Here is a 57,047-nt window from a genome sequence, read left to right on the forward strand (position 1 = left end):
ATCGCAATCCACACCGAACCCAGAGGCCCTCGCCCCGTTCAAGGACCGCTCAAGGCGTGTCGCCTGTCACCAACGTCCCGGGACAGCACACCTAGGGCCTGTCGTTTGGATCAGGTCGGCTGCAAGGAACTGCGCCTCTCGGCCGGCCCGAGCGGGGTCTGGTGCGTGCAGCTGCAAGGCGGAGGAGGGAGTCGACGCGGAGCGTCGGCGAGTGACGACAACGCGGCAGATGCGCGTGCCAGACCCCGCGACGCCGACATGATCCAAACGACAGGCCCTACGGGGCGCGGGGGCAGTCGAGCCCGGACCTATCGTCGCCGCAGATCGGCGACCCGGGCCCGCTCCCGCTCCGCCCCGCTCTCACCGAGTACCGACGCGGCAGCGGGCCGCAGTCCCGAACCGGCACCCGGCACCTGCCCACGGCGCGGCCCCGGCAGCGCACCCCGCTGACGCCGGGCCGGGACCTCTTCACCCCCCGACGCCCCGGTCGCCCCGGCCACGGCGATCTGCACCCCCTGATCGGCAAGGGCCTGCAACTCGGTGTGGGCCCGGTCGTCATGGGCCGGCGGCTCGTCGGTCACCAACCGCGTGATGACATCCGTGGGGACCGTCTGGAACATCGTGTCCGTACCGAGCTTGGTGTGGTCGGCGAGGACGACGACCTCCGAGGCGGCCTGGACGAGCGCCCGGTCGACGGAAGCGGAGAGCATGTTGGACGTGGAGAGCCCGCGCTCGGCGGTGAGCCCGCTCCCGGACAGGAAGGCCCGGGACACCCGCAGCCCCTGAAGGGACTGCTCGGCGCCACTGCCGACCAGGGCGTAGTTCGAGCCGCGCAGCGTCCCGCCGGTCATCACGACCTCGACCCGGTTGGCATGGGCCAACGCCTGCGCCACCAGCAGGGAGTTGGTGACGACGGTCAGTCCGGGCACCCGGGCGAGCCGGCGGGCCAGCTCCTGGGTGGTGGTACCCGCCCCGACGACGATCGCCTCGCCCTCTTCCACGAAGTTCGCGGCGAGGTCGGCGATGGCGGTCTTCTCGGCGGTCGCGAGATGTGATTTCTGCGGAAAGCCGGACTCCCGCGTGAACCCGCCCGGCAATACCGCACCGCCGTGCCGGCGGTCGAGGAGTCCTTCTGCCTCCAGTGCGCGCACGTCCCGCCGTACGGTCACTTCGGAGGTCTGGACGACGCGGGCGAGCTCACGGAGCGACACGGCCCCGTTCGCTCGCACCATTTCGAGGATCAATTGGCGACGTTCTGCAGCGAACACGAAACTGACAGTAACCCCAACGACCGTCTGGTTTCAGCAGTTTGCGCCGAATAACAGAAGTTGTTCGCACGCCAGGGCAAGGAGTGGTATAGGGCCTAGTCCCGCCGCCTATGCCGTACGCATGCTCGACAACTCCCTGTGACCAGCGAGGAGTCACATCCGGCCGTCAGAGTTCGCCGCCGGACTTGCGCGTGTGGAGCTGCCGTGCCACCTCGGCGATCGAGCCCGAAAGGGAGGGGTACACGGTGAAGGCGTTCGCGATCTGTTCGACCGTCAGATTGTTGTCGACCGCGATCGAGATCGGATGGATCAGTTCCGAGGCGCGCGGCGAGACGACCACTCCGCCGACCACGATGCCCGTGCCCGGCCGGCAGAAGATCTTGACGAAGCCGTCCCGGATGCCCTGCATCTTGGCGCGCGGGTTGCGCAGCAGCGGCAGCTTGACGACCCGGGCGTCGATCTTGCCCCCGTCGACGTCGGCCTGGGTGTAGCCGACGGTGGCGATCTCGGGGTCGGTGAAGACGTTGGAGGAGACGGTCTTCAGGTTCAGCGGGGCCACCGCGTCGCCGAGGAAGTGGTACATGGCGATACGTCCCTGCATCGCCGCCACCGAGGCGAGCGCGAAGACTCCGGTGACGTCACCGGCGGCGTACACGCCGGGGGCCGTCGTCCGGGAGACCTTGTCGGTCCAGATGTGCCCGGAGTCGCGCAGCTTGACGCCGGCCTCCTCCAGGCCCATGCCCTCCGAGTTCGGGATCGCGCCGACCGCCATGAGGCAGTGGGTGCCGCTGATGACACGCCCGTCGGCGAGGGTGACCTCGACCCGGTCGCCGACACGCTTGGCGGCGGCGGCGCGGGAGCGCGCCATGACGTTCATGCCGCGGCGCCGGAAGACGTCCTCCAGGACGGCGGCGGCGTCGGGGTCCTCGCCCGGCAGCACGCGGTCCCGGGACGAGACCAGGGTGACCCGTGACCCGAGCGCCTGGTAGGCGCCGGCGAACTCGGCGCCGGTGACACCCGACCCGACCACGATGAGCTCCTCGGGCAGCTCGTTGAGGTCGTAGACCTGGGTCCAGTTGAGGATCCGCTCGCCGTCGGGCTGGGCGTCCGGCAGCTCGCGCGGGTGTCCGCCGGTGGCGATGAGCACGGCGTCGGCGGTGAGGGTCTCCTCGGTGCCGTCGGCGGCGCGCACCACGACCTTGCGCGAGCCGTCCAGGCCCTGCATGCCCTCCAGCCGTCCGCGGCCGCGCATGACCCGGGCGCCGGCGCGGGTGACGGAGGCGGTGATGTCGTGGGACTGCGCGAGCGCGAGCCGCTTCACACGCCGGTTGACCTTGCCCAGGTCGACGCCCACCACCCGGGCGGGCGTGTCGACGTGTGGGGTGTCGTCGGCGACGATGATCCCCAGCTCCTCGTAGGAGGAGTCGAAGGTGGTCATCACCTCGGCCGTGGCGATGAGGGTCTTGGACGGCACGCAGTCGGTGAGCACCGACGCCCCGCCCAGGCCGTCGCAGTCGACGACGGTCACCTCCGCGCCGAGCTGAGCGGCGACCAGCGCCGCTTCGTATCCGCCGGGTCCGCCACCGATGATCACGATCCGAGTCACGTACTCCATTGTCCCGCACGCCCCACCGTGGTACCGCCTGGGGGCCCGCCCGAGACACCACCGTTACGGGAGGGGCACACGATCCTCCTGCCGTACCCTCTCCCCATGTCGCTCTACGCCGCGTACGCCGGCAATCTCGACGCGCGGCTGATGACCCGCCGCGCCCCTCACTCGCCGCTGCGCGCCACCGGCTGGCTGAACGGATGGCGACTGACGTTCGGTGGCGAGCAGCTCGGCTGGGACGGCGCGCTGGCCACGCTCGTCGAGGATCCGCTGGAACAGGTCTTCGTCGCCCTGTACGACGTCGCCCCGATGGACGAGGACTCCCTCGACCGCTGGGAGGGCGTGGGCCTCGGGATATACCGCCGCCTGCGGGTCCGGGTGCACACGCTGGAGGGCGAGGAACAGGCCTGGGCGTACGTGCTGAACGCCTACGAGGGCGGTCTGCCGTCGGCGCGCTACCTGGGCGAGATCGCGGACGCCGCCGAGTCGGCGGGGGCGCCGCACGACTACGTGATGGAGCTGCGCAAGCGCCCCTGCTGAGGCTCACCGGTCTCATACGGCTCTCCAGGCCCACCGGTCACAGCTTTCGTTGGAAACGACAAGACAACGATCGCCATCCCGTGAGCTCTGTCATCTACGCGCGTAGGCCCAAACCGGCTACTCTCAGTCGCGTGAACGCATCTCTTCTTCCGGACGACATCCAGGGCGACCCCCACGCCGCCGCCGACGCCGCCGCCTCGCGCCTGCGCGAACTGACGGGCGCCGAGACCCACGACGTCGCCCTCGTGATGGGCTCCGGCTGGGCTCCGGCCGTGGACGCCCTCGGCGCACCCGAGGCCGAGTTCCAGGTCACCGAGCTGCCGGGGTTCCCCCCGCCGGCGGTGGAAGGGCACGGCGGCAAGGTCCGCTCGTACCGCATCGGTGCCAAGCGCGCCCTGGTCTTCCTCGGGCGCACCCACTACTACGAGGGCCGCGGCGTGGCCGCCGTCGCGCACGGCGTGCGTACGGCCGTCGCGGCGGGCTGCAAGACGGTGGTCCTCACCAACGGCTGCGGCGGTCTGCGCGAGGGCATGCGCCCCGGTCAGCCGGTCCTGATCAGCGACCACATCAACCTCACGGCGACGTCTCCGATCATCGGCGCGAACTTCGTCGACCTGACCGACCTGTACTCGCCGCGGCTGCGGGCGCTGTGCAAGGAGATCGACGCCACGCTGGAGGAGGGTGTCTACGCCCAGTTCCCCGGCCCGCACTACGAGACGCCGGCGGAGATCCGTATGGCTCGCGTGATCGGCGCGGACCTGGTGGGGATGTCGACGGTGCTGGAGGCCATCGCGGCGCGTGAGGCGGGGGCGGAGGTGCTCGGTATCTCGCTGGTGACGAATCTCGCCGCGGGGATGACGGGTGAGCCGCTGAACCATGAAGAGGTTCTCCAGGCGGGTCGTGACTCGGCGACTCGGATGGGGTCGCTGCTGGCGCAGGTGTTGGGGCGGCTGTAAGCCGTTCGGGGTGACGCCGGGGGCTCTTCCGCGCCCCCGCCGCCCCTGCTCGTCCCATCCTTCTGGGGGCTGCCGCCCCCAGGCCCCCGCTTCGGCCCTGAAGGGGCCTCGTCCTCAAACGCCGGACGGGCTGAGAACCCAGTACCCGTCCCGTCCTCACGAGAGGCTGATCGAACCGTGCACGACGATCTCATCGCCCGGGCCCAGGCGTGGCTCGCCGAGGACCCCGACCCGGAGACCCGCGACGAGCTCGCCGAGCTCATCGAATCCGGTGCCTTCGAGGAGCTCGCGGAGCGCTTCGCCGGCACCCTCCAGTTCGGCACCGCGGGCCTGCGAGGCGAAATCGGCGCCGGCCCGATGCGTATGAACCGCACGGTCGTCATCCGCGCCGCGGCCGGTCTGGCCGCGTACCTCAAGAAGCAGGGCCACACCGACGGCCTCGTCGTCATCGGCTACGACGCCCGCCACAAGTCGGAGGACTTCGCCCGGGACACCGCGGCCGTCATGACGGGGGCGGGGCTGCGGGCCGCCGTACTCCCGCGCCCGCTTCCCACCCCGGTCCTCGCGTACGCGATAAGGCACCTCGGCGCCGTGGCCGGAGTGGAGGTCACCGCCAGCCACAACCCGCCCCGGGACAACGGCTACAAGGTCTACCTCGGCGACGGCTCCCAGATCGTCCCGCCCGCGGACATCGAGATCGCGGAGGAGATCGCCGCGGTCCCCTCCCTCATCGCCGTCCCCCGGCCCGCCGAAGGCTGGGAGACCCTCGACGACAGCGTCCTGAACGCCTACCTCGCCCGCACGGACGCGGTCCTCGCCGCCGGCTCCCCGCGCACCGCCCGCACCGTCTACACGGCGATGCACGGCGTCGGCAAGGACGTCCTGCTCGCCGCCTTCGCACGCGCCGGCTTCCCCGCCCCGGCCCTCGTCGCCGAACAGGCCGACCCCGACCCGGACTTCCCCACCGTCGCCTTCCCCAACCCGGAAGAGCCCGGCGCGATGGACCTGGCCTTCGCCAAGGCCCGTGAGACCGACCCCGACCTGGTCATCGCCAACGACCCCGACGCCGACCGCTGCGCCGTGGCCGTCAAGGACGGCGCGGACTGGCGGATGCTGCGCGGCGACGAGGTCGGGGCCCTGCTCGCCGCCCACCTCGTCGACCGCGGAGCACAGGGCACCTTCGCCGAGTCGATCGTCTCCTCCTCCCTCCTCGGCCGTATCGCCGAGAAGGCGAACCTCCGCCACGAGGAGACCCTCACCGGCTTCAAGTGGATCGCCCGCGTCGAGGGCCTGCGCTACGGCTACGAGGAGGCCCTCGGCTACTGCGTCGACCCGGACGGCGTACGCGACAAGGACGGCATCACCGCCGCCCTGCTGATCACCGAGCTGGCCTCCGTCCTCAAGGCCGACGGCCGCACCCTCCTCGACCTGCTGGACGACCTCGCCGTGGAGCACGGTCTGCACGCCACGGACCAGCTCTCGGTCCGCGTCGAGGAGCTGTCGGTCATCGCCGACGCCATGCGGCGACTGCGTGAGCAGCCGCCGACCGAGCTGGCCGGCCTCGCCATCACCAGCGCCGAGGACCTCACCAAGGGCACCGACACCCTTCCGCCCACCGACGGCCTGCGCTACAGCCTCGACGGCGCCCGCGTCATCGTCCGTCCCAGCGGCACCGAGCCCAAGCTGAAGTGCTACCTGGAGGTCGTCGTCCCGGTCGCGACGCACGCCGCGCTCCCGGCCGCCCGTGCCGAGGCGGCCGGACTGCTGGCGGCCATCAAGCGGGACCTGTCGGCGGCGGCCGGCATCTGAGCGGTCGTCGGCCGAGGCTCCGAGTGCCGGCGGGTGCCGGTTCACGGGGTGTTGGGTTGTCGCATGCTTCCCGGCTGCCCGCTTCCGTCCCGCCCGCCGCATTCTGGAACAGCAGTACGGATGCGCTCCTTGTCCCCCCTCGGAGGCATCCGGCCCCCAGGTGTCCCGCGCCCCCTTCACAGTTGAAGCGGGACGCCGCGCGCGGACCGGGCGCGTGGTTCAGATCCGTGTCAGGTAGCTGAACCCCGTGTCCGGTCCCACGCACGACTGAAGGGTGAGGTCGCCCCAGTAGAGCCCGGCCGCCGGGGCGCCCCGGCCCGGGGTGATGTAGTGGGCGTACACCTGGTAGCGCCAGGTGCCGCGCGGGCCGCTGATGGTGACGGTGCTGCCGATCGGCAGGGTGGCGAAGCGGTCGAAGCCGCAGTAGTCGTGGCCGACGATCACGGCCGTGCTCATCTCGTAGCCGTCCTCGGTCCCGAGTTCGGGGCCGGTCCACTGCACGGCTTCCCGGCAGGCGTCGACCTCGGCCTGTCCGCCGCGCACGACGGGAGCGGACCAGGTGCCGATCCGGATGGTCGTGCGCGTGGGGCGCGCGGACTGCTTCCGCGCCGTGTTCGCTTTCGGGGCGCGGGTGGTGGGGGCGAGCGTGGTGGGCGCCCGGCCGCCTTCCGCGGAAGGCGCCGGGCGGCGCGAGAGGTCGGGGCCGCGTACCCGGCCGGCGGACGGCCCGGTGGCGGGGCCGGTCGGCGTGGCGGGCCCGGTGACTGTCGGGGCGGCGGCGCGCACGGACGCCGGGGGCGTCGGCGTGGGCGGGGCCGTCGGTGGGGCGGGCGTGGGGGTGGCCGGAGTCCGGGTGCCGGAGGCCGGGGTGGTGGAGGGCGCGCCGGCCGCCGCCGGTGGTCCGCCCGCGTCGGCGGTGTTCCCGGGACCGCATCCGGCGAGCAGGGCCAGAGCGATCGGTACGGCGGCCAGTGCGGCGCGTGGGCCCGCGGCTCCCCCAGTCACCCGAACCGGCCGTTCACGTAGTCCGAAGTCCTCTCGTCCTGCGGCGAGTTGAACATCGCGTCGGTGTCGCCGTGCTCGACGATGACGCCGGGCGTGCCGTGCGAGGCGAGGAAGAAGGCACAGGTGTCGGAGACCCGGGCCGCCTGCTGCATGTTGTGGGTGACGATGACGATGGTGACCTCGGACTTCAGCTCGGCGATGGTCTCCTCGATGCGGCGGGTGGAGGTGGGGTCGAGCGCCGAGCAGGGCTCGTCCATGAGGAGGACCCGAGGGCGTACCGCCAACGACCGGGCGATGCACAGGCGTTGCTGCTGACCGCCGGAGAGCGCGCCGCCGGGCTGGCGCAGCCGGTCCTTGACCTCCTTCCACAGGCCGGCCTTCGTCAGGCACTCCTCGACCAGGTCGTCCTTGCCGTCGCGGGTGGCCTTGATGGCGTTGAGCTTGAGACCGGCCAGGACGTTGTCGTAGATCGACATCGCGGGGAACGGGTTGGGCTTCTGGAAGACCATGCCGATCTGGCGGCGGGCGTGGGTGATGCGGCGGCCCCGGTCGTAGATGTCCTGCTCGTCGAGGAGGACCCGGCCGGAGAGGGAGGCGGAGGCGATCAGCTCGTGCATCCGGTTGAGGATGCGCAGAAACGTCGACTTGCCGCAGCCGGAGGGGCCGATGAGGGCGGTGACCTCGTGGGCGGGCATGGTGAGCGAGACCCGGTCGAGGACCTTGTGGTCGCCGAACCAGGCCGAGACGGCGTCGGCGCGGAGGGTGGCGGCACCCGTGCCGGGGAGCCTGCCGGGGATCCGGTCGGTGGTCCGGTCGGTGGTCCGTCCGCCCGGGACCGGGGGCTGGGGCAGGGTGTCGGTGAGGTCGGGGCTGGTCATGGCCTGGGGTCAACTCCCGTGCGAGATAAGTGCGGTCAGGGTTCAGAGCAGGTTCGGCAGAAGTGCAGTGATGGCCTGCGCGTCGGCGAGGCCCAGGGCGGCGAGGAGGGGGCCCGCGCAGATCCAGGTCTGCCAGCGGCCCCAGACGCGGTGGGCGACCACCGCGAGCAGCGCGGCGAGCAGCAGGCCCTGGGTCCAGAGGAAGACGGCGAGCCAGGCGCGGTCGTCGGTGCCGAGGGCCTCCTCGGCCGAGGTGATCCAGCCGGACCGCAGTTCGCGGGGCGGGTTGGGCTGGACCGGGGTGATCAGCTTGGCGTCGACCCGGAGGACTCCGTCGGGGGTGTACGGGGCGCCGGTCGCCGTGATGAGGGTGAGGCGGCCCTGGCCGTCGGTGATCGGGGCGGGGAGTTCGTCACCGGCCCGGCGCAGGCCCGTGACCTCGTAGACCGCCTTGCCCTGGCCGGTGGTGAGTTCGATGCGGGTGCCGGTGGGCAGGTTGTGCAGGTCGTTGAAAGGGCTGCCGTACGCCCACTGGCGGCCCATGATGACGACCGTGCCGGCCTGGCCGGGCAGGGGCGTGTCGCGGCGGTGTCCCGGGCCCGACATCAGTACGTCGGACGTGGTGCCTTCGGCGACCACCTCCTTGACGTCGAGGGCGCGGATGCGGAGCAGGGCCACGGGCGCGCCGGGCCGGACCGGCTTGCCCTCGTAGTCGCGTTGGCCCACGGGGGCGATGCCGAGGGCGAGTTGGCGGCGCAGTTCGTCGTACGCGGTCTGCTGGTCCCGGGAGTGTTCCAGGTGGCCGACGACGGTGAGGTTCGCGGCGAAGCCGAGCAGGACGGCGGCCAGTACGCAGAGAGCGGCGCCGGCAAGGGCGAGGCCGGGGCGGGCGGGGGGACGGGGGGTGTGCTCGTCCTGGCGGGGTGGGTCCGGTGTGGGTGGCGGCGGCGCGGCGGGCGGGGCCGTCGGGGGTGGGGCGAGCGTGGTCACGGGGGTGGTCTCCTCGGGCCGGTGCGCTGCGGGTGCCTGCGGCGCCTGTGCGGGGTCGGTGGGATGCGCCCAGCGCCTGCGCGGTGTGGTGGGGTCGGGGCCGTGCCGGGGGTGTCCGTCCTCGGTCGGGCGGTTGCCGTTGGGCGGGGAGGCTGGTGTTTCCTGACGCCCGCCGCTGCGGGCGGACACCCCCCGGCACGTCCCCTTGCCGCCGTACGCGGGTGCTGGTGCTTGGACCCGGGGGCGCGTCGGCGTGCGCCCCCGGGTCGGGCGGGTGGTCAGTGGTGCTGGGGGGTGTCTCCGCCGAAGGTGAGCATGCCTCTGCGGCGCATGTGGAGCACGAGGGCCGCGCCCGCGGTGAGCAGGGCCAGGGCGGTCAGGGCGATGGCTCCGACCTGGGTGCCCGTGGCGGCCATGGAGCCGGTGCCGGTGCCGCCCGTGTCGCCGCCGGTGCCGCCGCCCGCCGCCGCGCCGCCCGTGTCGGTGCCGCCGCCGGTCGTGCCGCCGGTGTCGGTGCCGCCGTCGGTGCCGGAGGTGTCGGACGGGGAGGGCTCGGGGCTCTCGTCGGTCTCGCCGGTGGTGAAGGCGAAGTCGACGACGTGGCCGTTCTCCTTGTCCTCGGCCAGCGTCAGTACGTGGTCGCCGTCGGCGATGTCCTCGGGGACGGTGAACTCGTACTTGTCGACGGTCCCCTCGGTGTTCGCCTTGGCGTTCTCGAAGGTCTCGTCGCTCTCGGCGAGGGTGACCTTGACGGCCGCGTCCTTGCTGTAGCCGCGGGCGGTGATCTTCACCTTCTGGCCGGGGGTGAGACCGGGGTTGGCGTCGAGGGTGTTGCCGTCCTCGTCGGTCACTTCGAGGTCGGCCGGGTCGGTGGGGTCCGGGGAGGGCTCTTCGTCGGTGCTGACGAAGTCGAAGGTCGCCTGGTGGTTGGGCGAGCCGCCCTCTTCGAAGTAGAGATTCGTCTCACCGTTGATCGTGCGGTCGGGGACCTTGAACGCGTAGTCGACGATCTTCCCCTCGGCGTCCGGGGTGGCGTCCGCGAACGTCGCCTCCGACGCGTTCTGCTGGTGCACCTTGACCGTGGACCCCGGCGTGAAGCCCTGAACGGTGATCTTCACGGTCTGACCGATGGAGAGCGTCGGCTTGTCGCCGAGGGCGTTGCCGTCGGCGTCCTTGGCGCTGAGGAGGTAGCCGATCGCCCGCGTGACCTTGCCGGTGGCGTCGCTGTAGGCGTCGGGGTCGCCCGACTTGAAGAGCGCCTGGTACTCGTGGGGGCCGCCGACGGCGGGCGCCTTGACGGTGAGCTCGGCCTTGCCGCCGGTCACGTCCGCGCTGCCGAGCGACTCGTCGCCCTTCTTGAACTCCACGCTGCCGGTGGCCGCCTCGGGCGTGACGGCCGCGCTGAGCTTGAGGTCACCATTGATGGAGACCCCTTCGGCCGCGCTCAGGGCGAGGCTCGTGGTCTGCTGCTGGAGCAGGGTCCAGGTGGTGCCGGTGATCCGGACCTTGGCGAGGAAGCGCGGGGACGTGAGGATGCCGCTGCGGCAGGACAGTCCCAGCGTGTACGTGCCGTCGAGCGGACCCGTCGGGAGGTAGGTCCGCAGCGCCGCCTCCAGGGTCTTCGGCGTGGCCGGCGACTTGAGGTTCACCGTGAACGGAGCCGTGCCGTTGGGCAGCGGGTCCGTGGCCTGGGCGATCATCTGGCCCGAGCTGGGGTTGGCCGGGTTGAGCACCCACAGCAGGGGCGAGTTCGGGGTCGCGCCGGCGGCGGGATCCGGGCAGCCGGTGCTCGATGTCGCGGATGTGGCCATGAGAGGGGCGGTGAGCTCCCCCGTGGCCGGGGCGAGCGTGAAACTGCCGATGTTCGCGGGCACGGCGTTGGCCTTGCTGGCGAAGCCGAGCACGCCGGCCAGGGCGGCGAACAGCAGCGCGCAGGCCGTCAACAGCCCTACCGGCGATCTGAGATGTGCGAGGCGGTGGTTCATGTGGTGCCCCCCATGGGGTTTCGGTCGTGGGTGGATACGCCGCCGGGCCGGGCACCCAGTGGGTGCCCGGCCGTTGTGCGCGGTTGCTGTGGGGCGATCAGTTCTCGCCCTTGAGGGTGGTGCTGCCGCAGTCGGCGGCCGTGCCGAAGCCGTACTCCGTGATCGTGGAGGTGGCCTGGCAGACCTTGGAGTCGGCGCCCACGAAGGTGTCGGCGATGACGGCCTCGCTCAGCCGGTCGGTGTCGACGACGTTGTAGACGGGACGGCTGTACTCGCTGCCGTCGATCGTGGTGAGGACGGTGTCACCGTGCACGTCCTCGACCAGGCCGCCGGTCTGGCTGACGTACTTCGCCACGGAGTACGGGGCGAGGTGCGCGTTGGAGGTGAGCGTCCGGCCGTCGTGCTCCTGCATGGTGCCGACGCAGGAACCCAGGGTCGGGTTGCCGATCTGGGCCAGGAAGAAGCTGCGGGTGCCGGAACCGCTCTGCGGGATCAGCGGGGTGACCGGGCTGCCGTTCACCGAGGTCACGCTGCACTCGTAGATGGACTTCAGCTGGGCGGTGGTGAAGTTCACGCCCTCCAGCGGGCTGCCGTCACGGACCGCCATCTTCAGCTTGTCCGTGGCGAACGGGATCCAGGTCAGGTCCGTGCCGGCGGTCTGCACACCACGCGAGGAGCGGGCGAAGTCCAGGCAGCCGGTGCCGGCGTCGATGTCGTTGTTCAGCGCGGTGATGCCCTGCGAGGAGCCGTTCGGACGGGCGATCTCGCAGCCGTTCGCACGGGTCTTGATGGGCGACGAGCCGGTCGCGTCGTACGACGCGATCAGCGTGCCGGCGTCGACGGTCTCGGCGAGGCCGTTCAGGACGTCCTGGGTCGTGTCGGAGCCGACGCCGGCCAGGACGCGGTAGTCACCCGGCGCCGGGTCGGCCGAGGCGACCGGAGCCATCACGCTCAGGGTGAGGGCGGCGGCACCGACGACGGCACCGGCGAAAGCACGGGACTTGACGTTCACTTCTGTTCTCCTCCGCAGAAACGGATTGCGAGCAATGGAATGCACGGTCAAGCAGAATTCAGTTTCCTTGCCGCAGCCGACCCGTGGACCGGCCGGGCAGAACAATTCCGTGGTTCATCAGGGGCAGCCACCAATTCCAGCCGCCCATCAGGTTACGAGTCCATTGCCTAGGTGAATCCAAGGGAATTCACTGGATTGTGCGGTAATTCCCCGGGACTGCCGGACTTTCCGAGCCCCGGGGAATACGGATGCGGGAGAACTCAGCCGCTGCCCGCCCTGCGCACCGACAGCCGCAGCATGACCGGGCCCGCGAGCGCGGCCACGCCGCCCGCGATCAGCACGCCGAGCAGGACCCAGCGGACCAGGCCCAGGACTTCGGAGGGGGTGAGTCCGCCGGACCGGGCCACGTTCTGCTTCGCCGGGTCGGTCTCCGTCGGGACGGCGGAGGGCGAGGACGCGTCGGCCGCGCCGGGGTCGGCCGCCGGGTCCGTCGTACCGCCCGTCGTACCGGCCGTGTCGCCGCCGGTGAGGCCGCCGGCGCCGCCGGACAGGCCGCTCACCGCCGTGTCCCCGCCGCTGCCGCCGTTCGAGCCGTCGCCGGAGCCGGGTGGGTCGGCGGGCGGCCCGTCGCCGGGGTCCACCGCGCCCTTCTCCAGCCGGTCCGCCGCCTTCTGCGCCTGCTGGCGCATCGCCGCGGGCAGCGGGGCGTACCCGAAGGGCAGTTGGCCGTTGGCGGTGCCCTGGACCTGGCCCTTGTCGGCCGCGTACCGGATCACCTTGGCGTAGTCCTGCCGGGCGTCCTTGGCCTGCTCGAGGGAGGACGCCGCGTACACCACGGCGGTCAGCGGGTAGGCGCCGTCCTTCATCCTGGCGGGGGCGGGCTTCTTGACGCCGGCCACCTGCGAGTCGGGCATCTGGGCGACGGCCTTCAGCAGGGAGGCACCGGTCGGCTCGACGTACTGCCCGTCGGCGCCCGGCAGGGCCGCGGTGTTCAGCTGGTAGCGCCAGGCGGAGACGTTGTCGACGACGCCGATCTGCCGCTGGTCCACCGGAGTCGCCCGCTCGACCGTCGCCCACTTCGTGAGGCTCTGGTTGGCGGTGCACTCGAAGGCGGTGCCGATGTCGCCCCGGCGGATCTTCACCGCCCCGTCATGCATGTCGGTGGCGTACGGGACCACCTCCTGGCCGGTGCGGGCCATCTTGGCGTCGGCGGCGCCACCGCTGCACGGCACGTTCGTGGGCGTGAGGTCGGCCTTGGGGAAGTAGTCGAGGGAGTCCGTGATCACCCCGTCCTTGAGGTACTCGGGGTTCACCTTCATTCCCCAGGGGTCCTTTTTCCCTGAGAGGAAGTTCTTCGCGTCCGGGTTCGCGAGAATGTATTCCCACATCATGCGGGCCGAGTCGGTGTTTTCCGACGTGATGACCACACCTATCGGGGACTTGAAGTCCGCTCCCTGGAAGCCGGGGTTGAGCTTCAGGAATTCCGGGTCGCCGCCGATGTATTTCGGATTGCCGACGAGGTATTCGGGGACGGGTTCCTGGGAGGAGACCAGACTGCTGGGGTAGGACTGGGTGAGCGCCTTGGCCAGGAGCCTCTGATTGAGCTTGAGGTCTTTCAGCGGTACGTAGTTGAAGGATTCCTTCTCGTACATCCACACGAAGGCGACCGTCAGTCCGCTGATCGCGACCGGTGCGTGCACCACCTGAGCCGTGCCCTCGGCCGCTTGTACCGGGTCGAGTGTCATGGCGAGCCCCGGTGTGCCCTCGCCCGGTGTCAGCACGGCCTCCCGGGCGTGCGACTCGCCGGACTGGGTGTAGGTGAACCGGTGGGTGCCGGTCCGGCACAGCTCGCTCTGCCAGGCCGTGACCGCGTCGGTGGCCAGCTCGGAGCCCATGATCACGCGCTCCGGCTTGTCGGGGTCGCAGGCGGCCGCCACCGGCTCGAAGTCGAGGCGGAAGGTGATCCGCTGGTTCCAGTTGGACTGGCTGAGCGCCGAGGTGAGGGTCGGCCTGACCTCGGAGCCGCCGTCCGGTTCGTGCTCGCCCCTGGGCACCACGACCAGCCAGCACGGCTTGACGGCGCCGCCCGACGTCTTGCGGGCGCCGCAGCCCAGGTACTCCGACTCCAGCGCGGACTTCATCTCGAAGACCGTCTCGCCCTCGCCGTTGCCGTCATTGGGCAGCCAGGACAGGGAGTTGGTGTCCCCGGCGGTGAAGTAGGTGCTTTCGAGCGGCGTGGTGGTGGCGGGGCCGCTCACCGGACGGAAGGGGACGAAGGTCCGTCCGAACTCGTCGGTCGCGAGCTCGCCCGTCTCCAGGGGGTCGGTCGCCGGCGCCACCTGGCGACCGGTCCCCGGGGGGATCCTGGCCTCGTTGCCGAACTCGCACTGCGTCCGGTCCGGCCCCTTGGCCGGGTCGTCGCCCCAGCACTGCATGATCTGAAGGAAGTTGTGCTTGGCGGGGGTCTTCGGCGCGGGCTTGCCGCCCTCCCACGAGACCTTGACGCCCTGCCATCTGAGCCCCTCGGTCTGGTGCACGGTGACCTTGAGGCCGGAGAAGTCGTCGTACTGGCCCTTCGTCCCGCTCTTGGTCACCGCCGAACTCCCGGCCGTGGCCGCCTGGGCCTGGTCCGCCCCTTCGGGCAGCGGCAGCAGGGCGAGGGTGACGGCGGCGAGGAGCGCTCCCACGCCGAGCGTGACCCGCCGGCGGCCGGGAGACGCCCCCGGCCCGGTTCTGCGTATGCGTAGCGTCGGCGGTCTCATCAGAACTCTCCCTTGCGGCGGTTGCGTGCCGCGAGGGCCCGCGCGGTGAGCGGCGGTCCGATGACCACCGCGACGAGCAGGACGGCGGACAGCGCCATCAAGGCGCCGCGCAGCCCGAAGGCGTTGCCGGAGGCGAGGCTGACCGGGTTGGCGGCGACGGAGGTGTCGCCGGTGCCGGTGCCCGCGGCGCTGACCAGCTCGCCGGTGTCGGGGTCGATCACCCCGCCGGTGGAGCCGCCCGCCGCGGCGCCCCCGGTGGCGTCGGGCTGTCCGTCGCCGTCGGTGTCGGCGGAGGCGCTGCTGCCGCCGGTACCGCCCGTGGCGCCCGCGCCGCCGGTGGCCGTACCGGACCCCGAGCCGCCGGTGGAGGAACCCGAGCCGCCCGAGCCGCCGTTGCCACCGCCCTGCGCGCCTGGCTTGACCGGCGTGTCCGTGCCCGCGGCACCCGCGGTGCCGGTGGTGCACTGCGTGGGCCCCTTCTTGTCACAGGACTTGGGGTACGGGGCGTTCTTGATCAGGGTGTTGACGCCGCCCGAGAAGGTGGGGTTGCGGCAGTCGTTGATGTTGATGGAGCCGGTGGGCGCGCCCGGCACCTTGCGCAGCTGGTCGAAGCCGGCCTGGACGAGGTTCTTCGGCAGCGGCGAGTACCCGAGCTGATCCGCCTGCTGCTGGCCGTCGCAGAGGAAGTAACGGCCGAACGTGCCGAGCGAGTTGCCCTTGGCCTTGGTGAAGCCGGCCTCCTCCTTGGTGGGGAGGATCATGTAGCTGTAGCTGGACAGCGGGTAAGTGCGGGCGTCCGCGTTGCGGTAGACACCGTCCAGGATCTGCGTCAGGTAGTTGACGGACCGCGGGTTGTTGTTGATCGCGGCCTTGGTGAGGGCGACCGCCACGCTCGCGGCCGTCGGCTCGACGTAGTAGTTGTTCTTGTTGAGGACCTTGGCGACGGGGAAGCCGGTGTTCTTGGCGTAGGAGTACTCGACGTAGGTGATGGCCCCCTCGCCGGAGGGCTGGCGGACATGGCCCGAGACGCCGAGCGAGCCCGACTTGGAGACCATCGCGGAGCCGCTGAGCAGCGGGTAGTTGGAGGTCATGCCGCAGTTGCTCCCGCCCCGGCCGGTGCGGGAGCAGTAGTCGGCCCAGAGCGAGCCGTGCTCCTTGGACAGCCAGGTGGTGAACTGGGCGCTGGTGCCGGAGCCGTCGGAGCGCACCACCGGGACGATGGCGCGGGCCGGCAGGGTCAGGCCCGGGTTGTCGGAGCGGATCGCGGCGTCGTTCCAGCGGGTGATCTTCCCGGTGAAGATCTTGGCGATGGTCGGGCCGGACAGCCGCAGGTTGGTGACCATCTTGCCGTTGATCTTGAGGTTGTACATGAACGCCGTGCCACCGGCCACGATCGGCATGTAGGCGTAGCCCCGCCGTGGCGGCTGGTCCGTGATGCCCTGTTCCTTCAGGCCGTACGGGATCTCGGAGACCGCGAAGTCGACGGTGTTGTTCTTGAACTGCTCACGACCCTGGGAGGAGCCGTTGGCCGAGAAGTTGACCGTCATGCCGTAGTTGGCCTTGACGTTGCGGACCCACTGCTGGACCGCGTTGGCGCTCCAGGTGGATCCGGAGCCGGTGATCTTGGCGTAGGAAGCGGCCGCGGCCGGTGGTGTGTTGACCGCGAGCAGCGCGCACAGCAGTGACAGCACGGTGGCCGCCAGACGGAAGCGAGTGGCGGGTTTCACGACGGACTCCCGGGTTCGGTACGGAGAGGGGCGGGCGGGTTCAGGTCTGTGGGCGGCGCGGGTGTGGCCCGCTCCGCGAAGCGACGCGCGTCACGTCGTGAGGCGAGCACCCGGCGGTGCTCCTGGCGGCGGGTCAACTGCCCCGGCCCGCGGCCGCCGACGATGCGCGCCGCCACGAACAGCAGCAGCACCAGCGCCATGAGCAGGGACGCCGTACCGAAGCCGCGGGCGACCATGGTGGGTTCGGGCGACCTGACGAACTCGAAGGTCGCCAGGGGCAGGGAGACCATCGGGCCGTGCAGCGGGTCCAGGTTGAGCTCGTTGGTGAAACCCGAGGTCAGCAGCACCGGGGAGGTCTCGCCGATGCCGCGTGCGGTGCCGAGGATCACCGCGGTGGTCAGTCCGGAGCGGCAGGTCGGCAGGACGACGTGCCAGACGGTGCGCCAGCGTGACGTACCCATGGCGTACGCGGCCTCGCGCAGGGTGCCGGGCACCAGGCGGATGACGACGTCGGCGGCGCGGATGATGATCGGCAGCATCATCACGGACAGGGCGCACGCGGCGGCGATGCCGGACCGTTCCACGACACCGCTCAGGATCAGCGTCGCGTAGACGAACAGGCCCGCCACGATCGACGGCAACGCTGTCATCGCTTCGACGATGGTGCGCACGAACCGGGCGAAGGGGCCGGGCACCTCGTTGAGGAACACCGCGCAGACCACCCCGGACGGCACGGTGATCAGCAGCGCGATGGTGATCTGGATGAGGGTGCCGGCCGCCGCGTGCAGGGCGCCGCCGACGGTGAGCGGCTCCAGCGGGCCGGCCAGCGACATGTCCTCGGTGAAGAAGTTCAGGTGCACCAGGGCCCGGCGGCCCTCGACGAGCGCGTACACCACGACGACCGTCAGGATCGCCACCAGCAGCACGCCCATCGACCGCACGACCGCCGCCGCGATCCGGTCCACGACGGCCGGTCCGTCCTCGTCGAGGGACACCAGCAGCGCGTACACCAGCAGGAACAGGCCGTACGCCGTGACGACGAAGCCGACGACGCCGTTGAACGGCAGCAGCCGCCCGAACAGCAGCCAGGTCAGCGACAGCGCGGAGGCGGCGGCGCCGAGCACGGCGTAGACGTCGGTGCTGCGCAGCGCGGTGAGGGCGCGCCGGCGCTCACCGCCGGGTGCGGCGGCCCGCGCCGGGCCCGGCAGCGACGTGCGCGGCCGCTGGGGCGCCTCGGGGGCAAGGGTCATGAGGGCTCTTTCCGAGTACGAGGTCCGGGGGGCGGGGTGGACGGTTCCGGGGTCGCGGGCGTGCGGGGCGGGCGCGGGCGCACGTCAGGCGTCGCTCGCCGCGCCCGAGCGCGACCGGGCGACGATCGAGGAGGCGGCGAAGTTGACGATCAGGGTCATCACGAAGAGCGCGAAGCCGGCCGCCATCAGCGCGGACATGCCGAACTCGCTGGCCTCGCCGTAGCGCAGCGCGATCAGGGAGGAGACCGAGCTGGTGCCGGACTGGAGGACGTGCCACTGGATGTCGAAGGTCACCGAGATGATCATGTAGACGGCGATCGTCTCGCCGAGCGCGCGGCCGAGGCCCAGCATGGTGCCGCCGATCATGCCGCCGCGCCCGAAGGGCAGGACGACGGAGCGGATCATGCCCCAGCGGGTGGCGCCGAGCGCGTAGGCGCCCTCCCGCTCACCGGCCGGGGCCTGGGAGAAGACCTCGCGCATGATCGAGCAGATGATGGGCGCGATCATCATGCCGACGACGAGTCCGGCGATGAAGGTCGAGGACGTGTAGAGGCTGGGCGGTGCGAGCGGGTCGTTCGGGTCGGCGCCCTCGACGTCGAAGACCGGGATCCAGCCGAAGTAGGTGGCGATCCAGCGGGCGGTCGGCAGCACCCGGTCCTGGAGCAGGAACACCCCCCACAGGCCGTAGACCACGGACGGCACCGCTGCCATCAGGTCGACGACGCTGATCAGCGTCCGGCGCAGCCGGGGCGAGGCGTACTCGGAGATGTACAGGGCCGCCCCGGTCGCCAGCGGTACGGCCACGCAGACCGCGACGGACGCGATCAGGACGGTGCCGACCAGCACGGCCGCGATGCCGAAGTTCCCGCTGTCCGGCGCCCAGTCCGCGGTGGTCAGGAACGACCAGCCGGCCCGGTCGAGCGCCAGCCACGCGCGGTACAGCAGGAAGCCGCCGACGAGCAGCATCACGGTCAGCACGAGGCCGCCGCCGGAGCGCAGGACCGCGCGGAAGACGCGGTCGGGCAGCCCCGGATCCGCGTACAGCCGCCGGGGTACGTCGTTGTCGACGGCCCCGGCGGCTGTGGCGGTCACGGGCTGCGGCTGTCTGGATCTTCTGAGCGAAGGCACGTTCCCGACACTCCGGGGCATCGGTTGACATGCTCATCCCGACGCGTGAACGAGGGGTTCCCTGGGGGCAACTTCCGTCGCCGCCGTCGACTCAGGTCTCGCCCCACAACTCCGGTCCCGAGTAAGCCAGTTCCGGCAGCATGGCACGGAACCGCTCATAGGAGGACCGGCATGTCGCGTGCCGCTCGTACGTGCGAGCCGATCCCGCCAGATGGGACCCGGAGGTGTCCCACACCGCCCACACCCAACCGCCGCCCTCGATGCTGTGCTGCACACCGCCGGCCATGTGATCATGGCGTTTGCACAACCGTAAGAACGCCTCACGACAATGGTCGTGGGTGTCGTGCGAGGTCAGCGACACGGCGACCGAGCGCCCGTTGGACGCCACCAGCCGCCAGCCGAATCCCCCTTCCCCGTTGATGTCGATCTGGCATCTCATGCCCACCACCGCGACGGAGGATCTCCCCGCCTCGCCGGACCGTTCCATGTCCCCACCCCCGCCGCCCACGGACGAGTAAACGTGCAGGTAAGGCGTTAGGGGGCGGCACCAGCAATCTAATGAGGGGAGGCAGGCAAAGACCCGACAAAGTACCTGCCGGTCGCACGCTTCATGTCGAAGTATCCCCTCGGTAACCCCTAGGACAACTCCCGAGAAAGCGCTCACTGCACGGACTGGACAACGTTGCCAATTAGGGGCGGAAACCGGGACTTGGGGCCCATGTCACAGGAAGCTGTGAACGCGCCGGCCCTCCTCCGGTGCTGTGGGCCGCTCAGCCCGTCGCCAGCAGGATCACCAGCAGAATCGCGCCCGCGATGGCCGGCCCCGCCACCTCATAGGCCCAGCGCACGGTCACCTCGCCCTGCGCGGACTTGGCCTGCTCCCGGTGCTGAAGCAGGTCGCGCAGATCGTCCATGACCTTGTCGGTCTCGGCCCGCATCGGCCCGTCGATGTCGACATCGCCGCGCTGCGCCCCGAGCCCGCCGAATCCCGCCGAGCCGCCGTACCCGGCTCCGCCACCCCCGCGACGCTCCCCCCGCGCGGCGGCGCCGCGCTCGGCGGAAGCCCGTGCCGTGCGCCGGGCCGCCTTCTTGCGGGCCCGCAGCGAGACCGGGATCGCCCAGAGCTGGAACTTGGTGCCGGACTTGGCGACGACCTCGTTCGAGTAGCCCGAGCGCAGCGCGCCGACCTGCCCCCAGGGCAGCACGATCACCCGGAGCGGGTTGCGGATGCGCAGCCGATCGTCGTTGACGTAGACGGCGGGCCGCAGGGTGAAGGCGGACACCACCGGCACGACGAGGATCAGCGCGGCGAGCGCGAGCCACTGGGTGCGGCCCTCGCCGCGCACCAGGGCGTCGATGCCGAGCCAGAGCGCGACGCCCAGCAGCAGGACGCCGCCGACGATACCCATGGGCGAGCGGTGGACCCGGTCCTTCGAAGCGGGGTCCGGGGCGGTGGGCTGTTCGTCGGGCGTCCTCATGAGGCCGATTGTGCACCATGCCCGCGACGGCCCGGCGGGTTCCCCATGCACAGCGGGAGCTCCACCGTGCGCGGGTACGGTGCCCCGGCAGACCTCAGGGCGTGCGACGGTCCGGTACGCATCCGCGAACCACGAGGGCTGTACAGCCGCTACGCGCGTAGATATGCTCGTCTGGTGACCATGCCCACCAATGCATCTGCCGCAGCTCACGCACTCACGGACGTCACCGCGTCCGACAGCACGCTGCGCCGCTTCCTCCACGGGCTGCCGGGTGTCGACGCGGTCGGCCTGGAGGGGCGGGCCGCGTCCCTCGGTACCCGTTCCATCAAGACGACCGCCAAGGCGTTCGCCATCGACCTCGCCATCTCGATGGTCGACCTGACGACGCTGGAAGGCGCGGACACCCCGGGCAAGGTCCGGGCACTCGGCGCCAAGGCGGTCCGTCCCGACCCGACCGACCGGACGGTGCCGCCGACGGCCGCCGTCTGTGTCTACCCCGACATGGTGGCCACCGCCAAGGAGGCCGTCGCCGGCTCCTCGGTGAAGGTCGCCTCGGTGGCCACCGCCTTCCCGGCGGGCCGCGCCGCCCTCGGTGTGAAGCTGGCGGACGTCCGCGACGCCGTCGAAGCCGGTACCGACGAAGTCGACATGGTCATCGACCGCGGGGCCTTCCTCGCGGGGAACTACATGAAGGTGTACGACGAGATCGTCGCCGTGAAGGAGGCCTGCGGGGCGGCCCGCCTCAAGGTCATCTTCGAGACCGGCGAACTGTCGACGTACGACAACATCCGGCGGGCCAGCTGGCTCGGCATGCTGGGCGGCGCCGACTTCATCAAGACGTCCACCGGCAAGGTCGCCGTGAACGCCACTCCGGCGAACACCCTCCTTATGCTGGAAGCGGTGCGGGACTTCCGCGCCCAGACCGGCATCCAGGTCGGCGTGAAGCCGGCCGGCGGGATCAGGACGACCAAGGACGCCATCAAATTTCTCGTACTGGTCAACGAGACCGCCGGCGAGGACTGGCTGGACAACCACTGGTTCCGCTTCGGCGCCTCCTCGCTTCTGAACGACCTGCTGATGCAGCGGCAGAAGCTGGCCACCGGCCGCTACTCCGGCCCCGACTACGTGACGGTGGACTGATCACCATGGCATCGGTATTCGAATACGCACCGGCCCCCGAGTCCCGCTCGATCGTCGACATCGCGCCGTCGTACGGACTGTTCATCGACGGCGAGTTCGTGGAGGCGGCCGACGGCAAGGTCTTCAAGACCGTCTCGCCGTCCACCGAGGAGGTCCTCGCCGAGATCGCCCAGGCCGGCGAGGCGGACGTGGACCGCGCCGTGAAGGCCGCCCGCAAGGCCTTCGAGAAGTGGTCGGCGCTGCCGGGCTCCGAGCGTGCGAAGTACCTGTTCCGCATCGCCCGGATCATCCAGGAGCGGGCCCGTGAGCTCGCCGTCCTGGAGACCCTGGACAACGGCAAGCCGATCAAGGAGACCCGCGACGCGGACCTCCCGCTGGTCGCCGCGCACTTCTTCTACTACGCCGGCTGGGCCGACAAGCTCGGCCACGCGGGCTTCGGCGCGAACCCGCGGCCGCTGGGCGTGGCCGGCCAGGTCATCCCCTGGAACTTCCCGCTCCTCATGCTGGCGTGGAAGATCGCCCCGGCGCTCGCGACCGGCAACACGGTCGTCCTGAAGCCCGCCGAGACGACCCCCCTGTCCGCCCTGTTCTTCGCGGACATCTGCCGCCAGGCGGGCCTGCCCAAGGGCGTCGTCAACATCCTTCCCGGATACGGCGACGCGGGCGCCGCGGTCGTCGCGCACCCGGACGTGAACAAGGTCGCCTTCACCGGCTCCACGGCCGTCGGCAAGGAGATCGCCCGCACGGTCGCCGGCACCCGCAAGAAGGTCACCCTCGAGCTCGGCGGCAAGGGCGCCAACATCGTCTTCGACGACGCCCCGCTCGACCAGGCCGTCGAGGGCATCGTCAACGGGATCTTCTTCAACCAGGGCCAGGTCTGCTGCGCGGGCAGCCGCCTGCTGGTGCAGGAGTCGATCCAGGACGAGCTGCTGGACTCCCTCAAGCGCCGCCTGTCGACGCTCCGGCTCGGCGACCCGCTGGACAAGAACACCGACATCGGAGCGATCAACTCCGAGGAGCAGCTGACCCGGATCACCTCGCTCGTCGAGGCGGGCGAGGCGGAGGGCGCCGAGCGCTGGTCGCCGGCCTGTGACATCCCGGAGAGCGGCTACTGGTTCGCCCCGACGCTGTTCACGAACGTCACCCAGGCGCACCGGATCGCCCGCGACGAGATCTTCGGCCCGGTGCTGTCGGTGCTGACGTTCCGTACGCCGGACGAGGCCGTCGCCAAGGCCAACAACACGCCGTACGGCCTTTCGGCGGGCATCTGGACCGAGAAGGGCTCGCGGATCCTCGCCGTGGCGAACAAGCTCCGGGCCGGTGTCGTCTGGTCCAACACGTTCAACAAGTTCGACCCGACCTCGCCGTTCGGCGGCTACAAGGAGTCGGGCTTCGGCCGCGAGGGCGGCCGCCACGGCCTGGAGGCGTACCTCGATGTCTGACAAGAGCGACAAGACCGAGCGCGCCGAGCGGCTCTCCGTCTTCAAGACCTACAAGCTGTACGTCGGCGGGAAGTTCCCGCGTTCCGAGAGCGGCCGGGTGTACGAGGTGACGGACTCGAAGGACAACTGGCTGGCGAACGTCCCGCTGTCGTCCCGCAAGGACGCCCGTGACGCCGTGGTCGCCGCGCGCAAGGCGTTCGGCGGCTGGTCGGGCGCGACCGCGTACAACCGGGGCCAGATCCTCTACCGCGTCGCCGAGATGCTGGAGGGCCGGCGCGAGCAGTACGTCCGCGAGGTCGGTGACGCCGAGGGGCTGTCGAAGTCGAAGGCGGCGGCGCAGGTCGACGCGGCGATCGACCGCTGGGTCTGGTACGCGGGCTGGACGGACAAGATCGCCCAGATCGTGGGCGGCGGCAATCCGGTCGCGGGCCCGTTCTTCAACCTGTCCTCGCCCGAGCCGACCGGCGTGGTCGCGATCGTGGCCCCGCAGGATTCGTCGTTCCTGGGCCTGGTGTCCGTGGTCGCCCCGGTGATCGCGACGGGCAACACGGCGATCGTGGTGGCGTCGGAGAAGTCCCCGCTGCCGGCACTGTCGTTGGGCGAGGTGCTCGCCACCTCCGACCTGCCCGGCGGTGTGGTCAACGTCCTGTCCGGCCGTACGGCGGAGATCGCGGCGCCGCTGGCCGCGCACCAGGACGTCAACGCCATCGATCTCGCCGGCGCCGACGACGTACTGGCCAAGGAGCTGGAGATCGCCGCGGCGGACAACCTCAAGCGCGTCCTGCGTCCACAGCCTGTGGACGACTGGGCCGCGGACCCCGGCATCGACCGTATGACGGCGTTCCTGGAGACGAAGACGGTCTGGCACCCGACGGGGTCGCTGGGCGCGTCGGGCTCCTCCTACTGACGTCCCTCGGACCAGGGAGCCGCGTTCCCCCTCCGTCCGGGGGGAACGCGGCTCTCTGCTGTCGCCCCGACACCCAGGGTGCCGAGGTGAACGCGAGATGTGGTCGAGGTGTGATGCGCACTGCAAACGCGGTACGCCGGGTCGTATCCGGGCCCGGTGATGCCCCACACTGGTGTCCCGTGAGTTCCCAACCACCCATACCGACGCGAGTCGTGCTGCTCTGCGGCCCCTCCGGCTCCGGCAAGTCCCTTCTCGCGGCGCGCTCCGGTCTTCCGGTGCTGCGGCTCGACGACTTCTACAAAGAGGCCGACGACCCGACTCTGCCCCAGGTCCCCGGGAGCTCCGACATCGACTGGGACCACCCCGACTCGTGGGACGCCCACGCGGCCGTCGCGGCGATCACCGAGCTGTGCCGCACGGGCCGGACGCACGTCCCTCTGTACGACATCTCCCTGAGCGCCCGCACCGGCGAGGAGACCGTCGACATCGGCCGTACCCCGCTGTTCATCGCGGAGGGCATCTTCGCGGCCGAGATCGTGACCCGCTGCCGTGAACTGGGCGTGCTGGCCGACGCGCTGTGCCTGAGCCGCGGCCCGGTGAAGACCTTCCGCCGCCGCTTCCTGCGCGATCTGAAGGAGGGCCGCAAGTCGGTGCCGTTCCTGCTGCGCCGCGGCTGGCGTCTGATGCGCCTGGAACGCTCGATCGTCGCCCACCAGACGTCCCTGGGCGCCTACGCCTGCGACCGCGACGAGGCCCTCGGCCGCCTCACCGCGGCCGCGGCGGGCCGCTGCCCGGCGGCCACTTCGGCGGCCTGAACGAAGCCGGCGCCTCCTCCGTCGTAGGCCTGAGATCCTGCGACGGAAGGGACGAAGATGAAGCGTGCGGCTCTGCTCGTGACGATCGTGACACTGGCGGCCGCCGGGTGCACCGTCGCGAGCGACGCGGCCTCCTGCTCGGGCCTGGTGACCTACGGCACTCGCGACTACCTGCCCACCGAGAAGTCCGTCTTCCGGGTCGGCGAGCGGCTGGGCACCGCCACGGTCTCGGAGTGCGACGACACCCCGAACGACCCGGGGGACAGCATCCCCGAGGGCACGACCGGCGCCTACGCGATCGAGGGGGTCGACCCCACCGAGGCCATCGCCGTCGGTGACAGTCCCGCCGAGGCGGCTCCGATGGCCGCCCGCTGACCGCACAGCGAAGCGGGACTGGACGGACCCCCCGGCCCTCCAGCCCCGCTCTCGTTGTGCCCCACCCGTTTCCCCCGTGGTGGGGCGTCCCCCGTGCTTCCCCCCCCGGTGTTTCCCCATGGGATCCGCAGGGTCCCCCGTTGGCCCCCCGACCCCCGTGGGTCCCCCCACCGGTTACCGCTCCCCCGAGCGATCCCCCCGGACCTTCAGGCGACAAGCTCCCCGAAGGCGTCCTCCTCGTCACGGCCGAAGCTGAGGACCTCGTCCTCGCGCAGCCGGCGGAGCGACCGCCAGATGCTGGACTTCACCGTGCCGACACTGATGCCGAGGATCTCCGCGATCTCCGGGTCGGTGCGGCCCTCGTAGTAACGGAGGACCAGCATCGTCCGCTGGAGTTCGGGCAGCCGGGCCAGCGCCTGCCACAGGACCGCGCGCAGCTCGGTGCCGCGCATCGCGTCCGTGTCACCGGGCGTCTCCGGCAGTTCCTCGGTCGGGTACTCGTTCAGCTTGCGGCGGCGCCACGCGCTGATGTGCAGGTTGGTCATGGTGCGGCGGAGGTATCCGCCGACCGCCGCCTTGTCGCTGATCCGGTCCCACGCCTTGTAGGTCGAGAACAGCGCGCTCTGCAACAGGTCCTCGGCCTCGAAGCGGTCACCGGTCAGGTGGTAGGCGGTTGCGTACAGGGAGGCGCGGCGCTCCTGGACGTAGGCGGTGAACTCCGCCTCCGACAGCGAGCGTCGACGCTCCCCCGAGTCCTCCCTGTACGCGGCTCCCCCGTGCGTCTCCCCCGTGAGACCGTCAACCACCGTCATGTACGCGGTGTGCTGACGCCCGGTGCCGCGAGCGCACCCCCGCCCGCTCACGGCACCGGACTTCTCGGAACCCCGGCCCCCGTGCACGTCGTGCAGACGCGTGATCACTGCGCTGGTGCTGGTGCCGTGCAGCGTGTTCATCTCGCGCCCCCCGTCGTGGACTTCCGGTGTTCTGCTCGTGCGACTTGCTGTCGTGCGGCTTGCTGCCTTGCTTGTGTCGAAAAGCTTGCCCGGGCACCTTCATGGCCGTGTCCGCCGACTGTCACAGACCTGTCACAGGGGCCTGTGTCAGGGACAGCGCCCAGCGCCGGCACAGCGCGAGCACAGCCGACAGCGCTACGCGCACGTATCCCTACTGCTCGTACAGGTGTCGAAAGACCACCCCCGCATGGGCCAGAATGTGCCCCGTGCCTTCCCTGTTGCTGATCGAGGACGACGACGCCATCCGTACGGCCCTGGAGCTCTCACTGACTCGCCAGGGACACCGTGTGGCCACTGCTGCCACCGGCGAGGACGGTCTGAAACTGCTGCGTGAACAGCGGCCCGACCTGATCGTGCTGGATGTGATGCTGCCCGGTATCGACGGCTTCGAGGTGTGCCGCCGCATCCGGCGCACCGACCAGCTGCCGATCATCCTGCTGACCGCGCGCAACGACGACATCGACATCGTGGTCGGACTGGAGTCCGGCGCGGACGACTACATCGTCAAACCCGTGCAGGGGCGGGTCCTGGACGCCCGCATCCGTGCCGTGCTGCGCCGCGGGGAACGCGAGTCGAACGACGCCGCGACCTACGGCAGCCTGGTCATCGACCGCGCGGCCATGACCGTGACGAAGAACGGCGAGGACCTCCAGCTCACCCCGACCGAGCTGCGCCTGCTGCTCGAACTGAGCCGCCGCCCGGGGCAGGCCCTGTCCCGTCAGCAGCTCCTGCGCCTGGTCTGGGAGCACGACTACCTGGGCGACTCCCGCCTCGTGGACGCCTGTGTCCAGCGGCTGCGCGCCAAGGTCGAGGACGTCCCGTCCTCCCCCACCCTGATCCGTACCGTCCGTGGTGTCGGCTACCGCCTGGACGCGCCTCAGTGACAGCAGCGCAAGGGGGGTTCCGCGGCTGGGTCGCGGCTCGCAAGGGAGTGTGGTCGAGGCTGCGTTTCACGAGCCTGCGCCTGCGCCTCGTGGTGGTCTTCGGCCTCGTCGCGCTCACGGCCGCCGTGTCCGCGTCCGGCATCGCCTACTGGCTCAACCGCGAGGCGGTCCTGACCCGCACCCAGGACGCGGTGCTGCGCGACTTCGAGCAGGAGATGCAGAACCGCGCGGGCCTGCTGCCGGAGGCGCCCACTCAGGACGAACTCCAGCACACCGCCGGTCAGATGGCCAACAGCAGCCAGCGCTTCAGCGTGCTCCTCGTCGCCCAGGACACCGCCGGGAAGCCCGCCTACGGCAGCTCCGGCGGCCTGGACGGCTTCACCCTCGCCGACGTACCGGAGTCCCTGCGTACCGCGGTGAACGAGAAGCAGGAGCTCAACTCCAGCAACAAGGCGGAGTACCACCTGTACTGGCAGCGGATGGTCGAGGACGACACCCCGTATCTGATCGCCGGCACGAAAGTGGGCGGCGGTGGTCCGACCGGCTACATGCTCAAGTCCCTGGAGCAGGAGGCCAAGGACCTCAACTCCCTGGCCTGGTCCCTCGGTATCGCCACCGGCCTCGCGCTGATCGGCTCCGCGCTGCTCGCGCAGGCCGCCGCCACGACCGTACTGAAGCCGGTGCAGCGCCTCGGTGTCGCCGCCCGCCGCCTCGGCGAGGGCAAGCTGGACACCCGGCTGCGGGTCTCCGGCACCGACGAACTGGCGGACCTGTCCCGCACGTTCAACAACGCCGCCGCCGCGCTGGAGAAGCGGGTCGACGACATGGCCTCCCGCGACGAGGCGTCCCGCCGCTTCGTGGCCGACATGTCCCACGAGCTGCGCACCCCGCTCACCGCGATCACGGCCGTGACCGAGGTCCTCGAAGAGGAACTGGAAGCGGAGTCCGGCTCCATGGACCCCATGATCGAGCCGGCCGTACGCCTCGTCGTGAGCGAGACCCGCCGGTTGAACGACCTGGTCGAGAACCTGATGGAGGTCACCCGCTTCGACGCGGGCACGGCACGCCTGGTCCTGGACGACGTCGACCTCGCGGACCAGATCACGGCCTGTATCGACGCCCGCGCCTGGCTGGACGCCGTGGACCTGAACGCCGAGCGCGGCATCATGACCCGCCTCGACCCCCGCCGCCTCGACGTCATCCTGGCCAACCTGATCGGCAACGCCCTCAAGCACGGCGGCTCCCCGGTGCGTGTCTCGGTCGGCTACACCCCGGACTCGGTCGTCATCGAGGTCCAGGACCACGGCCCCGGCATCCCCGAGGACGTACTCCCGCACGTCTTCGACCGCTTCTACAAGGCCAGCGCCTCCCGCCCGCGCTCCGAGGGCAGCGGCCTGGGCCTGTCCATCGCGCTGGAGAACGCCCATATCCACGGCGGCGAGATCACCGCCGCCAACTCCCCCGAGGGCGGCGCGGTCTTCACCCTCACCCTGCCCAGGGACACCTCGGAGCTGGAACGGACCAACGGCGAGAACGACGAGAAGAAGGGAGAGGCGTGATGCAGCGACCCGGCCGCCGTCTCCTCGCCCTCGCCGCGCTGTCGGCCGCCGTGCTCTCCGGCTGCGGCATACGCTCCACCGAGGTCCCCACCGACTTCGGCCCGGCCCCGTCCCGAGTGCGCTGCTCCCTGTCCGAGCCGAACGTGTCGACGCAGGCCGCTCGCGGCCTGCCCGTCCAGGTCTTCCTGCTGTGCGGCTCACAACTGGTCGCGGTGGACCGCACCGTACGCGTGCCGGAGGGCACGGCGGACTCGGCCCGCCGCATCCTGGTGGCGCAGGGCCTGCTGGACCAACTGGAGGCGACACCGTCCGCCGCCGAGAAAGAGGCCGGCTACACCTCGGACGTCAGAGGCGCGATGGGCGTGACCGGCCCCCGCCGGGCCGACCCGGAGGAGACCCTCCGCCTGAGCACCCCGCCCGACGACCTGACGTCCTACGCCCTGGCCCAGATCGTCTGCACCTTCTCGGACTCCTCGGCCGCGGAGGGCGACGGCTCGGTGATCCTGGGCGGCCCCACAGCGAGCCCCCCACGCCGCTACGAGTGCACGGACGAGGTCCGCACCAGACCGGGCAGCAACGAGCCCCCGTCGACGGACGTCACGGACGGCTGACCGCACCCGCGTACCGCCCCGGCCCGCCACGCACGCACGGGCGCTGCGCGAACCCCACTGGACGAGACGCGCCCACCCGCCGCAGGCGCCATGTGGCCGACGCCTCACCCGGGTACGCCACCCCCCGGAACCGATCCCGCCGGGGGGCGCGTCTAGGGGGGCGTGCAGCGTCAAGGCTCCATCGGCGGCAACGCCGCAATCCGCATCCGCGCGACAGGAGGCATCCTCCTGCTCGCACACCTCGCGTTCGTCGCCTGGCTCACGCTGCGCCCCCTGGACGTCCCGTGGATGACCCCGGCCAACCTGCAACCGTTCGCCGGCATCAGAGCCGACCTGGCCCTCGGCTGGCAGGAGGCCGCCCGCCGCATCGCCGAGGGTCTCGCCCTGCTGGCCCCCCTCGGCGTACTGCTCCCGATGGCACACGGCAGGCTCACCGCCTCCCCGCTGGGCTCCCTGGTCCGCACGGTCGCCGCGGGGTCCCTGATCTCCCTGGGCATAGAGCTGCTCCAGACCGGCGTCCCCGGCCAGACCGTCGACGTCGACTCGCTGCTCCTGAACACGGCCGGTGTGGCCCTCGCCCACGCGGCGATCGTGCCGGCCACCCGTATCCACCTCCGTCGCAGGTCCGAGCGCGCGCACCGCGCCACGGTCCCCCAGGAGGAGCCCTCTCAGGGTCGGACCCCGACGATTCCCAGGGTCGGGATAGCTCCGTAGAGTGACGCTTTGCCCGGTTCGTCTTCGTAGTGTGGATGTCAGATGAGGCAACCACCCGGAGGCCCCGCAAGGGAGACCTTCGGCCGACGCTCACGAAGGAGCCGCACCATGACCGCGCTCGCCCGACCCACCAACGGCCGCATGATCGGCGGAGTGTGCGCCGCGCTGGCGCGACGCTTCGGCACCTCCGCGACGACGATGCGCGTGATCTTCCTGGTCTCCTGCCTGCTCCCGGGCCCGCAGTTCCTGCTCTACATAGCGCTGTGGATCCTGCTCCCCTCGGAGGACAAGGCGAACAAGACCCGCACGGCCTGGTAGCACCCGACGCACAACGCGCCACGCACGACGCCGCTGGGGCGTACCCCGTGTCCAAGGGGTACGCCCCAGCGGCGCGTGCTGGATGAGCCGGACTCAGGCGAGCGGCAGGCCGTTCACCGGCAGCCCCTGGGTGGGCAGCGCACCGGTCGCCAGACCCTGCACCGGCAGCCCCTCGGCGGCGGGCAGACCCTGCACCGGCAGGCCCCCGAGCAGCCCGGCGACCACCTCGGTCGGCCCACCGGCCACGGCCTGCCCGGCGGCCGGCTGAGCGGCCGCCAGCCCGGTGGCGAGCGCCTCCTGCCCGTGGGCCAGGCCCTCGGCGGCACCCGGAGCCTGGGAGAGGTTCTCGGCGGGGAGCGTCCGGGTGACGGTGTCGAGCGCCGTACCGGCGGCGGCCTCCGGCCCGGCCGGCGCGGCGTTCGCGGCACCCGCGCCGGCGGCGGCGAAAGCGGCACCGAGAGCGGCGACACCGAGGGTCTTGGCAGCAGACTGCTTCATGAAATGCGTCCTCGAAAATTGGTTACGGGGATGTAAGCGGTCCTCGACCGTAAACACGCCCGGCACCCGGCCGCAAACATCGAAATGCGGACGGATTGTGAATGCCGCCCGCATTCCGTGTGACCACAAGACCCCAGGTCAGCCGGTCCCTTCCGGAGAACCGCTGGTAGAGGCGGTCTGCCGGAACAGCCACTCGGACTTCAGTTCGGCATATCCAGGCTTGATGACGTCATTGATCATCGCGAGCCGTTCATCGAAAGGAATGAACGATGATTTCATCGCATTGACGGAGAACCACTGCATGTCATCGAGCGTGTAACCGAACGCGTCGACAAGATGCTCGAATTCCCGGCTCATACTCGTATGCGACATCAGCCGGTTGTCGGTGTTCACGGTCGCCCGGAAGTGCAGCCGGCGCAGCAGCCCGATCGGATGCGCGGCGTAGGAGTCGGCGGCGCCCGTCTGGAGGTTGGAGCTCGGGCACAGCTCCAGCGGGATGCGCTTGTCCCGTACGTACGACGCGAGCCGCCCGAGCTTCACCGAGCCGTCGGCCTGCACCTGGATGTCGTCGATGATGCGCACCCCGTGCCCCAGCCGGTCGGCGCCACACCACTGGAGGGCCTGCCAGATGGACGGCAGCCCGAAGGCCTCGCCGGCGTGGATGGTGAAGTGGTTGTTCTCGCGCTTGAGGTACTCGAAGGCGTCGAGGTGCCGGGTCGGCGGATGCCCGGCCTCGGCGCCCGCGATGTCGAAGCCGACGACACCCAGATCGCGGTAGCGGTTGGCGAGTTCGGCGATCTCCAGCGCGCGGGCGGCGTGCCGCATGGCGGTGAGCAGCGCGCCCACGCGGATGCGGTGGCCGTTCTGCCGCGCGAGCTCCTCGCCCTCGCGGAAGCCCTCGTTCACGGCCTCGACGACCTCTTCGAGACCGAGCCCGCCTTCGAGGTGCTGTTCCGGCGCGTAGCGCACCTCGGCGTAGACGACGCCGTCCTCGGCGAGGTCCTCGGCGCACTCGCGCGCGACCCGGACGAGGGCCTCGCGGGTCTGCATCACCCCGACCGTGTGGGAGAAGGTCTCCAGGTACCGCTCCAGGGAGCCGGAGTCGGCGGCCTCGTGGAACCACACGCCGAGCTTGTCGGGGTCGGTCTCGGGGAGCTGGGTGTAGCCCGTCTCGCGGGCGAGTTCGATGACGGTGCCGGGGCGGAGCCCGCCGTCGAGGTGATCGTGCAGCAGAACCTTCGGGGCCCGGCGGATCTGGTCCGAGCTCGGGGTGTTCGCCTTCGGGGCTGTCTCGCTCGTCATTTCCGCACTCTAACGCCTACGCGCGTAGATCGCCCCCTGAACACCCCATTTTCCTGCTTGTACGAATGCGTCGATACGTAACGGTGATCCCAAGGACGGGTGGCGTACACCCATGCTTCTGACACTGTTCTGTCATGGCACACCAAGCGACGCCGGTTCGCAGGGTCCGGCTGGGCAGGGCGATCGGGCCGGAGCCGACGGCGGTGAGCGGAGTGGTACTCCTGCTGCCCGCGGGTGACGAGGTCTCACATCGCAAGCCGGCGACGTTGTTGGCGACCTCGTACGTAAGGACGCTGGGCCGCCGTCTGACGCGGGCGGGACGCGAGGACGGCCTGGCCACCCATGTCGTCCGCTACCGCTTCCGCGGCTGGAACGGCAACGCCGCGAACCAGGCGAGCGACGCGCTGTGGGCGGCCGACGAGGCCGTACGACGCTATGGGGACGTCCCCGTGTGCCTCGTCGGGATCGACATGGGCGGCCGGGCGGCCCTGCGCTCCGGTGGCCACGAGGCCGTCAACTCCGTGCTGGCGATCGCCCCTTGGCTGCCGGAGGACGACATGGCGGCGGCACCCGAACCGGTGAAGCAGCTCAGCGGCAGACGGGTGATGATCGTGCACGGCACGAACGACGAACGGACCGATCCCGAACTGTCGTTCCGGCTGGCGGAGCGGGCGAAGAAGGCCAACCGGGACGTGTGCCGGTTCGAAGTGCACTCCGACCGGCACGGCTTGCACCAGCACCGCGACGAAGTCCTCGCACTGGCCCAGGACTTCGTCATGGGGGCACTCTTCGGGCGGGTCTTCTCCCGGCCGGTGGCGGACGCCTTCGCGGCCCCGCCGCCGCTGGGGTTGCGGATGCCGTTGGCCGCGGGCTTCGGCAAGTCCCTGCGCAGATAGCCCGGCCTCAGGGCAGCAGGCTCCCCCGCCTCGACAGCAGGAACTTCTTGAACGCCGCCACCGGAGGCGTGTCCGGGCGGTCCGCCAGCCAGGCGACGCCGATCTCCCGTGCCGCCCTGGGGGCCGTGACCGTCAGTTCCACCACCCCCGGCCGGGGGTAGGCCGGCGGCGGCAGCAGGGCGACCCCGAGACCCGCCGCCACCAGTCCGCGCAGGGTCTCCGCCTCCTCGCCCTCGAAGGCGATGCGCGGCTTGAAGCCCGCCTCCTTGCACAGGTCGTCGGTGATGCGCCGCAGGCCGTAGCCCGGCTCCAGGGTCACGAAGATCTCGGTCGCCGCCTCGGCCAGGCGGATGCGCTTGCGGGACGCCAGGCTGTGGTCCGCGGGCACGACCAGACGCAGTTTCTGCTCGTCCAGCCGCCGGGCCACCAGGTCGGGGGCGTCCGGCACCGGGGAGGTCAGGCACAGGTCGAGCTCGCCGGCCCGCAGCCGCTCGATCATCGCCTCGCCGTAGTTCTGGACCAGGCTGAAGCGGATACGCGGGTGGTCGGCGCGGAAGGCGTGCAGCAGACCGGGTACCGTCTCCGCGCCCATGGTGTGCAGAAAGCCGAAGGCGACCTTGCCGGTGGCCGGGTCGGCGTCGGCGCGGACCTCCTCGGCGGCGCGCTCGATCTCGGCGAGGGCCCGCTCGACCGAGCCGAGGAAGGTGCGGCCGGCCGGGGTCAGGGAGACCGTACGGCCGTGCCGGGCGAACAGGTCGACGCCCAGGTCCTGTTCCAGGCGGACCATGGCGCGCGAGAGCGTGGACTGCGGGACCCCCATCTCCTGGGCGGCGCGGGTGACGTGCTCGGTCCGGGCCACTCCGGCGAAGTGGGCGAGGCGCGGAGCGAGCAACGTCGTCATGTCTTCTGTGTCACTGGACGGTGACAGTCGATCCTGTGACCTCTTCTGATGCACCATGGGAACGATTATGGCGATTCCATGCATTGGACGGATCAGCGCGGCCGTACGTAGCTTCGAAGCATGTCTCCCGCCAGTACCGCGGCGTCCACCACCATGGACGCCACACCCGCAGTCCCCGTCGTCGACTCCCGTATGGCACCGGGCGGCCCCGGCTACCGCCGGATGAGCTTCGCCCTCTTCCTCGCCGGCGTCGCGACCTTCGCCCTCCTGTACTCCACACAGGCCCTGCTGCCGCTGATCTCGGGTGACTTCGGCGTGGCGGCGAGCGACGCGAGCTGGACGGTGGCGGCGGCGACCGGCGGGCTGGCCCTGTTCGTCCTGCCCATGAGCGCCCTGTCGGAGCGGTTCGGACGCCGTACGGTCATGACGGCGTCGCTGGCTGTCGCGGTGACCGTCGGACTCCTGGTCCCCTTCGCGCCGAACCTGACCTCCCTGGTCGTGCTCCGGGCGCTCCAGGGTGCCGCGCTGGCCGGACTCCCGGCGTCGGCGACGGCGTATCTGGCCGAGGAGGTCCGCCCGAAGGCGCTGGTCACGGCGATCGGACTGTTCGTCGCGGGCAACAGCGTCGGCGGGATGAGCGGCCGGGTGATCACGGGCTGGGTCGCCCAGGAATGGGGCTGGCGGGTCGCGGTCGGCGTCATCGGCGCGATCGCGGTGGCCTGCGCGGTGGCGTTCCGCCTTCTGCTCCCCGCACCACGCCACTTCAAGCCCGGCTCCCTGCGCCCGCGTGTCCTGGCCCGCACGGTCCGCGAGCACCTCTCCGACCCGCTGCTGTGCCGGCTGTACGCGATCGGCGCGCTGTTCATGACGGTCTTCGGCGGCGTGTACACGGTGATCGGCTACCGCCTGACCGAAGCGCCCTTCTCGCTCCCCCAGGGCATCATCGGCTCGATCTTCCTGATCTACCTGGTCGGCACGGTCTCGGCGTCCACGGCGGGCCGACTGGTGGGCCGACTGGGCCGCCGCGGCGCCCTGTACGCGGCGGGCGCGACCACGGCGAGCGGCCTGCTGCTGTCCCTGGCGGACTCGCTCCCGCTGGTCCTGCTCGGCCTGGTCCTGATCACCGGCGGCTTCTTCGCGGGGCACGCGGTGGCGTCCTCGGCGGTCAGCAAGACGGCCACCCACGGCCGCGCCCAGGCCGCGGCGCTGTACCAGTCGGCCTACTACGTCGGCTCCAGCGCGGGCAGCACGGTGGGCGCCGTCGCCTTCCACGCGGGCGGCTGGGCCGGGACGGTCGGGGTCGGCCTGCTCGCGGTGATCGGCGTCGTGACGATCACCGTTTTCGGAACACGTGCGGCTCGGGCCCAGCAGCGGCTCGCGACGGCCTGAGCCGCACGTCCCTCTTCCCCCTGACCGGGGTCGGCCGGTCAGGGGGAGCGGTATGTGTACGGCTCTCACCTGGGTGTTCGTCCGCTCCGGGGGCCATTGTCAGTGGGCTGCGGTAGCTTCCGAAGTGGTGGGCGCGACGAGGCGCACCACGGGACACGGCCACAGGGGTGGGTGGACGATGAGCGACGGCACGGCGACTACGACAACGGACCTGGACGTCAGGCTGGAGAAACACCGCGTCGAACTGACCGGGTACTGCTACCGCATGCTCGGCTCGTCCTTCGAGGCCGAGGACGCGGTGCAGGACACGATGGTGCGGGCCTGGCGGAGTTACGACAAGTTCGAGGGGCGCTCCAGTCTCCGGTCGTGGCTGTACCGCATCGCGACCAACGTCTGCCTGGACATGCTGACGGCGGGCAACAAGCGGGCCAGGCCCATGGACCTCATGGAGTCGACGCCGCTGGCCCAGGCGGCGCTCTCGCCCCGCCCGGACAACACCTGGCTGGAGCCGATGCCGGACAGCCGGGTGCTGCCGACGACCGACGACCCGGCGGAGGCGGCGGTCGCCAAGGAGTCGGTGCGGCTCGCCTTCATGGCCGCCCTCCAGCAGCTGCCGCCCAAGCAGCGGGCGGTGCTCATCCTGCGCGAGGTGCTGGCCTGGAAGGCGAGCGAGGTCGCCGAGCTGCTCGGCACCACCGTCGCGTCGGTCAACAGCGCCCTTCAGCGGGCCCGCGCGACCCTCGCCGAGCGGGAGCAGCCGGGGGCCGAGGCCACCGTCTCCGACCCGCTGGACGAGGAGCAGCAGAAGCTGCTGGACCGGTATGTCGCCGCCTTCGAGGGCTACGACATGACGGCGCTGACGGCCCTGCTGCACGAGGACGCCATCATGACGATGCCGCCGTTCGACCTGTGGCTGACCGGCGTCAAGGACATCACCGGCTTCATGACCACGCTCGGCGCGCCCTGCGCGAACTCCCGCCTGATGCCGGTCCAGGTCAACGGGCTGCCCGGCTTCGCGCAGTACAAGCCGGACCCGGAGGCGGGCGGCTACACCCCCTGGGCGGTGCAGGTGCTGGAGATCTCAGACGGCCGGATCACCGGGTTCCACTGCTTCCTCGACACCAAGCGCTGGTTCCCGCTGTTCGGACTCCCCCTCCACCTCGAAGCGGAGACCGACCAGGTCGAGGAGGGCGTCTAGCGCGGGATCGGGGTCGCGCAGCCGGATCCGGCCCCCGGCCCGCCGTGCGGCCAGCTGGAGCCGTGCCAGCAGGTCCACGACGCCCAGGCCCGGCGGCCCGAGCCCGCCCACGTCACACACCACGACTCCCGCCCCACCGGCCTGAAGCCGGTCCCGTACGTCGTCGCACAGCCCCGCCACCTCGTCCCGGGTGACGGGGCCGGCCAGCACGAGTACGGCGGGTGTCATGGCATCCACGATCGGTAGACCGGGCGGGCGGGCGTAACTCATCGGACCGGGCCGTCGGCCGCCGGTTCCCGCTGCTCGTCGCGCTTGCGCAGGGCGTCCGCCGACCGAGATCACGTTGACCCGCTGCCCTCCTTCCCCGGAGGGTTTGCTGTATGCCCCACGTATCAGCACGTCCCGCGCTGTCCTCCGGCCGCACGCTCGCCAAGGAGGTCCCGTGCAGGGGGTGTTGACGGGGTTCGCGGTGATCGCGGTCGTCATCGGGGTGGGCTACGCGATCGGGCGGCGCGGCTACCTCGGCGTCCACGGCCGCGAGGTCCTGACCAAACTCGCCTTCCACGTGGCGTCCCCGGCCCTGCTCTTCACCACCCTCGCCCAGACCGACCTCTCGGTGATCTTCTCCAGCCGCCTTCTGGTGACGGCACTGAGCACGGCCGCGGCGGCGGGGGTCTTCGTCGCGGTGGGTGTCGTCCGGCGCTGGGGAGTGGGCCGCACCACGATCGGCGCGCTGTGCTCCAGCTACGTCAACTCCGGCAACCTCGGCATCCCGATCGCGGTGTACGTCCTGGGCGACGCCTCGCTGGTGGCGCCGGTGCTGCTGTTCCAGCTGGTCGGGGTCACCCCGATCGCCCTGACGATCCTCGACCTGTCCGCCGGCGGGGGTGGGAAGGGCCCGCTGTGGCACCGCCTGCTGACCCCGCTGCGCAACCCGATCGCGGTCGGCTCACTGGCGGGCGTGGCGGTGTCGGCGACGGGCCTGCGCATCCCGGCCCCCGTCCTGGACCCCCTGACCCTGATCGGCGGCATGTCGGTCCCGGCGGTCCTGCTGGCCTTCGGCATCTCCCTGTGCGGCAGCACGATGCCGGGCCGTGGGCCGGACCGTCACCCGGTGTTCCTCTCGGTCGCCCTCAAGTCGGTGGGCCAGCCGGCGGCGGCCTGGGCCCTGGCGGCGGGGGTGTTCGGCCTGCGAGGAGCTCCGCTGCTGGACGTGGTGGTGACGTCGGCGTTGCCTGCCGCGCAGAACCTCTATACGTATGCGTCGAGTTACGGGGTGGGCGAGCGGTTGGCGCGGGACTCGATTCTGCTGTCGACGGTGATTTCGGTGCCGGTGCTGGTGGTGGTTGCGGCGCTGCTGGGCTGAGGGAAGTCGCCACTTTCGAGGGCGACGTCGAACGGGCGGGGCAGAGCGATCGGGGCGCCGTACCTGCCGGCTCGCAGGACCCGGTAGGTGTCCCCCTTCGGTTCGCCGTACAGCGTGCTCGTGGGACCGCCAGGGGCCAGGAAGTCGATGAGGAGATAGAGGGGGATGCCCGTCTCGGCGTACCCCGCGGCCTTGTGGATGCGGTCGTTGCCCACGGTGGCCTTCGAGGTGATCTCCACGACGAGTTGCGCCTTCCCGGCAGGGACGAAGTTGTCATCCCCTGCCCGCAGTTCCCCCTCCGGTACGACGACGAGGTCCGGTACATAGAGCCCGAGTCGGGACGGAACTGCCAGCGCCAGCCTCTGGTAGATACCCCAGTCGTCCGAGATCACCTCGTAGAGGCGCCTCTGCACGCGCTCCGCAACACTGCTGTGAGCTACGGAGGGCAGGGGCGTCACCATGACGACCCCATCGATGATCTCCTGCTTGCACCCCTTGGGGGCGACCGTTTGCTGCCAGACCCAGGCGATTTCATCCCACTCGTTGTCGGCCCTGATGTAGTCGCCGTCGATCATCTGCACGCGGTCAGTCAACATGACGAACGGGACCGGCGGAGGTCCACCGGTCCCGTTCACCCGAACGAGGAAACGCCTGGTCAGGCAATCCGCTCCAGCACCACCGGCGAAGCCGTGAAGTCCGTCCCGGCGCCCGCGATGTCGTACGAGCCCTCCACCGACTGGAGCGCGTACTCGAAGCGCTCCGGGGTGTCGGTGTGCAGGGTCAGCAGCGGCTGGCCCTCGGTGACCGTGTCGCCCGGCTTGGCGTGGAGCTCGACGCCCGCGCCGGCCTGCACCGGGTCCTCCTTGCGCGCACGCCCCGCGCCCAGACGCCAGGCGGCGACGCCGATGTCGTAGGCGTCGAGGCGGGTGAGGACACCGGAGGACGGGGCCTTGATCACGTGCTGCTCACGGGCCACCGGCAGTTCGGCGTCCGGGTCACCGCCCTGCGCTGCGATCATGCGCCGCCAGACGTCCATGGCCGAACCGTCGGCCAGGGCCTTCGCGGGGTCGGCGTCCTTCACGCCCGCCGCGTCCAGCATCTCCCGGGCCAGCGCCACGGTCAGCTCCACGACGTCCGCCGGGCCGCCGCCCGCCAGGACCTCCACCGACTCCCGGACTTCGAGGGCGTTGCCCGCCGTGAGACCGAGCGGCGTCGACATGTCCGTCAGCAGGGCCACCGTCTTCACGCCGTGGTCGGTGCCCAGGCCCACCATCGTGGACGCCAGCTCGCGCGCGTCCTCGATCGTCTTCATGAAGGCGCCCGTGCCGACCTTCACGTCCAGGACCAGCGAGCCGGTGCCCTCCGCGATCTTCTTGGACATGATCGAGGAGGCGATCAGCGGGATCGCCTCGACCGTGCCGGTGACGTCCCTCAGCGCGTACAGCTTCTTGTCCGCCGGGGCCAGGCCGTCGCCCGCCGCGCAGATCACCGCGCCGGTCGTGTCGAGAACGTTCAGCATCTGCTCGTTCGACAGCAGGGCCCGCCAGCCGGGGATGGACTCCAGCTTGTCCAGGGTGCCGCCCGTGTGGCCGAGGCCCCGGCCCGACAGCTGGGGCACGGCGGCACCGCACGCCGCCACCAGGGGCGCGAGCGGCAGCGTGATCTTGTCGCCGACGCCGCCCGTGGAGTGCTTGTCGGCCGTCGGGCGGCTCAGGGACGAGAAGTCCATGCGCTCGCCGCTCGCGATCATCGCGGCCGTCCAGCGGGCGATCTCCCGGCGGTTCATGCCGTTGAGGAGGATCGCCATGTTGAGGGCGGCCATCTGGTAGTCGGCGACCTCCCCGCGGGTGTACGCGTCGATGACCCAGTCGATCTGCTCGTCGCTGAGCTCGCCGCGGTCCCGCTTGGTGCGGATGACGGAGATGGCGTCCATGGCCATGGCTTTCCTTCCGAGGGTTCCAGAAGTGGTACGGCCCCTCCGAGCCGATCGCCGGGATCAACTGGGAGGGGCCACAAGGGAGTTGCTTGAGCTACTTGCGAAGGTGTCCCGGCCCGAAGGCCTGCGGCAGCATCTCCGCGAGGGGCAGGACGCCCGCCGGGGTCTCCAACAGCAGCTCCGGGCCGCCGAACTCGAAGAGCAGCTGGCGGCAGCGACCGCACGGCACCAGAACGTCGCCCTTGCCGTCGACGCAGGTGAAGTGCGTCAGCCGGCCGCCCCCGGTGTTCTGGAGCTCCGAGACCAGTCCGCACTCGGCGCACAGGGCCAGACCGTAGGACGCGTTCTCGACGTTGCAGCCGGTGATCGTGCGACCGTCGTCGACCAGGGCCGCGACGCCGACCGGGAAGCCGGAGTACGGGGCGTACGCGCGGCCCATGGCGTCCAGCGCCGCCGCGCGCAGCTTGTCCCAGTCGACGTCGTGGGAGGCGGCCGGTGTCACTTGCCCTGCCCCTTCTTGTACGGCAGGCCGTCCGCCTTCGGCATCCGCAGGCGTTGCGCGGACAGCGTGAGGACGATGAGTGTGACGACGTACGGCGCGGCGGAGACGACCTGGTTGGGCACCTCGTTGGTGGTGACGTACCAGGTGTACACCAGGGCACCGATGACCGCGGTGATCGTCGACGAGGCGTAGTTCTTGCGGATCACCAGCCAGATGGCGCCGATGATCAGCAGGAGCGCGCCGAGCAGCAGCAGGGCGTGCACGTTCTGGGAGCCGCCGCGCAGGTTGAGGCTGTCGGTGTAGCCGAACAGGCCGGCGCCCAGGGCGAGACCGCCCGGCATCCAGTTACCGAAGATCATCGCGGCGAGGCCGATGTAACCGCGGCCGCTGACCTGGCCCTCCAGATAGAAGGGGTTGGCGACGATGGAGAGGAACACGCCACCGAGGCCGGCCAGACCGCCGGAGATGATCACGGCGATGTACTTGTACTTGTAGACGTTGACGCCGAGGGACTCGGCCGCCACCGGGTTCTCACCGCAGGAGCGCAGGCGCAGACCGAAGGCGGTGCGCCACAGGATCCACCAGGTGGCGGGGATCAGCGCCACGGCGATCAGGGTCAGCCAGGAGACGTTGGTGACCAGGCCGCCGAGCAGGCCGGCGATGTCCGAGATGAAGAACCAGCCGTTGTTGTTCAGATCCCGCAGCCCGTCGGACAGGCCCGGCACGGTGAAGTGGCCGAGGGAGTCGACCGCCGGGGACTGCTTGGCGGAACCGCCCGCGTGGCCCTCGAACGCGAGGGGCGCGAGGTAGCGGGTGATGCCGAGGGCGAGGATGTTGATCGCCACACCGGAGACGATGTGGTTGACCCGGAAGGTGACGGTGGCGATGGCGTGCAGGATGCCGCCGATGCAGCCGCCGAGGATGCCGACGACGACACCGGTCCACGGGCCCCACTGGAAGCCGGCCCAGGCACCGAACCAGGTGCCGAGGATCATCATGCCTTCGAGGCCGATGTTGACCACGCCCGCCCGCTCGGCCCACAGACCGCCGAGACCGGCGAGGCCGATCGGCACGGCGAGCTGGAGCGCGGTGGACATCTGGCTGACGTTGGTGATGCCGTCCGCGCCGGTGATGATGCGGACGATCGAGGTCAGCGCCAGGGCTCCGGCGATGACCAGCAGCAGCACGGGCCACGACAGGCGGCGGCCGGTGGGTGCCGCGGGTTGCAGCGTGGGCTGGTTGACGTCGGTCGCCGAGGTCGGGGCGGTCATCGGCCAGCCACCTCCTTCGTGGTGTTGTTGGCGCCGAGCACGTGACCGGCGGCCAGTTCGGCGCCGACCCGGCGCTGCTGACGGCGCAGGCCCCACTCGCGTACGGCCTCGTAGGAGACGACGACCGAGAGCACGATCAGGCCCTGCATGATGACCGCGATCTCCTTGTCGTAGCCGTGGAAGTCCAGCTCGGGCGAGGCCTTGTCGAGCCAGGCCCACAGCAGGGCGGCGAACGCGATGCCGACGGGGCTGTTACGGCCGAGCAGGGCGATGCCGATGCCGAGGAAGCCGATGCCGGTGGGGAAGTTCAGGCTGTAGGTGTGCGTGTCGCCGAGCAGGATCGGCAGACCGGCCATGCCGGCGATACCGCCGGAGATCAGCATGGCGGTCAGCACCATCCGCTTGGGGTCGACACCGCTGGCCGCGGCGGCGGTCTCGGAGGCGCCGGAGGCGCGCAGATCGAAGCCGAAGCGGGTGCGGTTGAGCACGACCCAGTAGGCGATGCCGAGCAGCACGGCGAGGAAGACCAGGCCGTAGATCTCGCCGGCGTCGCCCACGTCGATGCCGGGGACCCAGCCGGACTCGTGCATCTCGCCGGTGGTGTTGTTGTTGCCGACCTTGACGCCGAAGACGTTGGGCAGCCACAGGTAGGCGATGACCGAGGTGGCGATGGCGTTCAGCATGATCGTCGAGACGACCTCGCTGACGCCGCGGGTGACCTTGAGGACACCGGCGATACCGGACCAGAAGGCACCGGTGCAGACCGCGGTGAGGATCAGCAGCGGGACCTGGAGGCCGGCCGGCAGGTTCGCGTGGGCGCCGACGACGGCGGCCATCATGGCGGCGAGCTGGTACTGGCCGTCGACGCCGATGTTGAACAGGTTCATCCGGAAGCCGATGGCCACCGCGAGGGCCGCGATGTAGTACAGCGAGGCCTGGTTGATGATCAGCACCTGGATGTCGGAGAAGCCGAGCTGCTCGAACATCAGGGTGTACGGCTCCACCGGGCTCTTGCCCGAGGCGAGCAGCACGATCGCGCTGAGCACGAAGGCCACGGCGAGCGCGATGACCGGTCCGGCCACCGCGAGGAGCACGCGCTCCTTGTCGAACTTCTTCATCAGCGGGCCTCGTCTTCGCCGGGCTCAGAAGACTCAGGGGTGTCTTCAGCGGTTTCTTCGTGCTCCAGGTGGCCGGTGGCGGCACCGGTCATCGCCGAGCCGAGTTCCTCCGGGGTGACGGTGGCCGGGTCGGCGTCCGCGACCAGCTTGCCGTTGTAGATCACGCGGAGGGTGTCGGACAGGCCGATCAGCTCGTCCAGGTCGGCGGAGATCAGCAGCACGGCCAGGCCCTCGCGGCGGGCCTCGCGGATGTGGTCCCAGATGGCGGCCTGCGCGCCGACGTCCACACCGCGGGTGGGGTGCGCGGCGATCAGGAAGCGCGGCTTGTGGCTCATCTCGCGGCCGACGATCAGCTTCTGCTGGTTGCCGCCGGACAGGGAGGCGGCGGTGACGTCGATGCCGGGGGTGCGGACGTCGTACTCCGTCACGATCCGCCGGGTGTCCTCCTGGGCCGCCTTCGGGTCCAGCCAGACGCCCTTGGCGAGCGGCTTCTCGGTGACGTGGCCGAGGATGCGGTTCTCCCAGAGGGGGGCCTCCAGGAGCAGGCCGTGCCGGTGGCGGTCCTCGGGGATGTAGCCGATGCCCTGCTCGCGGCGCCGGCGGGTGTTCCAGCCGGTGATCTCCTCGTCGATCAGGGTGATCGTGCCGGAGTCGGCGCCCTTGAGGCCGATGAGCGCGTCGACCAGTTCGGTCTGGCCGTTGCCCTCGACGCCGGCGATGCCCAGGACCTCGCCCGCGTGGATGGTGAAGGTGATGTCGTCCAGCAGGGCCTTGCCGCCGACCGCTTCCAGGCGCAGCTTGTCGACGGTGATGACCGGGCGGTCGGTGACCGTGGACTCGGCGGTCTCCGGCGTCGGCAGCTCGCTGCCCACCATCATCTCGGCGAGCTGGCGCGGGGTGGTTCCGGCGGGGACGGCCGTGCCCACGGTGGTGCCGCGGCGGATGACGGTGATCTCGTCGGCGACGGAGAGCACCTCGCCCAGCTTGTGCGAGATGAAGATGACCGACAGGCCCTCGGCCTTCAGCTCACGCAGGTTGTCGAAGAGCGCGTCCACCTCCTGCGGCACCAGGACGGCCGTCGGCTCGTCGAGGATCAGCGTGGTGGCGCCGCGGTAGAGGACCTTGAGGATCTCCACGCGCTGGCGGGCGGCGACACCCAGCTCCTCGACGAGGCGGTCGGGCTCCACGCCGAGGCCGTAGCGCTCGGAGAGGTCCTTGATCTTGCGGCGGGCCTTGGCGCCGATGCCGTACAGCTTCTCGCTGCCGAGCACGACGTTCTCGAGGACGGTGAGGTTGTCCGCGAGCATGAAGTGCTGGTGCACCATGCCGATGCCGCGGGCGATGGCGTCGGCCGGCGAGGAGAAGGTGACCTTCTGGCCGTCGACCGCGATGGTGCCCTCGTCCGGCTTCTGCATGCCGTAGAGGATCTTCATCAGCGTCGACTTGCCGGCGCCGTTCTCGCCGACGAGGGCGTGGACGGTGCCTTTGCGGACGGTGAGGTGGATGTCGTGGTTGGCCACGACGCCCGGGAATCGCTTGGTGATCCCGGCGAGCTCGACGGCGGTCACCTGACCGTTGACCGCCGCGTCGGCCGGAGGGCTGCTGGACGCGTTGATGGCGCACTCTCCTGGGGACGGGGGTCGTCTACGCGCGTAGCGCCCCTATGGCCTGAAAGGGGGCCGACGCACCGCGACAACGGGGTACGGGGGAACTCCCTGTCGGGAAAGCCTCCCCGTACCCCGTTGAGCGGACGTAACCCCGCGGTTACCGCTGCTCAGGGTGTTGCTGCAATCAGCTGGACTTGACCTTGATCTCGCCGCTGACGATCTTCTCCTTGGCCGTCTTGAGGGCTGCCTGAAGCTCGGCATTGTCCGCGAACTTCGGGTTGGAGTTCGACAGGCTCACCTCGCCGCTCTTCAGATCGCCCCGAACGATACCGGTCTCGGGCTTGCCGTCCTCGACCGACTTCGCCAGGTTGTAGACCGCCTTGGCGACGTCCTTCATCGCCGAGGTCAGGATCGAGTCCTTGTACTTGGCGAGCGCTTCCTGCTGGTACTGGTCGGAGTCGACACCGATGGCCCACACCTTGTTGGCGGCGGCGGCCTCGATGACGCCCTGACCGGACAGACCGGCGGCGGCGTAGACGACGTCGGCCTTCTTCTCGATCTGGCCCTCGGCGGCGGACTTGCCCTTGTCGGGGCTGGAGAAGCCACCCTCCTCCGCGGTCTGCGTGAGGTACTGGGTCAGGACCTGGGCCTGCGGGTTGGTGTCCTTGACGCCCTGCTCGAAGCCGGCCTGGAACTTGTGGATCAGCGGGATGTCCACACCGCCCACGAAGCCGACCGTGTTCGTCTTGGTGGTCTTGGCGGCGGCCACACCGGCCAGGTACGAGGCCTCCTCCTCGGAGAAGACCAGGTCGGCCACGTTCTTCGACTCGACGGTGGAGTCGTCCACGATGCCGAAGGTGGTGTCGGGGAACTTCTCCGCGGCACCCTTCACGGCGGCGGCGTACGCGTAGCCGACGCCGATCACCGGGTTGTAGCCCTGCTTGGCCAGCGACGCCAGCCGCTGTTCCTTGTCGGCGTCCGTCTCGCCCTCGGTCGGCTCGACATCCGCAGTGTCGTACCGGAACTCCTTCTTCGCCTGCTCCAGACCCGCGAACGCGGCGTCGTTGAAGGACTGGTCGCCCTTGCCGCCGACGTCGTACGCGATGGCGAGGCCCTTGTTGCCGCCCTTCGACTCCGACGACGCCGAGGTCGAGGTGCCGCCGCAGGCGGAGAGCGCGAGGGCCAGAGAGGCGGTCGCTGCGCCTGCGACCGTGATCCGGGAAATCCGGCGCATGTGTGGTGACTCCTGTCGTACAAGCGCCGGACGGTACAGCTCGGGACAGCTTCACAGCAACGGCGCTGGCTTTCGCCGCAGATTAACGCGCGTAGACCAGCCTGAAAACCCCTTCTGTCCACCTTGTTATCCGCCCGTGGCCAACTGGACGTGCGGCGCTGGTCACGGGGTTGCCGTTCGCGAACGGGAGGTGGCGTTGGGTCACCTGGAGCCGGGATCCGGGCGCGTGCGCGTCCCCGGCCCGTGAGGGCGCCACGCACCGGACCCGGGTAGACCGCCGGCCATCGGGGCGTCGGGCGGCGGCTGCGCGGGGGTACACCGAGCGGGGCATGGAAGTGCCGTGAAGTGAGACTGCCCCGGCGTCGCCGCCGGGGCATCCCGCCTACAGGCTTTCGGCGCTGATGTCGCCGTAGGCCGTGGTCGCGTGGACGGTCAGGGCGGCGTCGGCGCCGTCGGTGTTCTTGAGCGCGTTGCGAACCCGGCCGTGCGAGGTACCGGCGTCCAGGGAGGCGGAGACTCCGCGGGCGGCGCCGACCGAGATGTCGCCGGCCTCGGTGCGCAGTGTGACCGTGCCGCACACGGCCTCGGTGACGCGGAGGTCGCCCTTCTGGGTGCTGATCTTCGCCGGGCCGCCCAGGCGCCCGACCGAGACGTCGCCGGACTGGAGGGTCAGCCGGGCGCTCGCCGCCTCGTCGAGCTTGACCGTGCCCTGCGCCCCCTCGAAGGAGACGTCGCCGAGACGCCCCACACCCCGCAGCTCGCCGAGGGCCGCCTTCGCCTCGACGTGGGAGCCGGCGGGGAGCTGGACGGTCACCTCGACGGATCCGGACGGGCCGAGTATCTGGTTCTTCGCCTCCGGGGCCGCGATCCGCAGGACGCCGTCGCCGTACGCGACCTCGGTCTGCTCCGCCGCCTTCACATCACGGCTCTTGGAGGCGTTCACGGGAAGGACCTCGACGGTGGTGTCGGCCCGGTCGGCGGCGATGAACTGGATGCGGCCGGCGGGGATGTCGAGGACGGCGGTCACCGGGGCGGGGGTGTCGAACTTCTGCATGATGCTTTCCTTCGGCTCGTTGTTTCCGATGACGGAAAGCTACGTTGCCTTTCCAGATTCGGCAATCATCTTGTTGCACTCAAACTCAATAGATGCAGGCAGATGCAGTGGATTCATTGCAATGGATGAGAACTCGAATGCAACGACCTCCTCACCGCCCGTTGCAATGGGATGACAATGAACGCTACTGTGGAGGAGACACGGACGACGAAGGAGGCCGCGATGCCGGGAGGCAGACTCACCCAGCAGGAGCGCCGGCAGATCGCGCTGGGGCTGGCCGACAGCCTCCCCTACGCGGAGATCGCCAGACGCCTCGACCGACCGACCTCGACCGTCACCCGCGAGGTCATGCGCAACGGCGGCCCCACCGCCTACCGCGCCGACCTCGCCCACCGCGCCACCGAACAGCGCGCCCACCGCCGCAGGAAGGCGCCCCGGGACCCCGGCACGCCCCCGCAGGCCCATGGACGCAACTCCGAAGCCGTACGCGAGTACGAGGAGACCTTCACCACCGTCTTCATGCAGTCGGGCCTGCCCAAGATGACGGCCCGGGTCCTGGCCTGCCTCTACACCACCGACGCCGGCAGCCTCACCGCCTCCGAGCTCGCCGGACACCTTCGGATCAGCCCGGCGTCCGTCTCCAAAGCGGTCGCGTTCCTCGAAAGCCAGGGCCTGCTCCGGCGGGAACGCGACGAACGCCGCCGGGAGCGCTACGTCGTCGACGACGACGTCATGTACCAGTCCACGATGGCCGGCGCCCGCGCCACCGCCCAGCTCGGCGAGATCGCCCGGCAGGGCGTCGGCATTCTCGGCCCCGGCACTCCGGCGGCCGCCCGTCTGGAGAACATCGCCCGCTTCGTCGACTTCGTCTCCGAGAGCATCGCCCGCGCCGCGGACCAGGCCCGCGAGATCCTCCACTCGAAACCGGCGGCGACTTCGGACGGCGTTGAGTCGCAGCCGCAGCCATAGCCGTGCTCGTGGGCCGTGGTCGTGGTCGTGTGCCGAGAACCCGTCCGGGAACAGCGAAGCGGGCGGGCGCTCTGGGCGCCCGCCCGCTCGACGGTCTGTATGGATCCGACCGTGTGACTACTCGGTCTTGACCTTGATGGTGCCGTCGTTGATGCCTTCCTTGGCCTTCGCCACGGCCTCGGTGAGACCCGGGATCTTGGCGAACTCCGGGTTGGACTCGGACAGGCCCACGCCGTTGACCTTGAGGTCGAAGGTCTGCACGCCGGTCAGCGGCTTGCCGTCCTCGACGGACTTGGCCAGCGTGTAGACCGCGCCGCCGACGTCCTTGAGGGCGGAGGTCAGGATGGAGCCCTTGTAGTTGGCGAGCGCCGCCTGCTTGTACTGGTCGGAGTCGACACCGATCGCCCAGACCTTGGCCTTGGCGGCGGCCTCGATCACGCCCTGGCCGGACAGACCGGCGGCCGCGTACTCGACGTCGGAGCCCTTCTCGATCTGGCCCTCGGCGGCGGCCTTGCCCTTGTCGGGGCTGGAGAAGCCACCCTCCTCCGCGGTCTGCGTCAGGTACTGCGACAGGACCTTGACCTTGGGGTTGGTGTCCTGGACGCCCTGCTTGTAGCCGGCCTCGAACTTGTGGATCAGCGGCACGTCGACACCGCCGACGAAGCCCACGATGTTGCTCTTGGTGGCCTTGGCCGCGGCGACACCGGCCAGGTAGGAGGCCTGCTCCTCGGCGAAGACGAGGGAGGCGACGTTCTTGCCCTCGACCACCGAGTCGACGATGCCGAAGGTGGTGTCCGGGTACTTCTTCGCCACGGCCTCCATCGCGGGGCCGTAAGCGAAGCCGACGCCGATCACCGGGTTGTAGCCCTGCTTGGCGAGGGAGGACAGACGCTGTTCCTTGTCGGCGTCCGTCTCGCCCTCGGTGGGCTCGATGTCGGCGGTCTTGTAGTTGAACTCCTTCGCGGCCTTCTGGAGGCCCGCGTACGCGGCGTCGTTGAAGGACTGGTCGCCCTTGCCGCCGATGTCGTACGCGATGGCGAGACCCTTGGTGTCGCCGCTGCCGTCGCTGCCGCTGTCACTGTCGCTGCTGGTACCACCGCACGCCGTGGCGGCGAGCGCGATCGACGCGACCCCCACCGCGACACGGGTCAGTTTGGATGTCCGACGCATCGTGAAGTCCCCATTCTCCAAGCCCCGCAGTGGGTGCTGAGTTCGGCGCACATTAACGCGCGTAGACACTCCTGGGAACGGGGTTTCGCCCGGCCGTTATCCATTCGTGCCGATGGCCGGTTACGCCCTTGTGAACCACCGGATCGAAAGGCACGCATGGGGCATCCGCACCAATGGTGCCTTCCCCACGACAGCGCACAGGACCGCCCGCCATGGGGCCAGACTCCCCCCGCCGTGAGCGGACCGCAACCGGAAGCCACGGCGAACGCGAACCGTGGGACCGGCCGCGGCACGGGAGCCCCCGCGGCGGGCCGGGCATGATCCAAACGACAGGCCCTAGTCCACGGTGTCGATCAGCGCCGCCGCGGTGAACATCTCCACGCCCGCCGTGATGGCCGATTCGTCCACATCGAAATCACCCTGATGGAGGTCACGCCCGACCCGGTCCCCCGGCATCCGCACGCCGAGGCGGGCCATGGCCCCGGGGACGTGCTCCAGGTACCAGGAGAAGTCCTCGCCGCCCAGGCTCTGCTCGGTGCCCTCGACGGAGTCGGCGCCCAGGCGGGCGGTCATGGCCTCGCGCAGCAGCTCGGTGGAGGCCGGGTCGTTGACCACGGGCGGGACGCCGCGGATGTAGTTGATCTCCGACTTCGCGCGATGGAGGTTGGCGACCTCGTCGATCGCGGCGACGACGACGTCGGGCGCCTGCCGCCAAGTGTCGAGGTCGAGGCAGCGTACGGTCCCGGAGAGCTCGGCGTGCTGCGGGATGACGTTGGGCGCGTGGCCGGAGTCGATACGGCCCCAGGTCACGGCGAGGCCGCTGCGGGCGTCCGTGCGCCGGGCGACCAGCGCGGGCACGTCGGTGACGACGCGGGCGGCGGCGGTGACGAGGTCGGTCGTCAGATGGGGGCGGGCGGTGTGCCCACCGGGTCCGTCGAGGGCGATTTCCAGCCGGTCGCAGGCGGAGGTGATGGGGCCGTGCCGCAGGCCGATCCGCCCCGCGTCCACCTTGGGATCGCAGTGCACGGCGAGGATCCGGCTCACCCCTTCGAGCACGCCGCACTCGACGACCTCGGCGCCACCGCCGGGGAGCACCTCCTCGGCCGGCTGGAAGATCAGCCGGACCGGCCGGGGCAGCTGCCCGCGCCGGTGGAGGTCGGCGAGCACCAGCCCGGCGCCCATCACCACGGTCGTGTGCACGTCGTGCCCGCAGGCATGCGCCCGGTCGGGAACCGTCGAGCGGTACGGGCACTCACTCTTCGTGTCCGGGATGGGCAGGGCGTCGATGTCGGCGCGCAGGGCGAGCATGGGCCGCTCGCCGTCCGGCTCCCCGATGTCACAGACGAGCCCGGTTCCGATGGCGAGCACGCGGGGCTCCAGGCCGGCCTTCTCCAGGCGGGCCTTGATCGCGGCGGTGGTACGGAACTCCTGGTTGCCGAGCTCGGGGTGCATGTGCAAGTCGCGCCGGAACTCGATGAGTTCGGCACGCAGCGCCTCCGGCAGGACGCCGGGAAGGACCGCTTCCCCGGGTTGATCGGCTTCGGACTCTGGGGACATCAGTTGGTTCACCCTCTGAAGGGTAGGACGCCGAGGTGGCCAACTGACCCTCGATCAACAAAAGTTCAACCCGTTTGGGGAAGAAAATCTGGCCGCCCGACGCGTAGGTATCGGTTTGGGTGGGTAAACTCGCCCGGCTTTCCGTCGAGTCGATCATGGAATCGACCACGACGGAGAGTGACGATGCCAGCCACCCACACTCCACGGATACCACGCCGGGAACAGAACCGTCGGTTGTGTTCACCTTTCGGGACCGCACACCCCCGGTGAACTCCCGGACGCCCGTCCGGCCGCCGCACTAGGGTGCGCCCCGTGACCGCCGAGAACCTCACGCATGCCAGGTACGCCGATTTCCTGGAGGCCACCCGGGCGTCGTACGACGCCATCGCCTCCGCCTACACCGACCTGTTCTCCGACTGGCCGGCCGACAGCGCCCCGGTGGACCGCGCGCTCGTCACCGCCTTCGCCGAGCTGGCCCGCGCGCACGCCCCGGCCCCCGTCGCCGACCTCGGCAGCGGCCCCGGCTCCGTCACCGCCCACCTCGACGCCCTCGGCACCCCGGTGTTCGGCGTCGACCTCTCCCCGCGCATGGTGACCCTGGCCCGGCGCGCGCACCCTCAACTTCGCTTCCATGTGGGCTCGATGACCGCACTGGACCTGCCGGACGAGACCCTGGGCGGCATCCTCGCGCTCTACTCGATCATCCACGTCCCGGACGACCACCTGCCGGCGACGCTCGCCGAGTTCCACCGGGTCCTGAGGCCCGGCGCCCCGGTCCTGCTGTCGTTCCAGTCCGGCGACACCGAGGACCACCTGCACCTGACCGAACGCTTCGGCCAGGAGATCGCACTCGACTACTACTGGCGCACCCCGGAGACCGTCACCGAACACCTGAACGAAGCAGGCCTGCGGCTGCACGCCCGAATCACCCGGGAACCCGAAGGCGAGGAGAAGCGCCCCCGCGCCTTCCTCCTCGCCGAGAAGCCGCGCGCCGGCCGGCTCTGAGCCATTCGCGGGGCGGTGCCGCTTCCGTCGTCGACAACGCGGGGAGGAGCCGTAGGACGGCGCTGGGACGGCCGCCGGTCACACCGGCCCGCGCCGCCCTGCCGTCCGCCGCAAACCGCCCTCAGACCGCGCTGACCGCCGAGAGGCGGTGCACATCCCGAGCCGTCCCCGTGACCCCGGACAGGAACCCCTGGGCGCGAGGCGAGGCGTTCTCCGTCAGCCAGGCCGGGTCGATGTCGCACACCGCCACCCGGACCTCCGTGCCGGACAGCGCCAGCGGCAGGGTGTGCACGACCGTCGACGGGAAGCTCAGGATGGTGCGGCCGATGGGGCCGCGACGGGCGATCAGTTCCAGCGGGAGGTCCGGGCGTACGATCTCCAGGCCCGTCTCGACCGCCAGCCGGTGCAGCTTCTCCGCGCTCTCGCGGCGGTGGGCGAAGTAGCGGGTGGCGCCGTGGGCCTTGGCCAGGGAACGGACAGCCTCCAGATAGCGGTCGTTGTCCACCACGCCGGTCTCGACGAGGGACGTGCCGACCAGGTCCGCGCCCTTGGTGATGCGGGGCGGGCCGAAGCGGTCGCGGGTCCAGGCGAAGGTGTTGGCGGTGACCGTCACGCCGTTCGGAGTCTCGTCCATCGGCATGGAGGAGAAGATCTCGACCGTCCGGTGCTCACTCGGCGTCAGACGCTTGCGGGCCGCCGACGACACCGGCGCGAAGACCAGGTCGCGCGGGCCGGGGCGGCCGCCCTTGCGGTGCCAGCGCACCAGGCGCTCACCGCGGGCCAGCTGGGCGACGAACTCCATGGTCGCCGTGCCGTCGTCGACGACGACGAGGTCGCGGGCCTTGGTGATGGTCAGCAGGAGCTGGACGTAACGGGAGAAGGGATCGCCGAGGACCACACGGTCCGCGCGGCGCAGGAGGCCCGCCAGGCCCCCGATCGTCTGGAAGGGCGCCGCCGGGCCGCCCCGCGCTTCCTCCCAGCGGATCTCGTGCCCGTCCTCGCGCGCCAGTTCGGCCATCCGGCGCAACTGGCCCCGGGTCATCGGGTCGATCGGTGACAGCACGACGACGGTGAGTCCCGCGCCGATGACGTGCTCGCGGGCGTGCGCCCACTCCAGCACGTTCAGGAGCTGTACCGGACTCTCGACGAAGGCGAGAGTGTGGGGGCCGGTGTTCCCGGCGCGGGGGCTCATCGACGTACGACCTACCCGTCGTAAGGCGCTCATGCGGCGCTCGTATTCAGCTCGAGATCAAGAAAGTGCTCGAAGGGCGCCGAGCCCGAGCGCTCACGAACGGAGCACTCGGACTCGGCACATCGAACCCGCTGGGCTCAGACCTGGACCGGCTCGCCGGCCGCGGCGGCGATCTCGGCCTCGGCGACCACACCGGCGACACGGCGCAGCTTCTTCATCGGGCCGAGCTCCGACTCGTAGACCTTCTTGACACCGTCACCGAGGGAGGCCTCGATGGTGCGGATGTCGCGGACGAGGCGGACGAGGCCCTGCGGCTCGACCGACGCGGCCTGGTCCGAACCCCACATGGCGCGGTCCAGGGTGATGTGACGCTCGACGAAGGTCGCCCCGAGCGCGACCGCGGCGAGGGTGGTCTGAAGACCCGTCTCGTGGCCGGAGTAGCCGATCGGGACGTTCGGGTACTCCTTCTCCAGCGTGTTGATCACGCGGAGGTTGAGCTCCTCGGCCTTGGCCGGGTAGGTGGAGGTGGCGTGGCACATCAGGATGTTGTCCGAGCCGAGGACCTCGACCGCGTGACGGATCTGCTTCGGCGACGACATGCCCGTGGAGAGGATGACCGCGCGGCCGGTGGCGCGCAGCGCCTTCAGCAGCTCGTCGTCGGTGAGGGACGCGGACGCGACCTTGTGGGCCGGGACGTCGAACTTCTCCAGGAAGGCGACGGCCTCGGTGTCCCACGGGGAGGCGAACCAGTCGATGTTCTTGCTCTTGCAGTACTCGTCGATCTGGCGGTACTCGTCCTCACCGAACTCCACACGGTGGCGGTAGTCGATGTAGGTCATCCGGCCCCAGGGGGTGTCGCGCTCGATGTCCCACTGGTCGCGCGGGGTGCAGATCTCCGGGGTGCGCTTCTGGAACTTCACGGCGTCGCAGCCGGCCTCGGCGGCCACGTCGATGAGCTTGAAGGCGTTCTCCAGCTCACCGTTGTGGTTGATGCCGATCTCGCCACAGATGTAGACGGGCTTGCCGGGGCCGACCTCACGCGAACCGAAGTTGCGCAGACGGGAGTAGGTGCTCATGGCAGAGATGTCCTTACTTGGTGAGGGAGTCGAGAGAGGGGCCGAGGATCCAGCTGGCGATCTCTCGGATCGCGCCGTCACCGCCGGGTACGGAGGTGACCGCGCGTGCGGCGCCGCGCACGACGTCGTGGGCGCTCGCGACCGCCACGGGCCAGCCCACGAGGGCGAAGCACGGGAGGTCGTTGACGTCGTTGCCGACGTAGAGCACGCGCTCAGGCGCGATGCCCTGCTCCTCGCACCACTGCTTGAGTGCGAGGTCCTTGCGGTCGATGCCGTGCAGCACGGGAATCTGTAGCTTCCGTGCGCGGGCGGCGACGACCGGGTTCTGCTCCGTGGAGAGGATCAGCATCTTCAGGCCGCTCTTGCGCAGGGCGGCGATGCCGAGTCCGTCTCCGCGGTGTACGGAGACGAACTCCTTTCCATCGGCATCGATCAGCACCCGGTCGTCTGTCTGGGTGCCGTCGAAGTCCAGTACGACCGCGTCGATGTCGTCGGTCGTGGGGAGGGCGCCGGGCCGGTCCGCGTCGAACAGCGGCGCCAGCGCGCGGGCGCGGGCCAGGTCGTGCGGATCGTCGATCTCCAGGACCCGGGCCGGGTCGGTGCGCACCAGCTCGGTGCGGCCGAAGAAGCGGTGCTTGTGCTCGCGGAAGCCGCGGGCGTCCATCGCGTAGGCGGCGCCGGTCTCCAGGAAGTCCTGGGGGCGGTCCTGGCGGCGCGGGCGGAAGGACTTGTCGTGGTTGACACCGTAGCCACCGCCGGCCGCCGCGCGCTCGGTCTCGGCCGGCTCGTCGTCGCCGTGCCGCCACACGAAGCCGTGGAAGGGCGCGACCGTCAGCGCGGTGTCGGCGTTGTTGGCGACGATCGCCTTGACCACGCCGTCGAGGTCCTCGCGGATGATGAACGGGCTGGTGCACTGCACGAGCAGCACGACGTCCACCGGCGCGCCGTGCTGCGCCTCGTGGGCGTCCATGGCGTGCAGCACGGCCGCCTCGGAAGTGGCGGTGTCGCCGGCGATGGCGGCGGGCCGCAGCACTACCTCGGCGCCGGCCTGCCGGGCGGCGGCGGCGATGCCCTGGTCGTCGGTGGAGACGACGACGTCGGTCACCAGCCGGCTGGCCCGGCACTCCCGCACCGCCCGCGCCACCAGCGGCACACCGCCGACGGGCATCAGGTTCTTCGCGGGCACGCCCTTGGAGCCGCCGCGCGCGGGGATCACGGCGAGCACGCGGTGCGTCGAAGCGCCTTGGCCTGCTTCCGAGTTGGACATGGGCATTACTCCTTGGGCTCCTTGCGAAGGCTCCGGGGCGCGTCCCGGCGCCCCGGTCCCCGGATCGGTCGTCGGATGGCTCACAGCTCCCCCATCCGCCGGATGACAGGGGCCACGCGCTGGACGCCGTGGCGGTAGGCGCCGCGTGCCGCCCGGCGCACTATCTGGCGGACCGGGCCGGGGTCCTTGTCGTGGGCGGGGGCGCCGGGCAGCGGGCTGCCGTCCGGGCCGAGGTGGTGGCGGGCGAGGATGCCGGGCAGATAACCCGGCGCGGTCGCGGGCGTGTAGTACGGCGTGAGGGCGGGCATCCCGCCGGGCCGCTCCAGCAGCTCGGAGATGCGCTCGCGGGCGGCGTCGAAGGCGGTGGCGTACGAGCCGTCGGCGCAGACGCCCTGCCGGGACACCCACTCCTCGTCGGGCACCGGCCGGTGTCCCTCGTCCAGTTGGTCCCAGGAGGCGAGGCAGCCGGAGCCCACGAAGTGGTGGTTGCCGAGCACCTCGCGCACGCCGAGGTCGGAGAGGACGACGGTGGGGATACGGCGGTGCAGCGACTCCAGCGCCGCCGTGGAGCTGATGGTGACCATCAGGTCGGTGCGGTCGAGGACCTCGCCCATGTTGCCGTACACCAGTTTGAAGTTGGCCGGCGGGTCGAGCCGCTGGACCAGCTTCTGGTACGGAAGTTCCTCGATGTGCGTGGTGTGTTCGCCCGGCTTGGAGCGCAGCTTGAGCAGCACCTCGCGCTCGGGGTGCTTGCGGGCGTGCCGGATCAGCCGGTCCAGCAGGTACGTACGGTCCCGGCGGTTGTCGGGCACGGAGGGCTGGGCGGCGAAGACGACCGTGTACGGGTCGTGCTCACCGGTGTAGGGCTCGCCGCCGAGGAACGGCAGCGCGACCTCGGTCACCGAGGAGGCGTCGGCGCCGACCCCGTCGTACACGGCACGGAAGCGCTCGGCGTCCTGGCGGGAGTTGGCGAGGACGAGGTCCGCGCCGTGCCGCAGCAGCAGGCCGTCGGCGAGCTTCTCGTAGACGACACCCACATAGCCGGTGACGACGACGGGCCGCTCGGTCTTGCCCTCCCAGACCTGCTTCAGGCCGTGCAGTATGGCCTGTACGCCCCCGCCGACGAGCGCGAGGACCAGGACGTCGTACGACTCCTGCGCCATGGTGCGCAGGAACTCGACGGCGCTCACCTCACGGAGGGAGTCGGCATGGACGCCGACTTCCTGGAGCTGACGGGCGGTGGGGGTAGCCCGGCCACGCAGGAGGTAACCGTCCAGACGGATGTCCGAATTCTCCGGAGCGATACGGTTCGCGGTGAGCGCGCCCCATTTCCACCGGGTGTCGGAATCCGCGAGTACGGCCACTCGCCGGGTCTTAGTCGCACTTGCTGGCACGTCGATGACGCTAGGAAGCGATTTCAAGGTTCTGCCCAACCCGAATGCAACAAACGGTTAACAGCACATCGACTAACGACGAAGTGAGGCTCGAGGTCGTTGAAAAGAAGCCCGGTTCACTGCATCGCCACGCGTCGTTCACCTGACATCAAGCTCCGAGTAAAGACGGAGGCCGGACCGACCCCTAACGTCCTTCCCGTGGTCAAGCTCTCCGTCATCGTGCCGTTCTACAACGTGCAGCAATACGCGCCAGACACCCTGAAGAGCCTGCGTGCGAACACACGTGAGGACTTCGAGTTCATCCTCGTCGACGACTGCTCGACGGACGGGACACCGGACATCCTCGCGCGCGCGGAGCGCGAGCTGCCGGGCGCGGTGGTCGTCAGACACGAACAGAACGGAGGGCTGGCCACCGCACGGAACACCGGAATCGACCGGGCGAACGGCGAGTACCTGACGTTCCTGGACGGCGACGACTGGCTCGCTCCCGGCTACTTCCCGCAGCTCCTCGCCGCGATCGAGGAGTTGGGCTGCGACTTCGTACGCACCGACCATGTGCAGTCCACGGGCCGGGCGCGCAGCATCCACCGGGTGCCGCACGGCCGGCGCTGGACGGTGATGAACCCGCGCGAGGCGATCCTGCCCGCCGACCGGTCGACGTCCGTGGACTACGCCTACGCCTGGGCCGGCATCTACCACCGCCGCCTGGTCGACCGCGGGGTCCTGCACTTCACCCACGGGCTGCGCACCGCCGAGGACCGGCCCTGGATCTGGAAGCTGCACCGCGAGGCGGAATCGTTCGCCGCGGTCGGGCTGCTCGGTGTCTACTACCGGCGCGGAGTGGCGTCCTCGCTCACCCAGATCGGTGATGTGCGGCAGCTCGATTTCATCCGGGCGTTCGATCAGGTAATCGAGGAAACGGCGCGTGACACGGAGGCCGATAAGCTGCTTCCGAAAGCCGTGCGCACCT

Annotated in this window: 52 protein-coding genes (1 of these 52 running past the window's edge); 20 read left to right on the top strand and 32 right to left on the bottom strand. The window is 70.6% G+C overall.

What is annotated here, in order from left to right; genetic code table 11:
* Positions 1–308: 308 nt before the first annotated feature.
* Both ACIQWG_RS24410 and ACIQWG_RS24415 read right to left on the bottom strand, forming a co-directional pair.
* Positions 309–1,268 (bottom strand): DeoR/GlpR family DNA-binding transcription regulator, encoded by a 960-nt coding sequence (locus tag ACIQWG_RS24410; RefSeq protein WP_404099459.1) that lies wholly within the window; start codon positions 1,266–1,268, stop codon positions 309–311.
* A 166-nt stretch (positions 1,269–1,434) separates the two neighbouring features.
* On the bottom strand, positions 1,435–2,883 hold the full coding sequence (locus ACIQWG_RS24415; protein WP_404099461.1) for an NAD(P)H-quinone dehydrogenase: 1,449 nt from the start codon (positions 2,881–2,883) through the stop codon (positions 1,435–1,437).
* Positions 2,884–2,979: 96 nt separating this feature from the next.
* On the opposite strand from ACIQWG_RS24415, the gene ACIQWG_RS24420 reads away from it, so the two are divergent.
* The 3 genes from ACIQWG_RS24420 (at position 2,980) to ACIQWG_RS24430 (ending at position 6,182) form a co-directional block, all read left to right on the top strand.
* Positions 2,980–3,417 carry a gamma-glutamylcyclotransferase gene (locus ACIQWG_RS24420; RefSeq protein WP_404099464.1) on the top strand — a complete coding sequence of 146 codons (438 nt, stop codon included), beginning with the start codon at positions 2,980–2,982 and terminating at the stop codon, positions 3,415–3,417.
* A 131-nt stretch (positions 3,418–3,548) separates the two neighbouring features.
* On the top strand, positions 3,549–4,373 hold the full coding sequence (locus ACIQWG_RS24425) for a purine-nucleoside phosphorylase (RefSeq protein WP_404099467.1): 825 nt from the start codon (positions 3,549–3,551) through the stop codon (positions 4,371–4,373).
* Positions 4,374–4,550: 177 nt separating this feature from the next.
* The gene (locus ACIQWG_RS24430) at positions 4,551–6,182 is read left to right on the top strand and encodes a phospho-sugar mutase (protein ID WP_404099470.1); all 1,632 of its coding nucleotides are present in this window, start codon (positions 4,551–4,553) and stop codon (positions 6,180–6,182) included.
* A gap of 219 nt (positions 6,183–6,401) precedes the next feature.
* On the opposite strand, the gene ACIQWG_RS24435 is transcribed toward ACIQWG_RS24430, so the two are convergent.
* From ACIQWG_RS24435 to ACIQWG_RS24485, 11 genes are all read right to left on the bottom strand, one after another.
* Positions 6,402–7,187 (bottom strand): hypothetical protein, encoded by a 786-nt coding sequence (locus tag ACIQWG_RS24435; RefSeq protein WP_404099472.1) that lies wholly within the window; start codon positions 7,185–7,187, stop codon positions 6,402–6,404.
* The gene (gene pstB, locus ACIQWG_RS24440) at positions 7,184–7,984 is read right to left on the bottom strand and encodes a phosphate ABC transporter ATP-binding protein PstB (RefSeq protein WP_404100344.1); all 801 of its coding nucleotides are present in this window, start codon (positions 7,982–7,984) and stop codon (positions 7,184–7,186) included. Before pstB ends, ACIQWG_RS24435 begins: the two co-directional genes overlap by 4 nt.
* Positions 7,985–8,107: 123 nt before the next feature.
* Positions 8,108–9,244 (bottom strand): sortase, encoded by a 1,137-nt coding sequence (locus ACIQWG_RS24445; protein ID WP_404099475.1) that lies wholly within the window; start codon positions 9,242–9,244, stop codon positions 8,108–8,110.
* A gap of 89 nt (positions 9,245–9,333) precedes the next feature.
* Complete coding sequence (locus ACIQWG_RS24450; RefSeq protein WP_404099477.1) at positions 9,334–11,040, bottom strand: hypothetical protein; 1,707 nt, start codon at positions 11,038–11,040, stop codon at positions 9,334–9,336.
* A 97-nt stretch (positions 11,041–11,137) separates the two neighbouring features.
* The gene (locus ACIQWG_RS24455; protein WP_404099479.1) at positions 11,138–12,052 is read right to left on the bottom strand and encodes a hypothetical protein; all 915 of its coding nucleotides are present in this window, start codon (positions 12,050–12,052) and stop codon (positions 11,138–11,140) included.
* A 260-nt stretch (positions 12,053–12,312) separates the two neighbouring features.
* Complete coding sequence (locus tag ACIQWG_RS24460) at positions 12,313–14,814, bottom strand: hypothetical protein (RefSeq protein ID WP_404099481.1); 2,502 nt, start codon at positions 14,812–14,814, stop codon at positions 12,313–12,315.
* Positions 14,814–16,541 (bottom strand): phosphate ABC transporter substrate-binding protein PstS, encoded by a 1,728-nt coding sequence (gene pstS, locus ACIQWG_RS24465; protein WP_404099483.1) that lies wholly within the window; start codon positions 16,539–16,541, stop codon positions 14,814–14,816. The genes ACIQWG_RS24460 and pstS overlap by 1 nt, the downstream gene beginning before the upstream one ends.
* Complete coding sequence (gene pstA, locus ACIQWG_RS24470; RefSeq protein WP_404099485.1) at positions 16,538–17,791, bottom strand: phosphate ABC transporter permease PstA; 1,254 nt, start codon at positions 17,789–17,791, stop codon at positions 16,538–16,540. The genes pstS and pstA overlap by 4 nt, the downstream gene beginning before the upstream one ends.
* 84 nt (positions 17,792–17,875) lie before the next feature.
* The gene (gene pstC, locus ACIQWG_RS24475; protein WP_404099488.1) at positions 17,876–18,883 is read right to left on the bottom strand and encodes a phosphate ABC transporter permease subunit PstC; all 1,008 of its coding nucleotides are present in this window, start codon (positions 18,881–18,883) and stop codon (positions 17,876–17,878) included.
* A gap of 127 nt (positions 18,884–19,010) precedes the next feature.
* Complete coding sequence (locus tag ACIQWG_RS24480) at positions 19,011–19,358, bottom strand: hypothetical protein (protein WP_404099491.1); 348 nt, start codon at positions 19,356–19,358, stop codon at positions 19,011–19,013.
* Positions 19,359–19,689: 331 nt separating this feature from the next.
* The gene (locus ACIQWG_RS24485; protein WP_404099494.1) at positions 19,690–20,397 is read right to left on the bottom strand and encodes a PH domain-containing protein; all 708 of its coding nucleotides are present in this window, start codon (positions 20,395–20,397) and stop codon (positions 19,690–19,692) included.
* 174 nt (positions 20,398–20,571) lie between these two features.
* Between ACIQWG_RS24485 and deoC the strand changes: the two genes are divergently transcribed.
* The 5 genes from deoC (at position 20,572) to ACIQWG_RS24510 (ending at position 25,076) form a co-directional block, all read left to right on the top strand.
* The gene (deoC, locus tag ACIQWG_RS24490; protein WP_404099497.1) at positions 20,572–21,537 is read left to right on the top strand and encodes a deoxyribose-phosphate aldolase; all 966 of its coding nucleotides are present in this window, start codon (positions 20,572–20,574) and stop codon (positions 21,535–21,537) included.
* Positions 21,538–21,542: 5 nt separating this feature from the next.
* A complete protein-coding gene (locus tag ACIQWG_RS24495) occupies positions 21,543–22,979 on the top strand; it encodes an aldehyde dehydrogenase family protein (protein ID WP_404099499.1) in 1,437 nt (478 codons plus the stop codon).
* Positions 22,972–23,886, top strand: a complete 915-nt coding sequence (locus ACIQWG_RS24500; RefSeq protein ID WP_404099501.1) for an aldehyde dehydrogenase family protein — start codon at positions 22,972–22,974, stop codon at positions 23,884–23,886. The genes ACIQWG_RS24495 and ACIQWG_RS24500 overlap by 8 nt, the downstream gene beginning before the upstream one ends.
* Before the next feature lie 113 nt (positions 23,887–23,999).
* Positions 24,000–24,701, top strand: a complete 702-nt coding sequence (locus ACIQWG_RS24505; RefSeq protein ID WP_404099503.1) for a uridine kinase — start codon at positions 24,000–24,002, stop codon at positions 24,699–24,701.
* Positions 24,702–24,758: 57 nt separating this feature from the next.
* Complete coding sequence (locus ACIQWG_RS24510; protein WP_404099504.1) at positions 24,759–25,076, top strand: DUF6281 family protein; 318 nt, start codon at positions 24,759–24,761, stop codon at positions 25,074–25,076.
* Positions 25,077–25,282: 206 nt separating this feature from the next.
* On the opposite strand, the gene ACIQWG_RS24515 is transcribed toward ACIQWG_RS24510, so the two are convergent.
* Entirely contained in the window at positions 25,283–26,029 is a 747-nt protein-coding gene (locus ACIQWG_RS24515) for a SigE family RNA polymerase sigma factor (protein ID WP_404099507.1), read from the bottom strand.
* A gap of 266 nt (positions 26,030–26,295) precedes the next feature.
* On the opposite strand from ACIQWG_RS24515, the gene afsQ1 reads away from it, so the two are divergent.
* From afsQ1 to ACIQWG_RS24540, 5 genes are all read left to right on the top strand, one after another.
* Positions 26,296–26,973, top strand: coding sequence for a two-component system response regulator AfsQ1 (gene afsQ1, locus ACIQWG_RS24520; RefSeq protein WP_190072356.1), 678 nt, complete (start codon positions 26,296–26,298; stop codon positions 26,971–26,973).
* Positions 26,970–28,532 carry an ATP-binding protein gene (locus ACIQWG_RS24525; protein ID WP_404099510.1) on the top strand — a complete coding sequence of 521 codons (1,563 nt, stop codon included), beginning with the start codon at positions 26,970–26,972 and terminating at the stop codon, positions 28,530–28,532. The genes afsQ1 and ACIQWG_RS24525 overlap by 4 nt, the downstream gene beginning before the upstream one ends.
* Positions 28,532–29,143: a hypothetical protein gene (locus ACIQWG_RS24530; RefSeq protein WP_404099512.1), complete on the top strand. Its 612-nt coding sequence runs from the start codon at positions 28,532–28,534 to the stop codon at positions 29,141–29,143. The genes ACIQWG_RS24525 and ACIQWG_RS24530 overlap by 1 nt, the downstream gene beginning before the upstream one ends.
* A gap of 162 nt (positions 29,144–29,305) precedes the next feature.
* A complete protein-coding gene (locus ACIQWG_RS24535) occupies positions 29,306–29,857 on the top strand; it encodes a VanZ family protein (RefSeq protein ID WP_404099514.1) in 552 nt (183 codons plus the stop codon).
* A 108-nt stretch (positions 29,858–29,965) separates the two neighbouring features.
* A complete protein-coding gene (locus ACIQWG_RS24540) occupies positions 29,966–30,175 on the top strand; it encodes a PspC domain-containing protein (RefSeq protein ID WP_404099517.1) in 210 nt (69 codons plus the stop codon).
* Between the two features lie 93 nt (positions 30,176–30,268).
* Here the strand turns inward: ACIQWG_RS24540 and ACIQWG_RS24545 are convergent, their stop codons facing one another.
* Both ACIQWG_RS24545 and ACIQWG_RS24550 read right to left on the bottom strand, forming a co-directional pair.
* Complete coding sequence (locus tag ACIQWG_RS24545) at positions 30,269–30,673, bottom strand: ATP-binding protein (protein WP_404099519.1); 405 nt, start codon at positions 30,671–30,673, stop codon at positions 30,269–30,271.
* 138 nt (positions 30,674–30,811) lie between these two features.
* Positions 30,812–31,975, bottom strand: a complete 1,164-nt coding sequence (locus ACIQWG_RS24550; RefSeq protein WP_404099521.1) for an adenosine deaminase — start codon at positions 31,973–31,975, stop codon at positions 30,812–30,814.
* A gap of 134 nt (positions 31,976–32,109) precedes the next feature.
* On the opposite strand from ACIQWG_RS24550, the gene ACIQWG_RS24555 reads away from it, so the two are divergent.
* Positions 32,110–32,871: an alpha/beta hydrolase gene (locus ACIQWG_RS24555; protein WP_404099523.1), complete on the top strand. Its 762-nt coding sequence runs from the start codon at positions 32,110–32,112 to the stop codon at positions 32,869–32,871.
* Between the two features lie 7 nt (positions 32,872–32,878).
* Here the strand turns inward: ACIQWG_RS24555 and ACIQWG_RS24560 are convergent, their stop codons facing one another.
* On the bottom strand, positions 32,879–33,829 hold the full coding sequence (locus tag ACIQWG_RS24560; RefSeq protein WP_404099526.1) for a LysR substrate-binding domain-containing protein: 951 nt from the start codon (positions 33,827–33,829) through the stop codon (positions 32,879–32,881).
* 63 nt (positions 33,830–33,892) lie between these two features.
* On the opposite strand from ACIQWG_RS24560, the gene ACIQWG_RS24565 reads away from it, so the two are divergent.
* Both ACIQWG_RS24565 and ACIQWG_RS24570 read left to right on the top strand, forming a co-directional pair.
* Positions 33,893–35,161, top strand: a complete 1,269-nt coding sequence (locus ACIQWG_RS24565; protein WP_404099529.1) for an MFS transporter — start codon at positions 33,893–33,895, stop codon at positions 35,159–35,161.
* Between the two features lie 178 nt (positions 35,162–35,339).
* Positions 35,340–36,359, top strand: coding sequence for a sigma-70 family RNA polymerase sigma factor (locus tag ACIQWG_RS24570; RefSeq protein WP_404099532.1), 1,020 nt, complete (start codon positions 35,340–35,342; stop codon positions 36,357–36,359).
* On the opposite strand, the gene ACIQWG_RS24575 is transcribed toward ACIQWG_RS24570, so the two are convergent.
* Positions 36,243–36,629: an STAS domain-containing protein gene (locus ACIQWG_RS24575; RefSeq protein ID WP_404099535.1), complete on the bottom strand. Its 387-nt coding sequence runs from the start codon at positions 36,627–36,629 to the stop codon at positions 36,243–36,245. The genes ACIQWG_RS24570 and ACIQWG_RS24575 overlap by 117 nt on opposite strands.
* 172 nt (positions 36,630–36,801) lie before the next feature.
* Here ACIQWG_RS24575 and ACIQWG_RS24580 point away from each other — a divergent pair, with 172 nt between their 5' ends.
* The gene (locus ACIQWG_RS24580; protein ID WP_404099537.1) at positions 36,802–37,725 is read left to right on the top strand and encodes an AEC family transporter; all 924 of its coding nucleotides are present in this window, start codon (positions 36,802–36,804) and stop codon (positions 37,723–37,725) included.
* Here the strand turns inward: ACIQWG_RS24580 and ACIQWG_RS24585 are convergent.
* From ACIQWG_RS24585 to ACIQWG_RS24620, 8 genes are all read right to left on the bottom strand, one after another.
* A complete protein-coding gene (locus tag ACIQWG_RS24585; protein WP_404099540.1) occupies positions 37,629–38,360 on the bottom strand; it encodes a Uma2 family endonuclease in 732 nt (243 codons plus the stop codon). The genes ACIQWG_RS24580 and ACIQWG_RS24585 overlap by 97 nt on opposite strands.
* A gap of 20 nt (positions 38,361–38,380) precedes the next feature.
* Positions 38,381–39,658, bottom strand: a complete 1,278-nt coding sequence (locus tag ACIQWG_RS24590; RefSeq protein WP_404099542.1) for a thymidine phosphorylase — start codon at positions 39,656–39,658, stop codon at positions 38,381–38,383.
* Between the two features lie 97 nt (positions 39,659–39,755).
* Positions 39,756–40,163: a cytidine deaminase gene (locus ACIQWG_RS24595; protein ID WP_404099545.1), complete on the bottom strand. Its 408-nt coding sequence runs from the start codon at positions 40,161–40,163 to the stop codon at positions 39,756–39,758.
* Positions 40,160–41,434 (bottom strand): ABC transporter permease, encoded by a 1,275-nt coding sequence (locus tag ACIQWG_RS24600; RefSeq protein ID WP_404099546.1) that lies wholly within the window; start codon positions 41,432–41,434, stop codon positions 40,160–40,162. The genes ACIQWG_RS24595 and ACIQWG_RS24600 overlap by 4 nt, the downstream gene beginning before the upstream one ends.
* A complete protein-coding gene (locus tag ACIQWG_RS24605) occupies positions 41,431–42,552 on the bottom strand; it encodes an ABC transporter permease (protein ID WP_404099549.1) in 1,122 nt (373 codons plus the stop codon). The genes ACIQWG_RS24600 and ACIQWG_RS24605 overlap by 4 nt, the downstream gene beginning before the upstream one ends.
* A complete protein-coding gene (locus ACIQWG_RS24610) occupies positions 42,552–44,120 on the bottom strand; it encodes an ABC transporter ATP-binding protein (protein ID WP_404099550.1) in 1,569 nt (522 codons plus the stop codon). The genes ACIQWG_RS24605 and ACIQWG_RS24610 overlap by 1 nt, the downstream gene beginning before the upstream one ends.
* A gap of 223 nt (positions 44,121–44,343) precedes the next feature.
* A complete protein-coding gene (locus ACIQWG_RS24615; RefSeq protein WP_404099552.1) occupies positions 44,344–45,393 on the bottom strand; it encodes a BMP family protein in 1,050 nt (349 codons plus the stop codon).
* 382 nt (positions 45,394–45,775) lie between these two features.
* Complete coding sequence (locus tag ACIQWG_RS24620) at positions 45,776–46,447, bottom strand: DUF4097 family beta strand repeat-containing protein (RefSeq protein WP_404099555.1); 672 nt, start codon at positions 46,445–46,447, stop codon at positions 45,776–45,778.
* 222 nt (positions 46,448–46,669) lie between these two features.
* Here ACIQWG_RS24620 and ACIQWG_RS24625 point away from each other — a divergent pair, with 222 nt between their 5' ends.
* On the top strand, positions 46,670–47,416 hold the full coding sequence (locus tag ACIQWG_RS24625; RefSeq protein ID WP_404099556.1) for a helix-turn-helix domain-containing protein: 747 nt from the start codon (positions 46,670–46,672) through the stop codon (positions 47,414–47,416).
* Positions 47,417–47,533: 117 nt separating this feature from the next.
* Here the strand turns inward: ACIQWG_RS24625 and ACIQWG_RS24630 are convergent, their stop codons facing one another.
* Together ACIQWG_RS24630 and ACIQWG_RS24635 are read right to left on the bottom strand one after the other, a co-directional pair.
* Entirely contained in the window at positions 47,534–48,586 is a 1,053-nt protein-coding gene (locus tag ACIQWG_RS24630) for a BMP family protein (protein WP_404099558.1), read from the bottom strand.
* 336 nt (positions 48,587–48,922) lie between these two features.
* Entirely contained in the window at positions 48,923–50,143 is a 1,221-nt protein-coding gene (locus tag ACIQWG_RS24635; protein WP_404099560.1) for a M20 family metallopeptidase, read from the bottom strand.
* A 303-nt stretch (positions 50,144–50,446) separates the two neighbouring features.
* Between ACIQWG_RS24635 and ACIQWG_RS24640 the strand changes: the two genes are divergently transcribed.
* Positions 50,447–51,148, top strand: a complete 702-nt coding sequence (locus ACIQWG_RS24640) for a class I SAM-dependent methyltransferase (RefSeq protein WP_404099563.1) — start codon at positions 50,447–50,449, stop codon at positions 51,146–51,148.
* 121 nt (positions 51,149–51,269) lie between these two features.
* Here ACIQWG_RS24640 and ACIQWG_RS24645 read toward each other — a convergent pair whose 3' ends face one another.
* From ACIQWG_RS24645 to ACIQWG_RS24660, 4 genes are all read right to left on the bottom strand, one after another.
* Positions 51,270–52,340, bottom strand: a complete 1,071-nt coding sequence (locus tag ACIQWG_RS24645) for a hypothetical protein (RefSeq protein WP_404100346.1) — start codon at positions 52,338–52,340, stop codon at positions 51,270–51,272.
* 137 nt (positions 52,341–52,477) lie between these two features.
* On the bottom strand, positions 52,478–53,416 hold the full coding sequence (locus tag ACIQWG_RS24650) for an N-acetylneuraminate synthase family protein (RefSeq protein WP_404099566.1): 939 nt from the start codon (positions 53,414–53,416) through the stop codon (positions 52,478–52,480).
* A gap of 13 nt (positions 53,417–53,429) precedes the next feature.
* Positions 53,430–54,683, bottom strand: coding sequence for a cytidylyltransferase domain-containing protein (locus ACIQWG_RS24655; RefSeq protein ID WP_404099568.1), 1,254 nt, complete (start codon positions 54,681–54,683; stop codon positions 53,430–53,432).
* A gap of 80 nt (positions 54,684–54,763) precedes the next feature.
* Positions 54,764–56,077, bottom strand: a complete 1,314-nt coding sequence (locus ACIQWG_RS24660; RefSeq protein ID WP_404099571.1) for a DUF6716 putative glycosyltransferase — start codon at positions 56,075–56,077, stop codon at positions 54,764–54,766.
* A 198-nt stretch (positions 56,078–56,275) separates the two neighbouring features.
* Between ACIQWG_RS24660 and ACIQWG_RS24665 the strand changes: the two genes are divergently transcribed.
* Positions 56,276–57,047, top strand: partial view of a glycosyltransferase family 2 protein gene (locus ACIQWG_RS24665; protein ID WP_404099573.1) — the 5' portion only. 209 nt of this gene lie beyond the right edge of the window; the window shows 772 of its 981 coding nt (coding positions 1–772); it begins with the start codon at positions 56,276–56,278; its stop codon lies beyond the right edge, outside the window.

This window comes from Streptomyces sp. NPDC098781 (assembly GCF_044759995.1).
Classification (GTDB): Bacteria; Actinomycetota; Actinomycetes; order Streptomycetales; family Streptomycetaceae; genus Streptomyces.

Excerpts from the sequence above, each read along its gene's own strand:
- ACIQWG_RS24605 (WP_404099549.1), bottom strand. The coding sequence starts at position 42,552 with ATGAAGAAGTTCGACAAGGAGCGCGTGCTCCTCGCGGTGGCCGGACCG.
- ACIQWG_RS24505 (WP_404099503.1), top strand. The coding sequence starts at position 24,000 with ATGCGCACTGCAAACGCGGTACGCCGGGTCGTATCCGGGCCCGGTGAT.
- ACIQWG_RS24575 (WP_404099535.1), bottom strand. The coding sequence starts at position 36,629 with ATGAGTTACGCCCGCCCGCCCGGTCTACCGATCGTGGATGCCATGACA.
- ACIQWG_RS24485 (WP_404099494.1), bottom strand. The coding sequence starts at position 20,397 with ATGAGGACGCCCGACGAACAGCCCACCGCCCCGGACCCCGCTTCGAAG.
- ACIQWG_RS24645 (WP_404100346.1), bottom strand. The coding sequence starts at position 52,340 with ATGAGCCCCCGCGCCGGGAACACCGGCCCCCACACTCTCGCCTTCGTC.
- ACIQWG_RS24625 (WP_404099556.1), top strand. The coding sequence starts at position 46,670 with ATGCCGGGAGGCAGACTCACCCAGCAGGAGCGCCGGCAGATCGCGCTG.
- ACIQWG_RS24500 (WP_404099501.1), top strand. The coding sequence starts at position 22,972 with ATGTCTGACAAGAGCGACAAGACCGAGCGCGCCGAGCGGCTCTCCGTC.
- ACIQWG_RS24615 (WP_404099552.1), bottom strand. The coding sequence starts at position 45,393 with ATGCGCCGGATTTCCCGGATCACGGTCGCAGGCGCAGCGACCGCCTCT.
- ACIQWG_RS24495 (WP_404099499.1), top strand. The coding sequence starts at position 21,543 with ATGGCATCGGTATTCGAATACGCACCGGCCCCCGAGTCCCGCTCGATC.
- ACIQWG_RS24630 (WP_404099558.1), bottom strand. The coding sequence starts at position 48,586 with ATGCGTCGGACATCCAAACTGACCCGTGTCGCGGTGGGGGTCGCGTCG.
- ACIQWG_RS24460 (WP_404099481.1), bottom strand. The coding sequence starts at position 14,814 with ATGAGACCGCCGACGCTACGCATACGCAGAACCGGGCCGGGGGCGTCT.
- ACIQWG_RS24600 (WP_404099546.1), bottom strand. The coding sequence starts at position 41,434 with ATGACCGCCCCGACCTCGGCGACCGACGTCAACCAGCCCACGCTGCAA.
- ACIQWG_RS24480 (WP_404099491.1), bottom strand. The coding sequence starts at position 19,358 with ATGAGATGCCAGATCGACATCAACGGGGAAGGGGGATTCGGCTGGCGG.
- ACIQWG_RS24560 (WP_404099526.1), bottom strand. The coding sequence starts at position 33,829 with ATGGTGCATCAGAAGAGGTCACAGGATCGACTGTCACCGTCCAGTGAC.
- ACIQWG_RS24450 (WP_404099477.1), bottom strand. The coding sequence starts at position 11,040 with ATGAACCACCGCCTCGCACATCTCAGATCGCCGGTAGGGCTGTTGACG.
- ACIQWG_RS24555 (WP_404099523.1), top strand. The coding sequence starts at position 32,110 with ATGGCACACCAAGCGACGCCGGTTCGCAGGGTCCGGCTGGGCAGGGCG.
- ACIQWG_RS24415 (WP_404099461.1), bottom strand. The coding sequence starts at position 2,883 with ATGGAGTACGTGACTCGGATCGTGATCATCGGTGGCGGACCCGGCGGA.
- pstA (WP_404099485.1), bottom strand. The coding sequence starts at position 17,791 with ATGACCCTTGCCCCCGAGGCGCCCCAGCGGCCGCGCACGTCGCTGCCG.
- ACIQWG_RS24635 (WP_404099560.1), bottom strand. The coding sequence starts at position 50,143 with ATGTCCCCAGAGTCCGAAGCCGATCAACCCGGGGAAGCGGTCCTTCCC.
- ACIQWG_RS24565 (WP_404099529.1), top strand. The coding sequence starts at position 33,893 with ATGTCTCCCGCCAGTACCGCGGCGTCCACCACCATGGACGCCACACCC.
- ACIQWG_RS24570 (WP_404099532.1), top strand. The coding sequence starts at position 35,340 with ATGAGCGACGGCACGGCGACTACGACAACGGACCTGGACGTCAGGCTG.
- ACIQWG_RS24590 (WP_404099542.1), bottom strand. The coding sequence starts at position 39,658 with ATGGACGCCATCTCCGTCATCCGCACCAAGCGGGACCGCGGCGAGCTC.
- ACIQWG_RS24420 (WP_404099464.1), top strand. The coding sequence starts at position 2,980 with ATGTCGCTCTACGCCGCGTACGCCGGCAATCTCGACGCGCGGCTGATG.
- ACIQWG_RS24550 (WP_404099521.1), bottom strand. The coding sequence starts at position 31,975 with ATGACGAGCGAGACAGCCCCGAAGGCGAACACCCCGAGCTCGGACCAG.
- ACIQWG_RS24545 (WP_404099519.1), bottom strand. The coding sequence starts at position 30,673 with ATGAAGCAGTCTGCTGCCAAGACCCTCGGTGTCGCCGCTCTCGGTGCC.
- ACIQWG_RS24540 (WP_404099517.1), top strand. The coding sequence starts at position 29,966 with ATGACCGCGCTCGCCCGACCCACCAACGGCCGCATGATCGGCGGAGTG.
- ACIQWG_RS24510 (WP_404099504.1), top strand. The coding sequence starts at position 24,759 with ATGAAGCGTGCGGCTCTGCTCGTGACGATCGTGACACTGGCGGCCGCC.
- ACIQWG_RS24515 (WP_404099507.1), bottom strand. The coding sequence starts at position 26,029 with ATGAACACGCTGCACGGCACCAGCACCAGCGCAGTGATCACGCGTCTG.
- ACIQWG_RS24650 (WP_404099566.1), bottom strand. The coding sequence starts at position 53,416 with ATGAGCACCTACTCCCGTCTGCGCAACTTCGGTTCGCGTGAGGTCGGC.
- ACIQWG_RS24655 (WP_404099568.1), bottom strand. The coding sequence starts at position 54,683 with ATGTCCAACTCGGAAGCAGGCCAAGGCGCTTCGACGCACCGCGTGCTC.
- ACIQWG_RS24620 (WP_404099555.1), bottom strand. The coding sequence starts at position 46,447 with ATGCAGAAGTTCGACACCCCCGCCCCGGTGACCGCCGTCCTCGACATC.
- ACIQWG_RS24530 (WP_404099512.1), top strand. The coding sequence starts at position 28,532 with ATGCAGCGACCCGGCCGCCGTCTCCTCGCCCTCGCCGCGCTGTCGGCC.